Genomic DNA, 57671 nt, shown 5'->3' with positions numbered 1-57671 from the left:
GCCGCATTGACCGGCAGGCTCGCCAGCGCGCCCTGCGCAATGAAGACGGCGTCATGGTCGATCGCAAGAAAGACGTAGGACGGCCCGGCCGACACCGGCAGGGTCGCGATCAGCGCGCCGATCACCGGTCCCGAGCGTTCGGTGATGATCGAGGCCGTCACCACGAACGCCGCCGCGATCGCCATGCGCAGGAGGAGGAAGAGAAGGAAGTGGAGGTCGGGGGACATTTCTTGTTTGTCGTCCCGGACAAGCGAAGCGCAGATCCGGGACCCATAACCACAGGCTTCGCTGTGTTAGACGGTCGTAGTTACCAATGTCGCAAACCAGAGGCTGCGGTGGTTATGGGTCCCGGCTTTCGCCGGGACGACACCGCTATCTGAGCTACATCCTTTGCATCGACACCGAGACCTTCGGGCCGTTCTTGATGGTCTGGTAGACCACGCAATAGCGCTCGGTGAGCTTGAGCAGGAGATCGAGCTTGTCCTGCGGCGCCGGTGTATCGACCTCGAAGCGGAGACGGATCTCGGCGAAGCCGACCGGCGTCTCCTTGTCGACGCCGAGCGTGCCGCGGAAATCGAGATCGCCCTCGGCGTAGACGTTACCGGTCTTGAGCGGCACCTCGATCGCGGTTGCGACCGATTTCAGCGTGACGCCGGCGCAGGCGACCAGCGCTTCCAGCAGCATGTCGCCGGAGCAGAGCTCGAGGCCGGAGCCGCCGGTGGCGGGATGCAGGCCCGCCATCGCGATCGCGCGGCCGGTCTCGACCTTGCACGCGATGCCTTCGCTGTCGGTGGAACCCTTGGCCTTCAGCGTGATCAGCGCGGCCTTGGGATCGGTCTTGTAGCGCTCCTTGATCGGGGCCTGCATCTGGCGCAGTTCGGCAGCGTCCATTGTTCTCTCCCGGAAAAATCGTTCCTCGATGTACCGGCTCAGAGAGACGTTGTCACCACCACATGGCCTGACCGGGACCCTGGGTTGCGTCCCGGTCGGGCACGTTGCGGTCGAGCGAACGGTCGAGTGACGTCAGCACACTTCGCTTGAAGGTCTCGAACAGCGGCGAATTGCGGTCGCGCGGCCGGCCGAGATTGATCTCGATCTGGTCGAACAGCCGCCCCGGCCGCGGCCGCATCACCAGCACGCGATCGGCCAGCACCACGGCCTCGTCGACGTCGTGTGTGACGAGGATCAAGGTCGGCCGCGTGTCGGCCCAGAGGTCGAGCAGATGATCCTGCAGATCCCTGCGGGTGAAGGCATCGAGCGCGGAGAACGGCTCGTCGAGCAGCAGCACCTCGGGCTGCGGCACCAGCGCGCGGGCGATCGCGACGCGCTGCGCCTGCCCGCCCGAGAGCTCACGCGGCCAGGCCTGTGCCTTGTCGGCGAGCCCGACGCGCTCGAGCGCACGCGCGACTTTCTCACGGCGTTCGGCCGCGGGCAGATCGGCGAGGCCGAAGCCAATATTGTCGGCGACGCTGAGCCACGGCAAAAGCCGCGGCTCCTGGAAGATGATGCCGATCTTGGCGTGCGGCGAACTGATCGCCTCGCTGTCGAGCGTCACCGTGCCGGAGCTGGCGCGATCGAGCCCGGCGATGGCGCGCAGCAACGTGGACTTGCCGCAGCCGGAGCCGCCGATGATGGCGATGATCTCGCCCTGCCTGATCTCGGCGGAAAAGCGCGCCAGCGCCTCGACGCCATTGGGATAGGTCTTGCTGACCCGGTCGAGCGCCAGCATCGCGTTACGCTCCCTTCGCCCGGCCGAAGGCGTCCTGCCAGCGCAGGAATGGCGCGGAGGCAATCTCGATCAGCCAGTCGGTGAGCTTGCCGAGGATGGCGAAGATCACGATGGCGGCGAGGATCTGCGCGGGCTTGCCGAGCTGCTGGCCGTCGAGCAGGAGATAGCCGAGGCCTTCGGAGGCGCCGATCAGCTCGGCCGCGACCACGAACATCCAGCCGAGGCCAAGACCGACGCGCAAGGAAACCACGTAAGCCGGCAGCACCGCGGGCAGCAGGATGCGGCGGATCATCGCCGGGCCGGAGAGGCGGAAGGTCCGGCCGACCTCGACGATCTTGCGGTCGACCGAGAGGATCGCGCCCATCACGCCCAGATAGACCGGGAAGAACACACCGACGGCGATCAGCGCGATCTTCGATGTCTCGAAAATGCCGAGCCACAGGATGAACAGCGGCACCCAGGCGAGCGAGGGAATCGCGCGCAGCGCCTGCACGGTCGGATCGAGCAGCCGCCGCGCCAGCGACCAATATCCGGAAATCGCGCCCAGCAACGTGCCGGCGACCACGCCGAAGGCAAAGCCGAGACCGACACGCCACAGCGTCGCAGTGATATGGCGAACCAGCTCGCCGGAACGGGCGAGCTCGGTGATGGTGGTGAAGATGCGCGAGGGCGGCGGCACCAGCCGGCCGTTGGACCAGCCGGACCAGACCACGAGCTCCCAGCCAAGCGCGAGCGTCACCGGCAGCAGCAGCCCCAGCACCGGCCGCGCATAGCGCGACAGCCGCGAAGGCGCGGCCGCGCTTTCGGCTGGTTCCGAAGATTGTTGCAGGACTGGCGCGTCGGAGATCATGGCCGGTAGGAAGCGCGTCTGGTGAGGGAATGCAAGGGCGCGCGGCAATCTCAGCCGCCGTCCCGGACAAGCGCGCCTCCAGCGCGCGCCGATCCGGGACGACGGCGGAGTGTGCTGCGCGCGCTTGCCTCTTCCCTGCCGACTAATTCGTCGGCAGCGGGACCTGGTCGTCGATCAGCGCGTCCAACGTCGCCTTCACGTCGACCTTGGCATCGACGACGCCGGCCTGTTGCAGGGCGAGGCCAGCGGCGAGGATCGACTCGCGCTGCGGCGCGCCGATGCGGCTGTGGGTAAGTTCGGTGCGCTCCTTGAGCTGCTTGTCGACGACGGCTTCAGGCAGCTTCGTCACGGCGATGAAAGTCTTCTTCAGCTCGTCGTAATTGGCCAGCGAATATTTGCGCGCCTCCTCGTACACCACGAGCACGCGGCGGGCAGCGTCCGGATAATCCTTCAGAAACTGCTCGCGCACATTGAGGATGCCCCAGGTGTTCGCATCGGCCTTGCGATAGAACAGTTTTGCGCCTTCCTCGACCTCGGCCTGCGCCATCATGGGATCGAGACCGGCCCAGGCGTCGACATCGCCGCGGATCAGCGCGGTCTTGCCATCGGCGTGCTGGAGCAGCACCGGCGTGATGTCCTTCTCGGTCAGGCCGGCACCCAGCAGCGCGCGTACCAGGAAGATGTGCGGATCGGTGCCGCGGGTCACCGCGACGCGCTTGCCCTTCAGATCAGTCACGCTCGCGATCTTGGAGTCCTTGCCCGTCACCAGCGCGGTCCATTCGGGGCGCGAATAGACGTAGATCGACTTGATCGGGTTGCCGTTGATCTTCGCCACCAGCGCCGCCGAGCCCGCGGTCGAGCCGAAATCGATCGAGCCGGCATTGAGGAATTCGAGCGCCTTGTTCGAGCCGGCCGACTGCACCCAGGTGATGGTGATGCCGTCCTTGGCGAACTCCTTCTCCAGCAGCCCCTTCTGCTTCAGCACCATCGACACCGGATTGTAGGTCGCCCAGTCGATGCGGATTTCCTTGAGCGGATCGGCGGCCTGCGCCGCGGGGATCAAAGCGAGCGCCATTGCGCCCGCCAACAGAATGCGTCGTGTAATCCTGGTCATGCCCTGCCTCCTCCAAAACTTCATTGTTTTTCAATGAGTTATATCTAGAGGTCAACGAGAAAATCCGACCCTTGAAAGGGCGCCGGCCGAGAACAGATTTGCCCGAAGCCGGCCCTTTCCAGCACGGAACGACTATTGCCAGCGAATGACGGGTGACAGCGCCTGTCACCTCTTATATCCGGTGAGACATGGACAGCGTCGCAACTGAGCAGAAGCCTGAGGTGGACGATCGCTTCGACACCGCGCGGATCACCGCCGCGGTCGATGCGCTTGCCGAAAAGCATGAGGGCCGCGAGGACGCGTTCCGCACTGCGGTCGCGCAGCTGCTCAAGGCCGAGCTGATCGCGGCACGCGCGGCGGCGCAGAAGATCCTCTTGAAGGACCGTCACGGCCGCCGCTGCGCCGAGCGGCTCTGCCACGTGCAGGACGAGATCATCCGCATCCTCTATTCGGCGGCGACGCGTCATCTCTACCGCTCGCCGATTCCCAGCGGCGCCGAGCGGATGGCGGTGGTGGCGACCGGCGGCTACGGCCGCGGCCTGATGGCGCCCGAGTCGGACATCGATCTGCTCTTCATCCTGCCCTACAAGCAGACCGCCTGGGGCGAGCAGGTCGCCGAAGCCATCCTCTATTGCCTCTGGGACATGGGGCTGAAGGTCGGTCACGCCACGCGCTCGGTCGATGAATCGATCCGGCAGGCGCGCGGCGACATGACCATCCGCACCGCGATCCTGGAGACACGCTTCCTCACCGGCGACCAGCCGCTCTATGACGAGCTGGTCGAGCGCTTCGACAAGGAAGTGGTACAGGGCACCGCGTCCGAATTCGTCACGGCAAAGCTCGCCGAGCGCGAGGAGCGGCACCGCCGCGGCGGCCAGTCGCGCTATCTGGTCGAGCCCAACGTCAAGGACGGCAAGGGGGCGCTGCGCGACCTGCACACGCTGTTCTGGATCGCCAAATACGTCTACCGCGTGCGCGACACCGACGAGCTGGTCGAGCGCGGCGTGTTCGACGCGCAGGAATACCGCACGTTCCGACGCTGCGCCGACTTCCTCTGGTCGGTGCGCTGCAACCTGCACTTCTACTGCAACCGCGCCGAGGAGCGCCTGTCCTTCGACCTCCAGCGCGAGATCGCGATCCGGCTCGGCTACACCTCGCATCCCGGCATGCAGGACGTCGAGCGCTTCATGAAGCACTACTTCCTGGTCGCCAAAGAGGTCGGCAACCTCACCGCCATTCTCTGCGCCAAGCTCGAGGACCAGCAGGCCAAGCCCGCGCCGGTGCTGAGCCGGATGATGGCGCGCCTGCGCCCGACGGCGGTGAAACGGCGCGTGCCCGACAGCGACGACTTCATCGTCGACAACAACCGCATCAACGTCGCCGCGCCCGACGTGTTCAAGCACGATCCGGTCAATCTGATCCGCATCTTCCGCCTGGCGCAGAAGAACAACCTCGCCTTCCATCCGGATGCGATGCGCGACGTGACGCGCTCGCTCGGCCTGATCAACGCCCAGCTGCGCGAGAACCCCGAAGCCAACCGGCTGTTCATGGAGATCCTGACCTCCAACGACGCCGAGACCGTGCTGCGGCGGATGAACGAGACCGGCGTGCTCGGTCACTTCATCCGCGCCTTCGGCAAGATCGTCTCGATGATGCAGTTCAACATGTATCATCACTATACCGTCGACGAGCATCTGATCCGCTGCATCGGCTTCCTCCAGGACATCGAGCGCGGCGGCATCGAGGAGTTCGCGCTCGCCAGCGACCTGATGCGCAAGAGCCGGCCCGAGCACCGCGCGGTGATCTACATCGCAACGCTGCTGCACGACGTCGCCAAGGGCCGGCCCGAGGATCACTCCATCGCCGGCGCCAAGGTGGCGCGGCGACTCTGCCCGCGGCTCGGCTTCAGCCCGGCCGACACCGAGCTCGTAGCCTGGCTGATCGAGGAGCATCTGACGATGTCCACCGTCGCGCAGTCGCGCGACCTGTCGGACCGCAAGACCATCGAGAATTTTGCCGCCGTGGTGCAGTCGGTCGAGCAGATGAAGCTGCTGACGATCCTCACCACCGCCGACATCCGCGGCGTCGGTCCCGGCGTGTGGAACGGCTGGAAGGCGCAGCTGCTGCGCTCGCTGTACTACGAGACCGAGCCGGTGCTCACCGGCGGCTTCTCGGAAGTCGACCGCGGCAAGCGCCTCGCGGCCGCGCATGCCGAATTCCGCATGGCCTTCGCCGAATGGCCGAAGGACGAGCTCGATGCCTATATCGGCCGGCATTATCCGGCCTATTGGCTCAAGGTCGAGCTGCCGCGAAAAATCCGCCACGCCCGCTTCGTACGCTCCAGCGAGCAGGCCGGCCACAAGCTCGCGATCAATGTCGGCTTCGACGAGGTGCGCGGCGTCACCGAGCTCACGATCTTCGCCGCCGACCATCCCTGGCTGCTGTCGATCATCGCCGGTGCCTGCGCCTCGGCCGGCGCCAACATCGTCGACGCCCAGATCTACACCACGACCGATGGCCGCGCGCTCGACACCATCTCGATCTCGCGCGAGTACGACCGCGACGAGGACGAGGGGCGGCGCGCCACGCGCATCGGCGAGATGATCGAGGACGTGCTCGAAGGCAAGCTGCGCCTGCCCGAAGTGGTGGCCCGGCGCACCGTGCGCAGCAAGGCAAAGCCCTTCGTGATCGAGCCGGAAGTGACCATCAACAACCAATGGTCCGACCGCTACACCGTGATCGAGGTCTCCGGCCTCGACCGCCCCGGCCTGCTCTACGAGCTGACCACCGCGATCTCGAAGCTCAATCTCAACATTGCCTCAGCCCATGTCGCGACCTTCGGCGAGCGTGCCCGCGACGTGTTCTACGTCACCGACCTCCTGGGCGCACAGATCAACGCGCCGACGCGGCAGTCCGCGATCAAGAGCGCGCTGACCCATGTGATGGCCGGCGACAAGGCGGTGCAGCCGGCGGCGTGATTCTCGCCGTCATTCCGGGGCGATGCGCAGCATCGAACTAAGGTGCGCAATTGCGCACCTGAGAATCTCGAGATTCCGGGTTCGCCCTTCGGGCGCCCCGGAATGACCGGTGGTGAGGTTCGCGCGCCAAACCCTCAAACCTCCACCCCCTCGTGCCGCAGCAGCCACCTCTTCCGCTCCAGACCGCCGCCATATTTCACCAGCGAGCCGTCGGCGCCGATCAGGCGGTGGCAGGGCAGCACCACGCTGATCGGGTTGGAGCCGTTGGCATGGCCGACGGCGCGAATGGCTTTTGGCCTATCGATCCTTGCGGCCAGCGCGCCGTAGCTCAGCGTGGTGCCGGCAGGGATTTGCGCAAGCGCGGTCCAGACCTTTTGCTGGAACGGCGTGCCGGCAATGCGCCATGCGACGCCCGCGAGTTGGCTGAGATCACCTTCGAAATAGCCCGACAGCGCAGTCCGCATCTCCGCGGGCGCTGGCTGATCGGTCAATTCAACTGCGCCATAGTGCAGGCGCAACAGCTCGCGCATGCGGTGCTCGTAGTCTTCCCAGTCGAGCGCCCGCAGATTGCCCTCGGCATCGGTGACCAGCAGCGCGATCCCGATCGGCGTCGCCATGCGATCGAGGCCGAAGCGTTCAGGCGTCTTGGTTGATCGAGCGGGCATTGCGGCACCAGGCAATCGAAACACAGCCATCGCACTTGCCATGGCGGCCATGCTAACGTCCACCCGAAAGCTGACGCTTTTGGGGGAGCTCAACTTGATCCTGATCGCCAATGTCCTGGTGGCGCTGGTCGCCGCACTGCACGCCTATTTCCTGATCCTGGAAATGTTCCTCTGGGACAAGCCGACCGGCTTGAAGGTGTTTCGCAATACGCCGGAGAAGGCCGCGATCACGAAGGTGCTGGCCGCCAACCAGGGGCTCTATAACGGCTTCCTGGTCGCCGGCCTGATCTGGGGTCTCGTCCACGGCAATCCGGCCTTCGCGTTCCAGATCAAGGTGTTCTTCCTGCTCTGCGTGATCGTGGCCGGCGCCTATGGCGCGGCGACCGTCAGCACGCGGATCCTGATCGTGCAGGCGTTGCCGGCGGCGATCGCGCTAATTGCATTGTTTCTGGCCTGAGACGCTTCGGCGCAGCGCCGCGATCCTTGCGCGGCGGCTGCCCTTCCTCCACAATCTCAGGCAGCGATGGCGACCGTTGCAATAACGGAAAAGGACCATCGGTCGAAAATTCCGTCAGGAGGAACAACCCAACATGAGCAATCGCAGAGCCTTCCTAGCTGCCACGGCAGCGCTGGCCTTTACGTTCTCCGCGAGCCAAGCCCTCGCCCAGAAGAAATACGACACCGGAGCGAGCGACACCGAGATCAAGATCGGCCAGACCGTGCCGTTCTCCGGCGCCTACTCGGTCTATGCCAATATCGGCAAGACCCAGGCCGCCTATTTCAAGATGATCAACGACCAGGGCGGCATCAACGGCCGCAAGATCAATTTGATCCAGTATGACGACGCCTATTCGCCGCCGAAGACGGTGGAGCAGGTGCGCAAGCTGGTCGAAGGCGACGAGGTGCTGTTCACGTTCCAGCTGATCGGCACCGCGGCCAACGCCGCCGTGCAGAAATATCTCAACGGCAAGAAGGTGCCGCAGCTGCTGGCGTCCACAGGTGCGGCGCGCTTCAACGATCCGCAGAACTATCCCTGGACCATCGCCTATAATCCCAACTACGTGTCCGAGGGACGCATCTACGCAAAGTACATTCTCAAGGAGCATCCGAACGCCAAGATCGGCGTGCTCTACCAGAACGACGACATGGGACGCGACTATCTCGCGGGCCTCAAGAGCGGCCTCGGCGCCAAGGCCGCCAGCATGATCGTCGGCGAAGTGTCCTACGAGGTCACCGACCCGACGGTGGATTCGCAGGTCGTCAAGCTGAAGTCGATGGGCGTCGACGTGTTCTTCGATGCCTCGACGCCGAAATTCGCGGCGCAGGCGATCAAGAAGCTCGCCGACCTCGGCTGGACGCCGGTGCACATCCTCGACATCAATGCGAGCCCGATCTCGGCGACGCTGAAGCCGGCCGGCCTCGACATCTCCAAGGGCATCATCTCGACCCAATACGGCAAGGAGCCCAGCGATCCGCAGTGGAAGGACGATCCCGGCGTGAAGGCCTTCTTCGCCTTCATGGACAAGTATTTCCCGGAAGGCGACAAGCTCAACACCGTCAACACCTATGCCTACTCGGTTGCGGAGCTGCTGGTGCAGGTCCTGAAGCAATGCGGCGACGATCTGACGCGTGAGAACATCATGAGGCAGGTCGCCAACATCAAGGACTTCACCCCGAGCTTCGCCCTGCCCGGCATCAAGATCAACACCGGGCCGAACGACTTCCGCGTCAACAAGCAGATGCAGATGATGAGGTTCAATGGCGAACGCTGGGAGCTGTTCGGACCGATCATCGAGGACACTGGCCCGTCGGGTTAGGCGAAAAGAAGAACTCTTCGTAGGGTGGGCAAAGACGCGCAAGCGTCGTGCCCACCATCTTCTCCGCGATCACACCAGACTTGGCTCAGTCCATCGCCGTCACCCTGAGGTGGCCGCTTCTTCAGCGGCCCTCGAAGGGCGACGGCCCTGCTGTTGGCCGCGTAGAGGCATTGGGCCCGTTCATCCTTCGAGGCTCGCAAGAGCTCGCGCCTCAGGATGACGGATAGAGGGGGCGCCTACTCCGGTATCTCCCCGAAATTCTTGCCCACCGGCAGCACCGCGTGCCGGATCAGTCGTGAATCCTCCACCGCGGCCTGGCGATGCTTGACCGCCTCGCGATAAACGGGGTCGCAGATCATCTCGACGAAGGCTCCAACGCTCGGATATTCGGCGATGAAGCAGTGGTCCCAGCGTTCGTCCTGCGGGCCGATCAGCATCAGCTCGAACCTGCCCTGCCAGACGATGCGGCCGCCGAGGCGCTCGAACACCGGGCCGCTCTCGCGCCCATAGGCCGCATAGGCCTCCGCGCCGCTGGCCTTGCGGCCGTCTGGATAGGCCGCTTCTTTCCGCAAGCGCACCAGGTTGAGCATGTGGATCGGGCCGGGACGGTCGTTGTCCCGGAATTGCGCGAAGATCTCCTTGGTCGGATCGATATGGCCCATGGGTACTCCCTCGTGTGTTCCCTCTTCTTTTGTGCCGGCGATCCTAGCTCCGCCGCCAAACGAGCGGAACTGCGGCGGACGAATGCCGCACCTCCTAATCGCGCGTTAACGCCGGGGTAACCCGGCCTTAAACAGCGACCGCTAGCGTGCGGCGGGGCGGGCTGACCGGGCGTATTTGCGTATGGCGTGGGGAAAGAAAAAGGGTGGGCGGAAGGAGCCGCTGTTCGGCTTGCCCGCGGCGCTCGCCGATCTGCGCCTGACGGCTGCGGACCGCATTCCCGGCGGCGAGGACAAGCCGAAGAAATCAGCGAAATCATCCGCCAAGCGCAAAGCTGAGGATGCCGGCGACGAGCCGCCGCGCGAGCGCAAGGCTCCGGCTAACCGCAGCGGCGCCAAGCGGCGATCGAAGTCGGGCGGTGGCTTCGGCCTCGGCCGCCTGGTCTATTGGGGCGCGGTGCTGAGCCTGTGGGGCGTCATCGCCGTGATCGGCGTCGTGATCTATGTCGGCGCCCACCTGCCGCCGATCCAGTCGCTGGAGATTCCCAAGCGCCCGCCGACGATCCAGATCGTCGGCATCGACGGCAGCATGCTGGCGCAGCGCGGCGAGATGGCAGGCGCCAATGTCGCGCTGAAGGACCTGCCGCCGTACTTGCCGAAGGCCTTCATCGCCATCGAGGACCGCCGCTTCTATTCGCATTTCGGCATCGACCCGATCGGCATCCTGCGTGCGCTCGTCACCAACGTGCTCCATCGCGGCGTGTCGCAGGGCGGCTCGACCTTGACGCAGCAGCTCGCGAAAAACCTGTTCCTGACCCAGGAGCGGACCATGCAGCGCAAGCTGCAGGAGGCGGAGCTCGCGATCTGGCTGGAGCGCAAGCATTCCAAGGACGAGATCCTGGAACTCTATCTCAACCGCGTCTATTTCGGCTCCGGCGCCTACGGCGTCGAGGCCGCCGCGCAGAAATATTTCGGCAAGTCGGCGAGGAACGTCACGGTCGCCGAAGCCGCGATGCTGGCCGGTCTCGTCAAGTCGCCCTCGCGCCTTGCGCCGAACCGCAACCCCGAAGGCGCCGAAGCGCGCGCGCAGATCGTGCTCGCGGCGATGGCGGATGCAAAATTCATCACCGAAGCGCAGGCGCAGGCCTCGATCGGCCATCCCTCCTACAACGTGAAGCCGGCCGGCGCCGGCACGGTCAATTACGTCGCCGACTGGATCGGCGAGGTGCTGGACGATCTGGTCGGCCAGATCGACGAGAGCATCAAGGTCGAGACCACGATCGATCCAAAGCTGCAGGGCGTCGCCGAAGCCGCCATCATCGACGAGCTCGCCGCCAAGAGCGTGAAGTTCAACGTCAGCCAGGGCGCGCTGGTGGCGATGACGCCTGACGGCGCGGTGCGCGCCATGGTCGGCGGGCGGAACTATTCCGACAGCCAGTACAACCGCGCGGTCACCGCCAGGCGCCAGCCGGGCTCCTCGTTCAAGCCGTTCGTGTACCTGACCGCGCTCGAGCAGGGTCTGACGCCGGATACCGTCCGCCAGGACGCGCCGATCGAGGTCAAGGGCTGGAAGCCCGAAAACTACACCCACGAATATTTCGGCGCGGTGACGCTGACGCAGGCGCTGGCGATGTCGCTCAACACGGTGGCCATCCGCCTCGGCCTCGAGGTCGGGCCGAAGAACGTGGTGCGCACCGCGCACCGGCTCGGCATCTCCTCCAAGCTCGAGCCCAACGCCTCGATCGCGCTCGGCACGTCGGAAGTCTCCGTGGTCGAGCTGGTCGGCGCCTATGCGCCGTTCGCCAATGGCGGCCTCGCGGTGGCGCCGCATGTCGTGACGCGGATCAGGACGCTCAGCGGCAAGCTGCTCTACATGCGCCAGCCCGAGGAGCGCAACCAGGTGATCGACCCCCGCTATGTCGGCATGATGAATGCGATGATGCGGGAGACGCTGATATCAGGCACCGCCAAGAAGGCGGAGATCCCCGGCTGGCCGGCGGCCGGCAAGACCGGCACCAGTCAGGATTACCGCGACGCCTGGTTCATCGGCTACACCGCCAACCTCGTCACCGGCGTCTGGCTCGGCAATGACGACAACTCGCCGACCAAGAAGGCCACGGGCGGCGGCTTGCCGGTCGAAGTCTGGTCGCGCTTCATGAAGACGGCGCACGAGGGCGTGCCTGTCGCGAACTTGCCAAACTCGCAAGCGACCTGGGGCCTGTCGAACCTTGCGCAGGCGGCCTCGCAGGTATCGCCGCCGACAGCAGCCGCACCCGGACCGGCGCCGACCAACAATGGCGGCTATCGCCCGCCGCCGACACGGGCCAATGTACGGCCGGAAGCGGCGGCAGGGCTCGATGGCTGGCTGATGGACCGGCTGTTCGGCGGCAATCGCTAGCTGCGAATTGAGGTCCTGATGACCTCAAAACAAGAACTGCGAAAACAACCCCATGCACAGTAGAACGCGAAGTCCGGCGCGACGCTGGGTGGATGGTGCGAGGCGTTTGATGTGACGGAGGGAATCGGGCAACCGGCGCAATCGTCGCGGCATGGGCCAAGAATCGCGCGAAATGCGCCGATGTCTCCCCGCCCTCTCCTGTCATTCCCCGCGACCCGGCTACGCCAAGGCTTCGCCGGGGTTCAGGTCTAGGGGCGCCGAAGCTTTAGCGAAGGCGGCAGGCGGGGAATCCAGTACGCCGCGGCCTCTCGATTGAACCACTGCGGCCTCTGGAATACTGGATCGCCCGCCTTCGCGGGCGATGACAGCGTTTGCTGGGTTAGCAGCGAGGCCCAAGCGAGCGCCGTCACGGCGAGGCGATCAGATCCGACGCCACTGCACACACCGTATTGGGCGATGCGATCCTCTCTGCAATGAAGACGGCGTCCCGCTGGTCCTCGCCAAGAGCAAAGACAAGAATCGGATTGTTGTAGACGAAGCCGCCATGTTCAGTCGCGATGACCCACCTGCGGCCGGCCGTCCAAAAGAAGTTGAAGCGGCGAAACGGCACATCCCAGAAGCCCGCAACGTCGGTCGCGTTAAAGCTTGTCCCAGGTTCCGCAACCTTGCCGAGTCTATCGCTTAATGACCTCAACAATACCGACGGCACATGCTCAAATGGAACAGGAACCACTTGTCGGGGAGGCATGCAGGCCGGGGTGATGGCGTCCGCCATCACATTGTAAGCCGCAGGCAGAAAGAGCAGCAGCAATACGACTGCCACCCGTCTGACTGCGATCATCGCAATTGCCCTCGGTAATCCGCCCTAATCCTCGACCCCATACCGGTGCAGATCGTTGCCGTGCGTATCGAGCCACTTCTTGGCGCGCTCCATCGACGGGCAGACTTTTCCGCAGACGCGCCAGAAGCGGGCGGAGTGGTTCATCTCGACGAGATGGGCAACCTCGTGGGCGGCGAGGTAGTCGAGCACGAAGGGTGGCGCAAGGATCAGGCGCCAGGAGAACGACAGTGAGCCGGCCGAGGTGCAGGAGCCCCAGCGGCTGGACTGGTCGCGGATCGAGAGCCGCTTGACCCTGACGCCGAGCTCGGCGGCATAGGCTTCCGCCGAGCGCTGCAGGTCGCGGCGCGCCTCGCGCTTGAGGAAGTCATGGACGCGGCGGTCGGCATGCTCGACGCCGCCGGCGACGCAGAGAATGCGTTCACCGCTGTCGCGCATCTCGGTCCACACCGTGCCACGCTGACCGGCGCGATGGACGATGCGATGAGGCGTGCCGCGAAGCGGTATCACCGTGCCAGGCTGGAACGGCGCGGCCTTCGGCAGACGGCCGAGACGTGCCGCGATCCAGGCGCCGTGACGTGTCGCGAAGTCTTTTGCCTCGGCCAGCGTGCCGCGCGGCGGCATGGTGAGGATGGCTTCGCGATCACTCGGATGAATTCTGAGCGTGTAGCGACGCGCTCGGCGGTGTCTTCGCAGGCGAATCGCAAAGAATTGCGATCCATGGGTAATGACGAGGGTCTTCGGTTCGTGGGGCCGCCGATAGAGGAGTGCGCGAGTGGCCATGTCTGTCAGTCCGGGGGGCAGGAGTTCGCCCGGATTCTGCCATAACCACCGCCAGGGAAAGCGCTCGGCGCAAAAACAAATCATTTGCCCAATATACAGGGGTTCTTCAGTCCGGGAGACCCTACAGACTGGGGTTGGAACCGGCTTTTTTCGCCCCCGCTGGACGCATGCGGCCCCCCCAAGGGGTGAGGGGTGACTCACTCCTATAGAGCTACCTAAATACCGCGAATCTGGAGGGAACTTGCCCCTGCCGGAGGCTCCGGCAGGGGCGGAATTTTCGACGGGAAAGCCGAAATTCAGGATTATTCAGCCGCGAGAGCCTGCAACGAGCTCGGATTCGCTGCCGAGACCATGAAATCATGAATCCGCGGCACGATTTCGGACTTGAAACGCGATCCGTTGAACACACCGTAGTGCCCGACGCCCTTCTGGACGTAATGAACGCGACGATGATCGGGGATCTTGCTGCACAATGTGTGCGTTGCTTCGGTCTGACCGAGGCCGGAGATGTCGTCGTTCTCGCCTTCGACCGTCATCAGCGCGACGCGCGTGACCTTGGAGGGATCGACGAGAGTTCCACGATGGGTCATCTCGCCCTTCGGCAGCGAGTGCTTCACGAACACGGTGTCGACGGTCTGCAGGTAATATTCGGCCGAGAGATCCATCACCGCGAGATATTCGTCGTAGAAGTCGCGATGCTTGTCGACGAGATCGCCGTCGCCCTTCACCAGATTGGCGAACAGCTGCTTGTGCGCATCCATGTGCCGGTCGAGATTCATGCTGATGAAGCCGTTCAGCTGCAGGAACCCCGGATAGACGTCGCGCATCATGCCCGGATGCGGGAACGGCACCTTGGTGATGACGTGGTTGCGGAACCAGTCGATGCCGCGCTGCTGGGCGAGGTCGTTCACCCCGGTCGGATTGCGGCGGGTGTCGATCGGCCCGCCCATCAGCGTCATTGAGGTCGGCACGAACGGATCGCGGCGCGCCTCCATGATCGAGACGGCGGCGACCACGGGCACGGAGGGCTGGCACACCGCCATCACATGGGTGTTGCCGCCGAGGACGTGCAGCATCTCGATGACGTAGTCGATGTAGTCGTCGAGATCGAACCGCCCTTCGCTGAGCGGCACCATGCGGGCATCGGCCCAGTCGGTGATGTAGACCTCATGCGCCGGCAGGAAGGCCTCGACCGTGCCGCGCAGCAGCGTCGCATAATGGCCGGACATCGGCGCCACGATCAGCACGCGCGGCTGCGGGCTGCGCAGCGGACGGGTGAACTTGCGATCGAAGTAGAGCAGCCGGCAGAACGGCTTTTCCCAGACCGAACGGATCTCGATGGGGACGCGGAGGCCGTTGACCTCGGTGTCGTCGAGGCCCCATTCCGGCTTGCCGTAGCGGCGCGTGGTGCGCTCGAACAATTCGCAGGCCGCGGCGACCGACTTGCCGACCTCGGTACGCGCCCAGGGATTGAGGGGATTCTGAAACAGCAGCTTGGTCGCGTCGGTGACTGCACGGGCCGGATTGAGAGAGGCGTGGGCCATCTCGTACATCCAGTACATCGGCGTCGTCAGGACCGGACTGCCTTCTGCAGCCAGGGGCGGGGCGCCGCCAAACTCACCAATAGGCATCACTATAATCCTCTTCGCATCGCAGCATACTGCCGAATGCGTAATATTGCGTCAATGCATGGTTCCGTACATCTACGGAGCGGAGACGGCTAAATTGGCCTGAATCCACGAGAAAGTGACGTTATTCGCCGCCCGATAGCAGCGAGCCGTGCTTTTTGGCGCTGCGCAAAAGGGCAAGGAATGCCCAAAAAGAAGCAACCAGAAGTACGCCATTGATGGCTAACGCCTCCAGCATTAGCTCGATCCTGAAGGTGTTCTCGATCAGCAGCGCGCGCATTCCCTCGAACACATAGGTCGGCGGCAGCGCCCAGGCGACATATTGCAGCCAGCCCGGCAGCACGCTGACGGGATAGTAGATGCAGGCGAGCGGCATGATCGCGAACATCAAGGTCCAGACGATGCTCTCGGCGCCCAGACCGTGCCGCACCACCAGCCCCGAGACGAAGATGCCGACCGACCAGCTGGTGAAGATCAGATTGCAGAAGAAGGCGATCAGCGGCAGGCCGAGCGCATAGACGTTGAAGTGAAACAGGAACAGCGCGAGCAGCGTCATCGGGACGATGCCGATCGCGAGCCGGATCAGGCTCATGACCGTCAGCGACAGCAGAAACTCGATGGGCCTCAGCGGGCTCATCATGAGGTTGCCGAGGTTGCGCGCCCACATCTCCTCCAGGAACGAGATGGAGAAGCCGAGCTGGCCACGGAACAGGATGTCCCAAAGGATGACGGCGCCGATCAGCGTGCCGCCGGCCCGCGCGAAGAAGCTGGCGTTTTCCGCGATGTAATACTGGATGAAGCCCCAGGTGATGACCTGCAGCGCCGGCCAGTACAAGAGCTCGAGCAGCCGCGGCCAGGACGACAGCAAGAGATACCAGTAGCGCAGGATCATCGCGCCGATGCGGTGCGCGGAGATGCCGCGGTGGAGGGAGAGCTCGGTCATTGCGGCGCCTCGTTGCCCGGATGGAGCTTCGTCATTCCGGGGCGCGCGGAGCGCGAGCTATGATGCGCAATTGCGCATCTGAGAATCCATAACCACAGGCGGCGGTTTTGGGGCGAGACCGGCACCCCCGAGTCTTCGCCAAATTCAATCCTGTGGTTATGGATCCCGGGCTCGCGACTATGTCGCGCCCCGGGATGACGGGATCCATCCGGACCAAAGCCGAAAAATCGGGGCTCGGTCATCTTGCCGCCTCCTTGGCGCCGTTCACCCGGCCGCGGGCGACGTCCAAAAACACCTCCTCCAGCGTGGTGCGGTTGTAGCGGGCCATGATCGCCTCGGGCGTGTCGTCGTCCTCGATTCGGCCGCGCTTCATGATGATGACGCGGTCGCAGAGCCGCTCGACCTCGAGCATGTTGTGCGAGGCCAGGAGGATGGTGGCGTTGTTGTCGCGGCGGTAGCGCTCCAGATGGCCCCGCACCCAGTCCGCGGTGTCAGGATCGAGCGAGGCGGTCGGCTCGTCCAGCAACAGCAGCTCGGGCTGGTTGATCAGCGCTTTCGCGAGAGCAACGCGCGTCTTCTGGCCGGCCGAGAGCTTGCCGTTGGCGCGATCGATGAAATCGGTGAGGTCGAGATCGTCGGCGAGCGCGGCGATGCGGTCAGCGAGGTTCTCGACCGCATAGAGCTTGCCGAAGATGGTGAGGTTCTGCCGCACCGTGAGCCGCATCGGCATGTCGACATAGGGGCTCTCGAAATTCATCCGCCCCAGCACCGCAGCGCTCTCCTCGGGCATGCGATGCCCGAACACCTGCACGCGGCCGGAGGTCGGCAGCACCAGGCCCATGATCATCGCGATGGTCGTGGTCTTGCCGGCGCCGTTGCCGCCCAGGAGCCCGGTGATGCTGCCGCGCGGCAGCGAAAAGGAGATATCGTCGACGGCGCGGGTCTGCTTGTAGAGCTTGACGAGGTGATCGACCGCAATCGCCGCGGAGGAAACGTGCTCCGCGACAGTCGGCCGACTTGAAGCCTTGTCATTCTCGGTCATGCTGGGCCGTTCTTCTGCTATTGCAGCTGATAGCGCAAGGCTTGTAATCGGGGTGGTTCCGCGAGCCCAGCGTTTGTGATCCAGAAGGCACCGCCCCATTGGCCGATATGACCGAAATTGCCGCTTCCGACTTCCGCCACGCGCAGCGGCATATCCGCCTCGACACCATCCTGCGGCTGCGCTGGCTCGCGGTGCTGGGCCAGCTCGCGGCGATCTTCATCGTGGCGCAGGGGCTGGAGTTCAACGTCGAGATCGTTCCCTGCGTCAGCATCATCGCGCTGTCGGCCGCGCTCAATCTGGGCCTGCAGACCGTTGCCAATCCGATGCAGCGGCTGGAGCCGATGCAGGCCGCCGGCCTGCTGGCGCTCAACATCGTGGAGCTGGCGGGGCTGCTGTTCTTCACCGGCGGACTGCAGAACCCGTTCTCGTTCCTGTTTCTCGCGCCGGTGCTGATCTCGGCGACGGCGCTGCCGGCCCGCTTCACCTTCGGCCTCGGCCTGCTCGCTGTCGCCTGTGCCTCGGTGCTGTTCTTCTTCCACCTGCCGCTGCCCTGGGATTCCGACGATCCCCTGGTGCTGCCGCCGATCTATCTCGTCGGCGTCTGGCTCTCGATCGTGCTCGCCATCGGCGTCACCAGCCTCTACTCGTTCCAGGTCACCGAGGAGGCGCGCAAGCTCGCGGACGCGCTGGCTGCGACCGAGCTGGTGCTGACGCGCGAGCAGCATCTGACCCAGCTCGACGGCCTCGCGGCCGCGGCTGCGCACGAGCTCGGCACGCCGCTCGCGACCATCTTCCTGATCTCGCGCGAGCTGGAAAAGACGGTGAAGGATCCGGGCTTTGCCGCGGACCTGAAGACGCTGCGCGAGCAGACCCAGCGCTGCCGCGACATCCTCAGCAAGATCACCCAGCTCTCCTCCACCGGCGCGCCGTTCGACCGCATGAAGCTGTCGGAGCTGATCGAGGAGGTGGTGGCCCCGCACCGCGATTTCGGCGTCGAGATCAAGGTGCGGATCGCGGTGGCCGCGGTCGCCGAGCCGGTCGGCTCGCGCAATCCGGCGATCCTCTACGGCGTCGGCAACATCGTCGAGAATGCAGTCGATTTCGCCCACACCACCGTCGAGGTGAACGCCTGGTGGAACAAGGACACGATCGAGCTCCTGATCTCCGACGACGGCCCGGGCATTCCGCCTGACATCCTCAACCGGATCGGCGAGCCGTATTTGTCGCGGCGACGCCCCCAGGATGACGGCGGCGGCGAGCGCGGCCTCGGCCTCGGCGTGTTCATCGCGCGGACGCTGCTGGAGCGCACCGGCGCCAAGGTCTCGTTTACCAACCGGATCTTTCCGGAACACGGCGCCGTGGTCCACATCACATGGCCCAGGCAGCGTTTTGAGACTATCGAGACGCTCGAAGAAACAATAGGATAGACCGCGACCTTGCGTCGCACAAAAGGGCCGATCGACTATTGGCGGCCTTGGCACCGCCTGATTGCAAGGCCATATGTAAACGCGCTGGAGAGAGGACAACACCTTGAACGCCATCGCCGAACTGAATGAACAGGCCGACCGCTCGCTTCTCATCGTGGAGGACGACAAGCCGTTTCTGGAGCGCTTGTCGCGCGCGATGGAGACCCGCGGCTTTTCGGTGACGTCGTGCGACACCGTCTCGGACGGTCTCGCGCAGATCGGCAAGGCAGCTCCCGCATTCGCGGTTGTCGACTTGCGGCTTGGTGACGGCAACGGCCTCGACGTCGTCTCGGCGCTGAAGAAGAAGCGCCCGGATGCACGCGCGATCGTGCTGACCGGCTATGGCAACATCGCCACCGCCGTGACCGCGGTGAAGATGGGCGCGATCGATTATCTCTCGAAGCCCGCGGATGCCGACGACGTCGTCGCCGCGCTGCTCTCGACCAGCGCGGAGAAATCCGAGCTGCCGACCAACCCGATGTCCGCCGACCGCGTGCGCTGGGAGCACATCCAGCGCATCTACGAGATGTGCAACCGCAACGTCTCGGAAACGGCGCGCCGCCTCAACATGCACCGCCGCACGCTGCAGCGCATTCTGGCCAAGCGCGCGCCGCGGTAATTTCCGCCACCGACAATCCATCACCGTCATCCTGAGGTGCTCGCCTTGCAAAGCAAGGCGAGCCTCGAAGGACGACGGCCCGGCTGCATCTCGGCCGTACATCCTTCGAGGCTCTCCGCACCGCGCGTCGCGCGGCGCGGCGAGCGCCTCAGGATGACGGGGATGTTGTTTGCTGCGTAGCCTGGATCGAACGCGGTCTCGTAGGGTGGGCAAAGGCGCGAAGCGCCGTGCCCACCATTTCTGCTTGGTGGGCACGCTACGCTTTGCCCACCCTACGGCACCTTTTTTGTGGCGCCTGCTATTCCCAGAAATCCGCGTGCCCCTGCGGATCGACCAGGCGGTTGATCCGCAAGCCCGCCGCGATCGCAAAACGCACCGTCATCTGCTTGCGCGTGGCAGCGGCGAGCTTGTGCTCGGGCGCCTCGCACTGCATGTGCGCGCCGTAGGCGTCGGCGATGATCAGGCCGGTGTCTTCAGGAAAGATCTCGCACGGCAGATCCTGCGTGAAGGCGAAGAACAGCCGGTCGCAATGGGCGCGGTATTCGTGCCATTTCTGGTCGGCACGCAAATCCTCGACCGACGACTTGATCTCGACGATCCAGATCTCGCCGCGCTCGTTCAATGCCACGAGATCAGCGCGCCGACCCGAGGGCAGCGGCAATTCGCTGATGCAGGAAAAGCCGAGCGAACGTAAGAGCCGTGCAGTCCCGCGCGCAATGGCGAGCGCAGTCTCGGACTGGCGGCGATCCGGCGGCGGCACGAGGGCGATGCGGGCGGTGTTGTCCATGGAGGGAGGATAGCCGATTCCTCCGTCGTCGTCCTGGCGAAAGCCAGGACCCATTACCCCCAAGAGGTCGTTGGCGCGCGAGCTGATAGCCACCGGCCTTCGTCAAATTGCGCACTGTGGTAATGGGTCCCGGCCTGCGCCGGGACGACATCGAGCGCGGGAACCTCCCCTTCCCCACGCACTTATCACGCAGCCGCCGTACCTCGGCGGAACCACCGGCCGCGCGCGCATGATCGACGATCTCTGGTACAAGAACGGCGTGATCTACTGCCTCTCCGTCGGCTCCTACATGGACGCCAACGGCGACGGTGTCGGCGACTTCAAGGGCCTCTTGCGCCGGCTCGATTATCTGCACGGCCTCGGCATCACCACGATCTGGCTGATGCCGTTCCAGACCTCGCCCGGTCGCGACGACGGCTACGACATCGCCGATTATTACAGCGTCGATTCCCGCTACGGCACGCTCGGCGACTTCGTCGAGTTCACCCATGGCTGCAAGCAGCGCGGCATCCGCATCATCATCGATCTCGTCGTCAACCACACCTCCGACCAGCATCACTGGTTCAAGGAGGCGCGACGCGACAAGAGCTCACCCTATCGTGACTGGTATGTGTGGTCCGACAAGAAGCCGGCCGGCGCCAACAAGGGCATGGTGTTTCCCGGCGTGCAGAAATCGACCTGGACGCGCGACAAGAAGGCCGGCGCATATTACTTCCATCGCTTCTACGATTTCCAACCCGATCTCAACACCTCGAACCCGCACGTGCAGGCCGAGATCCTGAAGATCATGGGCTTCTGGATCCAGCTCGGCGTCTCCGGCTTCCGCATGGACGCCGTTCCCTTCATCATCGCCACCAAAGGCGCGAAGGTGAAGAAGCCGGTCGAGCAGTACGACATGCTGCGCGCCTTCCGCGAATTCCTGCAATGGCGGCAGGGCGACGCCATCATCCTCGCCGAGGCCAACGTGCTGCCGAAGACGGACATGGAATATTTCGGGCGCGACGGCGACCGCATGCACATGATGTTCAACTTCCACGTCAACCAGCATCTGTTCTACGCGCTGGCCTCGGCCGACTCGCGCCCGCTGGCGAAGGCGCTGAAAGCAACAAAGCCGCGGCCGGCGACGGCGCAATGGGGCCTGTTCCTGCGCAATCACGACGAGCTCGATCTCGGCAGGCTGACCGAGGCGCAGCGCGATACGGTGTTCAAATGCTTCGGGCCCGACAAGGACATGCAGCTCTACGACCGCGGCATCCGCCGCCGCCTTGCGCCAATGCTGGGCGGCGATCGCCGGCGGCTGGAGCTCGCCTACAGCCTGATGTGCACGCTGCCGGGAACGCCCGTGATCCGCTACGGCGACGAGATCGCGATGGGCGATGATCTCTCGCAGCCCGAGCGCAATTGCGCGCGCACGCCGATGCAATGGTCGACCGAGCCGCATGGCGGCTTCACCAAGAGCGACAGACCGGCCTGCCCCGTCATCGACGAAGGACCTTACGGCTTTCCGCACGTCAATGTCGCGAAACAGCGGCGCGATCCCAACTCCATGCTGAACTGGACCGAGCGCATCGTGCGCATGCGGAAGGAAGTGCCGGAGGTCGGCTGGGGCGATTTCACGATCATTCCCGTGCGCGATCCCGCCGTGTTCATCATGCGCTACGACTGGCGCAACAATTCCGTGCTGTTCGTGCACAATCTCGACGAAAAGCCGCGCGAGATCGCGTTCTCGGCGGGACTGCCCGGCGAGACCGGCGCGCATTTGATCAACCTGCTCGCGGAAGACCACAGCCACGCCGACAAGCGCGGCCAGCACCGCGTCGTGCTGGAGCCCTACGGCTATCGCTGGTACCGCGTCGGCGGGCTGGATTATCTGTTGAAGCGGAGCGATATCGACGCGACTACGGTGCGGGGGAAGAAGCATCCGGAGTGATCACGTCGTCCTGGCGAAAGCCAGGACCCATTACCCCAAGAGGTCGTTGGCGCGCGCAGCCGGTGACCGCGAGTCTTCGCCAAACTGCTCCCTGTGGTAATGGGTCCTGGATCTGCGCTTCGCTTGTCCAGGACGACGGTGGAGAATGACGCAACCACCCCACCATCACCTAGGGCGACCGCACGATCACCCCTTCATTCCCTCGCAGATCCAGCACGCCCTCCAGCCGCTCACCCTCGCGATCCAGAAAAGTAGACAGCACAATCTCGCTGCCGAACCTTATCGCGCTCGTCGTCACCGCGATCGGCTCCGGACCGAGATTGAGCACGGCGATCACCGACTTGCCTCCGGCCGCGCGGCGATAGATCAGCAAGTCGCCTTGCGCGGCGATCGGATGATAGTCGCCGGCGACCAGCGGAGGACAATCCCTCCGCAACGCGATCAGACGCTTGTAGAGGCTGAGGATCGAGCGCGGATCGGCTTCGAGATTGGCGACGTTGTTGTGGATATGGTCCTCCGGCAGCGGCAGCCATGGCCTTACACCGGAGAAGCCGCTGGTCTGCGAAGAATCCCACTGCATCGGCGTGCGGCAGCCGTCGCGGCCGACACCGATGCCGGGCACGTTCTTCTCGAAGGGATCGCGCACGTCCTCCGACGCGATCGCGAGCTGGTGCATGCCGATCTCGTCGCCGTAATAGAGCGTCGGCGTGCCGCGCAAGGTCAGCAGCAGCATGGCGGCGACGCGGGCCTGCTCCGGACCGACCCGGCTCGCCACGCGCGGACGGTCGTGATTGCCGAGCACCCAGTTCGGCCAGGCGCCCTTCGGCAGCGCCTTCTCGTAATCCTCGATGATCGTCTCGATCGAGCGCGCGCTCCAGAAGGTCGAGAGCAGCGCGAAATTGAACGGCATCTGCGCGCCGGTGAGGTCGTTGCCGTAATAGGCCATCAGGCGGTGCAGCGGCAGATAGATCTCGCCGATCAAGACACGGGCGCCAAAGGCATCGGTGACGCGCCGCATCTCGGCGATCACATCATGCACCTCGTCCTGGTCGGTGGAATATTGCGTCAAGATCTTCTCGTTCGGCGGCCGGCCCTCGACGTAATGCGGGTTCGGCGGATTGTCGCGGAATTCGGCATCCTTGATCAGGTGCCAGATCACGTCGACGCGAAAGCCGTCGACGCCCTTCTCCAGCCAGAACCGCACCACGTCATAGATCGCGGCGCGGACATCGGGATTGCGCCAGTTGAGGTCGGGCTGCTGGGCGAGGAAGGCGTGGTAGTAGTACTGCCCCGTCGCCTCGTCGAAAGCCCAGGCGCTGCCGCCGAACTCGGAGACCCAATTGTTCGGCGCGCTGCCATCCGGCTTCGGATCGCGCCAGATGTACCAGTCACGCTTGGGATTGTCGCGCGAGGCGCGGCTCTCGACGAACCAGGGATGCTGGTCCGAGGTGTGGTTGGGCACGAGGTCGAGGATCAGCTTCAGGCCGTTGTCATGGGCCGCGGCGAGCAGCGCGTCGAAATCCGCCATCGTGCCGAACAGCGGCTCGATGCCGGTATAGTCGGAAATGTCGTAGCCGAAATCGGCCATCGGCGAGGGGAAGATCGGCGACAGCCAGATCGCGTCGACGCCGAGCGATTTCACATAAGCCAGCCGTCGCAGGATGCCGGCGAGGTCGCCGACGCCGTCACCGTCGCTGTCCTGAAAGGAGCGCGGATAGATCTGATAGAAGACGCCGTCGCGCCACCAATTGTCGCCCTGAGTCATGTCGGAATACCATCCAAAGACTGCCTCTCGCGCGGGAAAACGCGGAAGCAACGCACCGGTTCAGATTGGCGAGCCAATTGGGACGGCCGTGTGACGGCTGCTGTTCCCCGGCGCATTCCCCGTCCTTGGCACGAATCTTTTGCTTGGCGGCATGGTAAAAATCGGCATTGTGGCGCCATGACCGAGCAAAATGACACCCAAGATTCCTCGCAAGACTCCTCACAAGCCAAGGCCGGCGCGATCATCGTTCCCGTGACGCTGTTCGAGCAGAACTGCACCATCATCTGGGACGAGCCTAGCAAGAAGGCCGTGGTGATCGATCCCGGCGGCGACGTGCCGAAGATCCTGGACGCGATCAAGCAGACCGGCGTCACCGTGGAGAAGATCTGGCTGACCCACGGCCATATCGACCATGTCGGCGGCGCGGCGGATTTGCGCGACGCGCTGAAGGTGCCGATCGAGGGCCCGCATCAGGCCGACAAGTTCCTGCTCGACAACGTGGTCGAGAGCGGCGCGCGCTTCGGCATGACCGGCGTGCGAAACTTCGCGCCGGACCGCTGGCTCGAGGAAGGCGACAGCGTGTCGATCGGCGGCCTGTCGTTCGACATTTTGCATTGCCCCGGCCACTCGCCGGGCAGCGTGGTGTTCTTCAACAAGGATCTGCGTTTTGCCCATGTCGGCGACGTCTTGTTCGCGGGCTCGGTCGGGCGCACCGACCTGCCCGGCGGCAGTCACGCCACGCTGATCAACTCGATTCTGACAAAGCTGCTGCCGCTCGGCGACGACGTCGGCTTCATCTGCGGCCACGGTGCTGGCTCGAGCATCGGCCAGGAGCGGATGACCAATCCGTTCATCACCGGCGAGATGTAGGTTTTTTATTCGGCGGCGTCTGCGAGCGCCGCCGTCTCGCTCAAGTTACGCTCGCCCCATTCGCGGATCGCCGCGACGACGGGCACGAAGCTCTTCCCTTTGCGCGTCAGGCGATACTCCACCTTCGGCGGCACCTCGCCAAAATCCTTGCGGTCGATCAGGCCGCTCATCGTCAACGCCTTCAATTCGCGGCTGAGCACGCGCGGGGTGATCTCGGCGCTTCCTGACGTGCCACGCAGCAGGCCGCTCCTGATCTCGCCGTAGCGGCGCGGGCCGTCTTTCAAGTCCCAGACGATGCGGAGCTTGTACTTGCCGCTGATCATTTTCTGAAACGCCGCAACCGGACAGGTGCGCGCCGGAATTGCCTTCGCCATGTCGTCTCCTCCATGTGCAGCCAGGCCGTTCTTTTTTGACGCGTTTTCTTGACGCGAACCGGTATCCACTTCGCTCGAAAACGCTATGCGACAAGAATAGGAGCGACTGCGAAAAAGTCCATACTATCAATTTTGTCCATACTTGTGGGATCGCTCACAAGGCGCAGATGATGACGCACATGACGAACAGGGAGCGTCACATGAAGCACTTTATGATCAGATACCAGTTCAAGAACGGCACGACGGAGGAATGGCACCGGGAGATCGGCCGCTTCATCAAGGCGATCGACGGCGATCCGGAGCTGAAGGGACGGATCGGTTATCGCGTCCTGAAAGCCCGCGACGACGGCAGCTACTTCCACCTCGCCAGCGCCAGCGACGATGCCGCGCAGAAGGCGCTGCAATCGCGCGACTTCTTCAGGGCCTATCAGGAGATGACGCGGAAGGTCGCCGGCGGCGAGGTGACGGTGACGCCGATCGAGGTGATCGATCAGACGGGGTAGTGTTGAAGCGACGGCGTCACCACATACTCCGCCGTCGTCCCGGACAAGCGCAAGCGTAGATCCGGGACCCATAACCACAGGGAGAAGTTTTGGGGCGGCCTGATAACTCCGAGTCCCCGCAACCACATACGCCTGTGGTTATGGGTCCCGGATCGGCGCGCGCTTGGGGCGCGCTTGTCCGGGACGACAGCAGAGTTTGTATCGCTTACACGACGCGGGCCTTATTTCATCAACCCGGCCGCCGTCAGCGCGCGCGTGATGATCTGGCCGAGATCGAAGCCGCGAGCCTGCTCGTGCTTCGGCTCGGCCGGTTGCTCGGCGACCGCAGTGCGGATCGAGCGGGCGAGATGTGGCGCGGGCGTCAGCGCCGGCTTTGCCTCCGCCTTCTTCTTCGCCTCCGCGATCCAGCCGGTCAGGCCGAAGAACTTTGCGATGTGGTAGGACGAGGAGATGCCGGCCTCGATCAGGAACGCGCCTTCCATGCCATAGCGCTGGTCGTTGTCGGCAAGGCCAAGCGGCGTGCCGTGCGCCATGTCGGTGATGGCGTAGGACTCGACCAGCGTCTCGCCGTCCTTGTTCCACCAGGCCTGGCGCGGATAGCCGTCGACATTGGTCTCCGCCATCGGCACTTCGGGCAGATCATGCAAATCGAGCCACTGCTTGACGATCTCGTTGGCATTGCCGGGATTGACGGTGCGGTCGGCGCTGCCGTGCCACACCGACATCTTCGGCCAGGGGCCACGATGATCGGAGGCCCTGCGCACGAGATCGCCGAGCTCGCGCGCGGGACGCGCCGGGGAATGAAACATGCCGTCCAGCGCCTCGCGCAAATTCGAGGCGATGCCGTAAGGCAATCCGGCGATGATCGCGCCAGCCGCAAAGATTTCCGGATAGGTCGCGAGCATCACCGACGTCATGCCGCCGCCGGCCGAGAGGCCGGTGATGAAGATGCGCCTGGGATCGATGCGATGCGCGTCCGCCATGTGCGCGATCATCTCGCGGATCGAGCGCGCCTCGCCGCTGTCCCGCGCGGTGTCTTCCGGATTGAACCAGTTGAAGCAGGTATTGCCGTTGTTGACGCGCTGCTGTTCGGGCATCAGCAGCGCGAAGCCGTAATGCCGCGCGAGCGTCGACCAGCCGGCGCCGAGATCGTAACTCGCCGCCGTCTGTCCGCAGCCATGGAGCACGACGACCAGCGCGCGCGGCTTCTGCAGCTGCGCCGGCACGAACGCGAACATGCGCAAGGCGCCGGGATTGTCGCCGAAGCCCGTGACCTCTTCCAGCGGGCTGGATGAATCAGGGCTCCGGCCGAACTCGGCAAAGCGCAGACCGTCCAGCTTTGGCAGACGTCTCAACAAATCGACATTTCTGGCTAACGACACGGCACTTTCCTGGTGGGCGGCTTTCAACGTACAGCCCAACCAAATAGTTGCTGCATTGCAAAATAAAAAGACCGCGCGCTGTCGATCTCGCGAAAATCACTGGAAATTCAGCAGAAATCCGCACGTATTAACCGCACTGCCTCAACTTGATGCAGATGCGCGGCGCATCCACGTCAGAAATGCGGTGCAGATCATGATTAACGTCACAAACAGCGCGAGCGAGACGAGAAATCCTGCGCGCGCTGATTGCAATGATTCGATCGCGAAGAACACCGCGCCGATTGCGGCCACTCCGGCCGCATTTCCGATCTGTGCTGTCGTGCCGTACATGCCGGAGGCCGAGCCTGCAGCAGCAGGCCTTACGGTCGAGAGCACCGCGCCTGATAACGGCGCCATCACCAGCCCCTGGCCGTAACCGAAGATGCTCATGGTGAGCGCGAGTGCGAGCGGCGACGGCGTGTCAACATAGAGCGCAAGAAGCGCGAGCGCGCCGAGGCCTGCGATCTGCAACGCGCAGCCTTCGATCAGCACCTTGGTGCCGCGATGCCGCGCCCTCGCGCCGCTGTGACGCGAGGCCACGACGAAAGCGACGGCAAGTGGAATGCAAACCATGCCGGCCGCGAGCGGCGGAATCTTCAGGCCGCGCTGCATGAACAGTGTCATGACCAGATAGAACGACAGATTGGCGAGGAAGAAGAAGAAGGCAGCGCCGAGGCCGCGCAGAAAGACGGCGTCCGCCAGCAGCGTGAGGTCGATCAGCGGCATGCCGCCGGCTCGCGCGACCGCATGCTCGAGCTTCAGGAACGCCGCGAGGATCACGCCGCCGAACGCCATCACCGGCCACAGCCATGGCGCCCAGCCGACATCGTGTCCGAACAGCAGCGGCCCGATCAGGCACAGCAATCCCGCGAACAGGATCATGCTGCCCTTGATGTCGAGCCTGGTCCCGGCCCGCCGCGGCACCGACGGCATGATGCGCCAGGCGGCCGCGGCGATGACGAGGCCGCTGGGAACGTTGACGAAGAACACCGACCGCCAGCCGGTGCCGGCGAGATCGAGCGTGACGAGGAGGCCGCCGAGCAGGAAGCCCGCGGCGCCCGCAAGCCCGAGCACGATGCCGTAGACGGCGAAGGCGCGGTTGCGCGTCTCGTCGGTGAACAGCAGATGCAGCGTCGCCAGCACCTGCGGCACCATCAGCGCCGCGGTCGCGCCCTGCGCCAGCCGCGCGATGATCAGCTCGACGCCGGATTGCGCAAGGCCGCACCACAGCGAGGTCGCCGTGAAGCCGAGCACGCCGGCCAGGAAGATAGTCTTGGTGCCATGGATGTCGCCGAGCCGGCCGCCGGTGACCACCAGCGTGGCATAGGCGATCAGATAGATCGCGATGACGGATTCGATCTGGGCCGGCGTCGCGTGCAGGTCGACGGCGATGGTGGGAATGGCGACGTTCACGATGAAGGCGTCGACGCCGAACATGAACTGGGCGGCGACGACGATCGCCAGCACCCACCAGCGGCGGGTCGAATCGATCGGCTTTGTGACGGTTTGATGCATTGGCGCGCGAGCCTTCCAGAATTTGTTTGCGCGCAAGACTCGCAAATCGCAGTCATCCGCGCGATTACCTCCGAGGTAGGACTGGCTTTCCCCTTGCCGCTTTGGCCCGATTGCTGCATGTCGGTTCCCGCTGGTTTTGCGGGCTCGGAAGTCTTCCGGATGTACGACTACGACATGGTGGTGATCGGCTCGGGCCCGTCGGGACGCCGGGCCGCGGTGCAGTGTGCCAAGCTCGGCAAGGCCGTGCTGGTGGTGGAGAAGGGCCGGCGGGTTGGCGGCGTCTCCGTCCACACCGGCACCATCCCCTCGAAGACGCTGCGCGAGACCGTGCTCAACCTGTCCGGCTGGCGCGAGCGCGGCTTCTACGGCCGCTCCTACCGGGTGAAGCAGGACATCGCGGCCAGCGATCTGATGATCCGGCTGCAGAAGACGCTCGATCACGAGGTCGAGGTGCTCGAGCATCAGTTCAGCCGTAACCTCGTGCGCACCGCCAATGGCGAGGCACGCCTCGTCTCGCCGCACGAGGTGGAGATCACCAGTGCGATCGGCGAGACCAAGGTGGTGTCGGCCGCCTTCATCCTGATTGCCTGCGGCACGCGCCCGTTCCGCCCGGACTACGTGCCGTTCGACGGCACGAGCGTGCTCGACAGCGACGAGATCATCGAGCTGCCAAAGCTGCCGCGCAGCCTGGCGGTGATCGGCGCCGGCGTGATCGGCGTCGAATATGCCACCATCTTCAGCGCGCTCGACGTGCCTGTCACCCTGATCGAACCGCGGCCGACCTTCCTCGATTTCATCGACAAGGAATTGATCGACGAGTTCATGCACGAGCTGCGCGACCGCAATGTCGCGCTGCGGCTCGGCTCCAAGGTGACGTCGATCGAGAAGACGGCGCAGGGCCACATCGTCACGCATCTGTCGGACGGGCGTCACGTCACCACGGAAATGCTGCTGTTCGCGGCCGGCCGCGTCGGCGCCACCGACCGGCTCAATTTAGAGGCCGCCGGTATCACCGTCGACCATCGCGGCCGCATCACGGTCGATCCCGTGACCTTGCAGACCAGCGTGCCGCACATCTACGCCGCCGGCGACGTGATCGGCTTTCCGAGCCTTGCCTCGACCTCGATGGAGCAGGGCCGCGTCGCCGCCTGCCATGCCCTCGGGATGGAGCCCTTGGCGCCGCCGGAGTTCTTTCCCTACGGCATCTATTCGGTGCCGGAGATCTCGACGGCGGGCCTCACCGAGGAAGAGGTGCGCACGCGCGGCATTCCCTACGAGGTCGGCATCGCCCGCTTCCGCGAGACCTCGCGCGGCCACATCATGGGGCTGAACAGCGGCATGATGAAGATGATCTTCTCGACCAAGACGCGCCGCCTGCTCGGCGTCCACATCCTCGGCGAAGGCGCCACCGAGCTGATCCATATCGGCCAGGCCGTGCTCAACCTCAAAGGCACGATCGACTATTTCATCCAGAACACGTTCAACTATCCGACGCTGGCGGAGGCGTACAAGATCGCCGGCCTCGATGCGTGGAACAGGATGACGCGGTAGCTTCTTTCACCTCTCTTCGCTTGCGGCAGGGCTATCGCATATGAAGAAGCGTGGCGAATAGCTCGCCCGCAGCCCATCCTTCGAGACGCCCGCCGATGGCGGGCCCTCAGGATGAGGGCGGAGTGCGCGGCAGCAGTTTCAACGGGCGCCGATGCTGCTTAGCCTCATCCTGAGGAGACCGCTGGAAGCGGTCGTCTCGAAGGACGAGGCGCTTGCTCAGGCCGCCACCAAGAAATCACCTGCGATAGCCCTCCCCGCCTGCGAGGAGAGGAAGAAGACGAACGCATGCCTGCATTCCGCCGCGCGGGACATCGTGCGATTGCGTTCGCTTGTTTCAGCACGTAGCCTCTCCTCCTTAACAAACAGAAAATTCAGCCGGAGAGAACGCCATGGCGCGCCTGAAGTTCGGAGCCTTTCTTGCCCCGCATCATCCGATCGGGGAGCATCCGATGCTCCAGTTCCGGCGCGATCTCGACCTGGTCGAGCAGCTGGACGCGCTCGGTTATGACGAGTTCTGGTGCGGCGAGCACCATTCCTCCGGATGGGAGATGATCGCCTCGCCCGAGATGTTCCTGGCCGCGGCCGGCGAGCGCACCAAGCGGATCAAGCTCGGCACCGGTGTCATCTCGCTGCCCTATCACCATCCCTACAATGTTGCCCAGCGCATGGTGCAGCTCGACCACATGACCGGCGGCCGCGCCATCTTCGGCTCCGGTCCCGGCGCGCTGGCCTCCGACGCGCACACGCTCGGCATCGACCCGATGACGCAGCGTGACCGCCAGGACGAGGCGATCGGCATCATCCGCCGCCTGTTCAACGGCGAGCGCGTCACCGCGAAGAGCGACTGGTTCACCATGAACGACGCCGCGCTGCAGATCCTCCCCTTGCAGGAGGAGATGCCGTTCGTCGTGGCCTCGCAGATCTCGCCGTCCGGCATGACGCTCGCCGGCAAATACGGCATCGGCATCATCTCGCTGGGCTCGATGACGACGCAGGGCCTGATGTCGCTGCAGCAGCAATGGCAATTCGCGAAAGACGCCGCGAAGAAGCACGGCACCAAGGTGAGCCGCGCCGACTGGCGCGTGCTGCTGACCTTCCACATCGCCGAGACCCGCGAGCAGGCCCGCCGTGAGGCCGGCGCCGGGCTGATGCGCTGGCACAACGAATATAATGTCGGCACGCTGCAGCGGCCGGGCCTCGCCGCATTCTCCTCGCCCGACGAAGCCGTGGACAAGACCGCCTTCGTCGAAGGCGCTGCGTCCACCATCGGCACGCCGGACGATCTCGTCAAAACCATCAAGAACGTGATGGACGTGTCCGGCGGCGTCGGCGCCATCATCGGCTTCGTGCACGACTGGGCCAATCCGGAAAACACGCGCCGGAGCTGGGACATGGTCGCGCGCTACGTCGTGCCGGAGATCAACGGCTACATCGACTCCTTGCGCAAGTCGCAAAAATTCGTGATCGAGAACCGCGCGATCTTCGAACGTGCGGGCCAGGCCGTGATGGCCAAGATCATGGAGAACGAGAAGGCCGCCGAGGCGCTGAAAGTGACCGGCCCCGGCCGCGTCGCCATTCCCGCCGTCAACGCCCCGGATCTGCAGAAGGAAGCGGCGAAGCGGTAGGGCGCACTCGTCATCCCGGCCGAGTGCGCAATTGCGCACGGGGGCCGGGACGACGTGGAGCGTGTGACGATTTTGTGCGCAAGACGACCGCAGCGTCATCGCGCACGGATGTGCTATGTTGTCCGGGTCTGCCAACGGAGCAATCGTCATGTCGATGCAGGGCGGGTCCTCTTCCAAAGTCCCCTTCGCGCCGCCCAGGCGTAACGAGCTGACGCACATTCCCGGCGACGAGGGTTTGCCGATCATCGGCAAGACGTTCCAACTCCTGGCCGATCCCAAGGGTTTCATCGAGGCGTACGCCACGAAACACGGGCTCGTCTTTCGGACCCATTCCTTCGGCCAGACCAACGTCGTGCTGCTCGGGCCCGAGGCCAACGAGCTCGTGCTGTTCGACCAGCAAAAACTATTCTCGTCGACCCATGGCTGGAACCATGTGCTCGAATTGCTATTTCCGCGTGGCCTGATGCTGCTCGATTTCGACGAGCACCGCCTGCATCGCAAGGCGCTGTCTGTCGCGTTCAAGTCTGGACCGATGAAGTCTTATCTCGACAAGCTCGACAAGGGCATCGCAGCGCGGATCGCGCAGTGGAAGGCGAAGCCCGGCTCGATTCAGCTCTATCCGGCGATGAAGCAGTTAACGCTCGACCTCGCAGCGACATCGTTTCTCGGCGCCGATATCGGTCCCGAGGTCCAGGGGATCAACCGCGCCTTTGCCGACATGGTCGCGGCCTCCATCGCTCCGATCCGCCGCCCGTTGCCGGGCACGCAGATGGCGCGCGGCGTGGCTGGCCGCAAGCGCATCGTCGCCTATTTTCGCGAGCAGATTCCGCGTCGTCGCGCCAGGAGCGGCGGAGAGGATCTATTCTCACAGCTCTGCCACGCGACCCACGAGGATGGGGCGCTGCTGTCCGAGCAGGACATCATCGACCACATGAGTTTCCTGATGATGGCCGCGCACGACACGCTGACCTCGTCGCTGACCTCCTTCATCGGCGAGCTCGCCGCCAATCCGGACTGGCAGGACAGGCTGCGCGCGGAAGTTCTGGCGCTCGGGCTTGCTCCTGATGCCCCCAGCAGCTTCGACGATCTCGAAAAAATGCCCCTGTCGGAAATGGCATTCAAGGAGTCGCTAAGGATCAGGCCACCGGTGCCCTCGTTACCGCGCTATGCCATGCGTGATTTCACCTTCATGGGATACTCCGTTCCTGCTGGGACCCGGATCGGCGTCAACCCGCTGTACACGCATCACATGAAGGACATCTGGCCCGAGCCGGACCGCTTCGATCCCTTGCGTTTCACCGAGGAAGCCCAGCGTGGCCGCCACCGCTTTGCCTTCGTGCCGTTCGGCGGCGGCGCGCATATGTGCCTCGGCCTGCATTTCGCCTATATGCAGGCCAAGTGCTTCGCGCGCCACTTCCTGCAGAACATCGAGGTGTCGCTGGCGCCGGGCTACAAGCCGGACTGGCAGATGTGGCCGATCCCGAAGCCGCGGGATGGGCTGAAGGTGCAGGTGAAGGCGGTGTGAATTTGAGCGCCGTCGTTCCGGGGCGCACGAAGTGCGAACCCGGAATCTCGAGGTTCCGGGTTCGATGCTTCGCATCGCCCCGGAACGACGACAGGCCTCGTAGGGTGGGCAAAGGCGCGGAGCGCCGTGCCCACGATCTCTCGCGAAGAAAGAATGGTGGGCACGGCGCGCGAAGGGCGCGCCTTTGCCCACCCTACGGCGCCGTCGCCTTGGTTGCTTACGCGCCCCCGTCAAACGCCTTGCGCAGCGCCGACAGGCCCTGCTGCTGCTGGCTCCAGTTGCGGCCGCTGGTCATGGCGCCGTCGATGACGAGGTCGTGGCCGTTGATGAAGCTGGATTCGTCGCTCGCCAGGAACACCGCGGCATGGGCGATGTCGTCGGGGAGACCTGCGCGCGGGATCGGCTGCGCGGTCTTGTAGACCTCGCGCATCACCGCCGGCGTCTTCTCCGCGGCGTCGGTCGAGAGCCCCAGCGCCTTGCCGAAAATGCCGGTCGCGATCGCGCCGGGCGAGATCGAGTTGACGCGCACATTGGACTCGCCGAGCTCCATCGCCACGCATTTGGTGAGATGGATCACCGCAGCCTTGGCCGCGCCATAGACGATCGATGAGGAGAAGCCGGCAAGACGGCCTGCGATGCTGCCATTGTTGATGATGCTGCCAGATCCCTGCTTCTTCATATGGGGCGCGGCGTGCTTCATGCCGAGCATGACGCTGCGCACCAGCGTCGCCATCGCCGCGTCGAAGCGCTCGACCTCGAGACCCTCGATGCCACCGGTCTGCGCCGGGCCGCCGGCATTGTTGAACAGGCAATCGATCCGGCCGAACTTCTCCACCGCGAGCGCGATCAGCGCCTGCATCTGCGCCTCGACCGTCACGTCGGTCTGGAGGAAGACGCAGTTGGCCCCGAGCTGCCGCGCCAGCGCCTCGCCTTCCGGTATGCGCCGCCCGGCGATCACAATTTTGGCACCTTCGGCAACGAAGACTTCCGCAGTCCGCAATCCGATCCCGCTCGTCGCGCCCGTGATCACCGCCACCTTGCCGTCCAGCCTGCCCATGGAATGTCCCTGCTTTCGAACCCCTTGACGCCAAACGGCGAACACCGATCGACGACGGCACCGCGACAGTCGGCGCCGCGGCGATCACTATTCCTGCCGGCTCCCGACAAGGCAAGCTTTGCTTGCGCGCCCGACATGCGTAACATTCAAGGGGAACGCCCCTTGCAACCGGGCTGCGCATGGAGAAGCTGATCGAGGAGTTCCGCAAAGGCTGGCAGGGCTTGGCGCCGCCGTCGCTCGGCCTCAGCATTGCCTTTGCGATCGCCTGCCTGCTGATTGCGACGCTGGCGCGCTGGGGCCTCGCGCAGGTCCGGCCCGACGTCTATTTCACCCCGTATTTTCCGGCCGTGTTCTTTGCCGCTGCGTTCGGAGGTTTCCGGATCGGCATCGTGACGGCGCTCGTCGGCGGCGTGCTCGGCGTGGTCCTGAATTTCAGCGATGCCATTGCCGACAACGCCCGCTTTGCCCTGCTGGCGCTGTACTGGGCGGTCTGCGCGCTCACGATCTGGGGCGTCGAACATTATCGCACGCTGCTGGTCGAGCAGCGCCGGATCTCCAAACGCCTGATCGAGGAGGAAGAATATCGCAAGCTCCTGGTCGACGAGCTCCAGCATCGGCTGAAGAACAAGCTCTCGACCGTGCACGCGGTGATTCATCAGGTGCTGCACGACCAGCCACAGGTCTGGGCCCGGATCGATCCGCGGCTGCGTTCGCTGGCCACGACCGACGATCTGATCTCGCGGATCGACAAGGGGGGCTGCGATATCCGCGACCTCCTGATCGCCGAGCTCGGGCCCTACGGCCACGTCCGCTTCACCCTCAACGGCGACCGGCTGTTCCTGCCGCCGAAGCTCGCGGTCACGCTGTCATTGATGTTTCACGAGCTCGCCACCAACGCAGGAAAGTACGGCGCGTTCTCCGCACCGCGCGGTCTGTTGCAGGTGTCATGGACCGTCAGCGAGGACCGCCTGACCGTCACCTGGGACGAAACCGAAGGGCCGAGCGTGGACAAGGTGTCGGAGCCCGGCTTCGGCACCAAGCTGCTGAAATCGGCACTTTCGGCTTTCGACGGCAGGACCGAGCTCTCCTATCTCAAGTCCGGGCTGCATTGCATCATGCAATGCCGCATCCCCAAGGGCGGCTAGACACGAAACAAACGAAAGAGAAGCGCGAAGGTCACGCGCGCTTTCGCGCGTGCCGTTGACGCTCTGTTAATGACGATTTTCTGCGCGCGTCGCATCGCCGCAAAACACCCCCGTATTTCTCCGTACCCCTTAACCAAACTTAAGAGGGAACTACGCATGATCGCGTGCATTGCAAAGGCGCGCTGAACAACAAGATTCATGACCTCTATGAACGACAACAAATATTCCGGCGCGAGTGAAGCCGAACTCGGATTTCTCAAGGAAATCGTTAGAATGCTGCCGGCCGGCCTGACCGTGCAGGACGCCCATGGCGAGCTTCTGCTGGTTAACGATGCTGCAGCCGCCCAGCTCGGCATGGACGGCAGCCGTCCCTCGCCGGATCTGGCACCGCGCCGGGAGGCCTGCCGCAAGGCGCTGAGCGCCGGCCAGGCCGTCGTCACCGAGGAAGCGCTTCACGACGGCGCCGCGCGCCAGGTGCTGCTCACGACCCATCGTCCCGTTCGCCTCGCCGGACGCGAGCTCTTGATCTCGGCCTCCTCCGACATCACCGAGCAGAAGAATTTCGAGGATCAGCTGTTCCGCTCGGCCTATTTCGACGAGCTGACCGGCCTGCCCTCGCGCCGCGTGATCGAGCATCGCGCCAACAGCCTGCTGGCGCGCGATCACAGCAGTGAACGCTTCGCGCTCGCCTTTCTCGACGTCGACAATTTCAAGCACATCAACGACTATTACGGCCACGCCGTCGGCGATGCGCTGCTGGTCGAGCTGTCGAAGCGGCTCGGGCGCGACTTGCGCGATTCCGACATGCTGTCGCGCATCTCCGGCGACGAATTCCTGCTGCTGCTCTCCCCGATCCAGAGCCAGGAGGAAGTCGCCGAGTTCATGCAATCGACGCTGGAGCGGCTGACCGCGCCGTTCTTCATCGACCATTCGGAAGTCTTCGCCTCGACCTCGGTCGGCATCAGCCTCTATCCCGACCACGGGCGCAGCTTCGAGACGCTGCGGCAGAACGCCGACATCGCGATGTACCGAATCAAGAACAACGGCAAGGGACTGGCCGCGTTCTTCGACGCCAGCATGGAGCGCGAGGCGCTGGCGCGGAGCAAGATCGAGCAGTCGCTGCGGCTCGCAATCCTCGAAAAGCGCTTCTGCTGCGCCTTCCAGTCCAAGGTCGACATCCGCACGCAGGCCGTGAAGGGCATCGAGGCCCTGGTGCGCCTGCGCGACGACGAGGGCGTGATCCAGGCGCCGGGCTCGTTCATCAACCTCGCCGGCGAGCTCGGGCTGATCGACGAGCTGACCCATCTCGTGCTCGCCGAGATCGTCAAGTCGATCGACCTGATCAACGACACCTTCGGCGCGGAAGCGTCCATCAGCATCAACGTCGCCGCCAAGCAGGCCGGCAATCCGGAGTTCATGCGCAGCTTCGCGCTGGCCCTGGAGGAGACCGGCTTTCCCCAGCGCTTCATGATCGAGGTGACGGAAGACGCCTTCGTCGCCAAGAATCATTTCCAGGCCGAGATCCTGCCGATGTTCCGCAAGCTCGGCGTCGGCATCTCGATCGACGATTTCGGCACCGGCTATTCCTCGCTCTCGGCGCTCGCCGACATCACCGCGGACGAGATCAAGATCGACCGCTCCTTCATCACTGATATCCACAAGCGCCCGCGCAGCCAGGGCATTTTGCGCGCGATCGAATCCTTGAGCGAGGCGCTCGGCATCACCGTGATCGCCGAAGGCCTCGAATCCTACGAGGAGCTGGCTTATCTGCAGGCCGCGACCAAGATCCGCTATGCGCAGGGCTATTACTTCTCCCGCCCGATCTTCCTGGAGGAGCTGAAGCTCGCAACCCCCGCCTCCAGCGAAGCCCGCGCCAACGTCGCGAGCCGCCCGATGCAGCAGAATCGCCAGGGCTATTCGCGGGCGAGCGGGTATCGACGGTAGCCGACAGCGGCGCCACAATCTCCGTGTCGTCCTGGCGAAAGCCAGGACCCATTACCCCAGGCGGGTGTTTGGCGAAGACTCGTGGTTACCGTCTCGCCGCCAAATTCCTCCCTGGGGTAATGGGTCCTGGATCTGCGCTCCGTTTCGCTGCGCTTGTCCAGGACGACGACCGAGAATAGGTCGCGAAGCAATCCCTCAATTCCCCCCTTTGAAATTACTTCCCTTTTGGTAATACACAGGCGGGCTTCCCGCGAGGCACGCCATGTCCGTTCCCACTTCTGCCGTCAGCGATCCCGCCTATCTCCGTGCGCGCGCGATGGTGACGCTGTTCGAGCGGCTGGAGAACCTCTGCGAGGGCGCGATTGCGATCGATCGCGGCGGGCGCGTCGTCTACGTCAACGAGAAGTATCTGGCCTCGCTCGGCCTCAAGCATACGGCGGAAGCGATCGGCCGTCCGATCGAGGAGATCATTCCGAACAGCCTGATGCGGAAGGTGGCCGAGACCGGCGAGCCGATCCTGCTCGACATCATGGAGCTCGGCGGCGAGCAGCTCGTGGTGACGCGCATGCCGATCGAGGACGAGAACCGCAAGGTCATCGGCGCGATCGGCTTCGTGCTCTATGACCATCTGGAGAGTCTGAAACCCCTGCTCGCCCGCGTCGCCCAGCTCGAGAGCGATTTGCGGCTGGCGCGACGGCAATTGTCCAACGCCCGCGCGGCGCGCTTCACCTTCGCCGATTTCGTCGGCACGACACCGGCGATCGCGCAGGCCAAGGAGCTCGCAGGCCGCGCCGCACGGCAGAGCGTGACGGTGCTGCTCACCGGCGAGACCGGGACGGGCAAGGAAATGCTGGCGCAGGCGATCCACAACGCCTCCTCCCGCGCCGACAAGCCGTTCGTCAGCGTCAATGTCGCCGCGATCCCGGAAACGCTGATCGAGTCCGAATTCTTCGGCGCCGTTCCCGGGGCCTATACCGGCGCCGACCGCAAGGGGCGCGAGGGCAAGTTCCGGGTCGCCGACGGCGGCACGCTGTTCCTCGACGAGATCGGCGAGATGCCGCTGCAGCTCCAGGCAAAACTGCTGCGCGTGCTGCAGGAGCGCGAGATCGAGCCGCTCGGCTCGGACAAGATCAGCAAGGTCGATGTCCGCGTCATCGCCGCGACCAATGTGGACCTGCGCAAGCGCGTCAGCGACGGCGCATTCCGGCCCGATCTCTATTATCGCCTCAACGTGCTCTCGGTGGACCTGCCGCCGCTGCGTCAGTGCCTCGACGATCTCCCCGACATCTGCGCCCGGCTGCTCGACGACATCAGCGCGTCCGGCGATTACGTCAAGGCCAAGATCACGCCGAGCGCGCTGGCCGCGCTCGCCCGCTACGACTGGCCGGGCAACGTTCGCGAGCTCCGCAACATCCTCGAGCGCGCGCTGATCCTCAGCGATTCCGGGCGGCTGACCGGCGACGATTTCGTCCGCATTCTTCCCGTCGGCACCGAGGTCAGGCTTGCACCGCCCGAGCGGCCGGCCGGTCTAGTCGTGCCCTATGCCGTGGCCGAGGCCGAGTTCGAGAAGCACACGCTCGAGCAGGCGCTCGCCGCCAGCAACGGCCAGATCTCGGAGGCCGCCAAGATGCTGCGGATCTCGCGCGCGACCTTCTACAAGAAGCTCGCCAAGTTCGGCCTCGCCGCGGGACCAGCCTCCGTCTGAGTTTCGAGACTCAGCTGTGTCCAGAGTCTCGGATTCCTGACACGCGACCTGGCCACTCTTTCCCCGACGCCTTCGCTGAATCTGCTGGGTTTTCAGCCAATTTGCGCAAACCTGCAGCATCTGGCGCGGAGCTTGCTCTTCGCTTTGCACAATGACGCGTGCTGCACATGCGCATTCGCAACCAGGGAGGACGCAAGATGAGTGAAGCGATCTCGGTCCATCAGCTTCAGACGAGACAGCCCTCGCACGTCACGGTCGCCACCGCGAGCCTGATCGGCACGGCGATCGAGTGGTACGACTTCTTCCTCTACGGCACGGCCGCGGCGCTGATCTTCAACAAGCTGTTCTTTCCGACCTTCGACCCGATGATGGGAACGCTGCTGGCGTTCGCGACCTACGCGCTCGGCTTCATCGCCCGCCCGCTCGGCGGCATCGTGTTCGGGCACTACGGCGACAAGATCGGCCGCAAGACCATGCTCTATCTGACGCTGCTGATCATGGGTGCGGCGACTGCGGCGATCGGCTTCCTGCCGACCTATGAGACCGCCGGCATCTGGGCCGCGATCCTGCTCGTCACCTGCCGACTGATCCAGGGCTTTGGCCTCGGCGGCGAATGGGGCGGCGCGGTGCTGATGGCGGTCGAGCATGCGCCCGCGGACAGACGCGGCTTTTACGGCAGCTGGCCGCAGCTCGGAGCGCCGCTCGGCCTCGTGCTCGGTACGCTGGTATTCTCGGTCGTATCCGCGCTGCTGACCGACGCGCAGCTCTATGCCTGGGGCTGGCGCATTCCGTTCCTGTTCTCGATCGCGCTGGTGCTGGTCGGCCTGTGGATCCGCTTCACCATCGCGGAATCGCCGGAGTTCCAGAAGGTCAAGGACACCAAGCAGGAGGTGAAGATGCCGATCCTCGAGGCGATCAGGATGTATCCCAAGAACATCCTGCTCGCGATGGGCGCGCGCTTTGCCGAGAACGGCTTCTTCTACATCTATGCCACCTTCGTGCTTGCCTATGCCACGCAATCGCTCGGCATGAACAAGCAGGACATGCTCAACGGCGTGCTGATCGGCGCCGCGATCGAGACCTTCACCATTCCCGCCTTCGGCGCGCTCTCCGACCGGCTCGGGCGGCGGCCGATCTACATCTTCGGCGCGGTGTTCTCGGCGCTGATGTCGTTCCCGCTGTTCATGCTGCTTTCGACCAAGAACCCGCAATATGCCTGGGTCGCAATCGTGCTGGGCCTCGCCATCGGTCACGCCGCGATGTACGGCCCGCAGGCGAGCTTCCTGTCGGAGCTGTTCGGCACCAAGGTGCGCTATAGCGGCGTCTCGCTCGGCTACAACCTCGCCTCGATCTTCGCCGGCGCGCTGTCGCCGCTGATCGCGACGGGATTGATGACGGCCTATGCCCCGGCGACCTGGCCGATCTCGCTCTACATGATCGCGCTGGCGCTCATCACCGTCGTCTCGGTCTATTTCGCCACCGAAACTCGCAAGGTCGCCCAGCCCTGAACGGGCCGAACGCGCCCCCCGCGACGCCGGAGCGGCTGGTCGCCAGCCGCTCCACGCGATACGAATAGAGCCAAGCGAGAAGAACGGGCATGCGGTCCGCAACAGACACAGGAGGGAATGCCATGAGCCAGCATCCTGCCTTGCCCTATTTGCGCAACGCCGAGAAGGGCAAAGTCGTCACCGCGGCGGAAGCCGTCATGCTGATCCGCGACGGTGACACGGTGGCCACCGGCGGCTTCGTCGGCATCGGCTTTGCCGAGGAGATCGCGATCGCACTGGAGGAGCTCTATCTCTCCAACGAGGGCGATGCGCCCTACACCCAGGGCAAGCCGCGCAATCTGACGCTGGTCTATGCGGCCGGCCAGGGCGACGGCAAGCAGCGTGGTCTCAATCATCTCGCGCATGAGGGCCTGGTCCGGCGCGTGATTGGCGGGCACTGGGGCCTTGCGCCGAAGCTGCAGCAGCTTGCCATCGCGGGCCAGATCGAGGCCTATAATCTGCCGCAGGGCGTGATCACCCATCTGTTCCGCGACATCGCGGCACGGCGGCCCGGTCACATCACCCGCGTCGGCATGGGCACCTTCGTCGATCCCCGGCATGGCGGCGGCAAGCTGAATGCGCGCACCACCGAGGACATGGTGGAGCTGATCACGCTGCGCGGCGAGGAGTGCCTGCTCTACAAGACGTTCCCGATCGATGTCGGGATCATCCGCGCCACCACGGGCGATCCCGACGGCAACCTCTCCATGGAGAAGGAGGCGCTGACGCTGGAGGCGCTCGCCATCGCCATGGCGGCGCATAATTCCGGCGGCATCGTCATCGCCCAGGTCGAGCGCGTTGCCGAGAGCGGCAGCCTCAATCCGCGCCAGGTCAAGATCCCCGGCATCCTCGTCGACTGTGTCGTGGTGTCGAGGCCTGAGAACCACTGGCAGACCTTCGGCACGCAATACAATCCCGCGTTCTCGAGCGAGATCCGCGTCCGCGCCGCCTCCCTGCCGGTGATGCCGATCAGCGAGCGCAAGATCATCGCCCGGCGCGCCGCCCTGGAGCTCAAGGCCAACAGCGTCGTCAATCTCGGCATCGGCATGCCCGAGGGCATCGCCTCGGTCGCCAATGAAGAGCGGATCATCGACCTCATCACGCTGACGGCGGAGCCGGGCGTGATCGGCGGCATCCCGGCGAGTGGCATCGATTTCGGCGCGGCGATCAACACCCAGGCGGTGATCGACCAGCCCTACCAGTTCGACTTCTACGACGGCGGCGGCCTAGATGCCGCCTTCCTCGGGCTCGCCCAGGTCGACCGCGCCGGCAATCTCAATGTCAGCAAGTTCGGCCCGAAGCTTGCCGGTGCCGGCGGCTTCATCAACATCAGCCAGAATGCCAAGGAGATCGCCTTCGTCGGCACGTTCGGCGCGGGCAGGCAGCGCATTGCGGTGAATGACGGGAAGCTCGTCATTCTCGACGAAGCGACATCGCGCAAGTTCGTCGACAAAGTCGAGCACGTCACCTTCAGCGGCCCGTTCGCCGCCGCGCGCAAGCAACGCACGCTCTACGTCACCGAACGCTGCGTGTTCGAGCTACGGCCGGACGGACTCGAGCTCACTGAAGTCGCGCCCGGCATCGACATCGAGCGCGACATCCTGCGCCTGATGGATTTCAAGCCGCTGATCCCGCGCGACCCTGCCCTGATGGACGCGCGCATCTTCCGCGACGGCCCCATGGAGCTGCGCGAGCGCCTGCTCACCATCCCGCTCGACCAGCGCTTCACCCTGGACGAGCAGCAGAACCTGTTCTTCGTCAATCTGGAGCGCTATCCGCTGCGCAGCAAGGCGGAGATCGACACCATCGCCGCGATCGTGGAGGCGAGGCTCGCACCGCTCGGCCGCCGGGTCTACGCCATCGTCAATTATGACAATTTTTCCATCCTGCCGGAGCTGATGGACGATTATTCGGCCATGGTGCGCAGCCTGGTCGACCGGTTCTATTCCGGCGTGTCGCGCTACACCACGTCGGGCTTCCTGCGCATCAAGCTCGGCGAAGCCCTGGAGAAGCGCGGCGTCGCGCCGCATATTTTCGAGAGCGCGGAGGAAGCGCAGTCGGATCGACGCCAAGCCGAGGGAGCCGAGGTATCGCACACCATGCGGCAAGCCCAAAAATGATGCATGCTCGAAAAGAGCCGACACGCTCGGCCGGAGGTTCAATTGCAATGTTCGTAGTGTTGTGCAAATCGCTGTTGCCTAGAAACTTTGAATCAGGAGGGACCATCGTGCGTCGATCACTCATCATAACAACAACCATCCTCGCCCTCGCCGCGAGCACCTCCGCACGAGCAGACGACCTCAAGGTCGCGCTGATCTACGGCAAGACCGGTCCGCTGGAGGCCTATGCCAAGCAGACCGAGACCGGCCTGAAGATGGGTTTTGAATACGCCACCAAGGGCACCATGACGCTCGACGGCCGCAAGATCGTCATCATCACCAAGGACGACCAGGGCAAGCCCGACCTGTCCAAGGCCGCGCTGGCGGAAGCCTATCAGGACGACAAGGCCGACATCGCGATCGGCACGACCTCGTCGGCCGCGGCGCTCGCGATTCTCCCGGTCGCCGAGGAGAACAAGAAGATCCTGATCGTCGAGCCCGCCGTCGCGGACCAGATTACCGGCGAGAAGTGGAATCGCTACATCTTCCGCACCGCACGGAATTCGTCGCAGGATGCGATCTCCAACGCGGTCGCGATCGGCAAGCAGGGCGTCACAGTGGCGACGCTGGCGCAGGACTACGCCTTCGGCCGCGACGGCGTCGCCGCCTTCAAGGAGGCGCTGGCCAAGACCGGCGCGACGCTGGCTGCGGAAGAATATGCCCCGACCTCGACCACCGACTTCACCGCGGTCGGCCAGCGCCTGTTCGACGCGCTGAAGGACAAGCCGGGCCGCAAGATCATCTGGGTGATCTGGGCCGGCGCCGGCAATCCGCTGGCAAAACTCCAGGACATGGATCCGAAGCGCTACGGCATCGAGCTGTCCACCGGCGGCAACATCCTGCCGGCGCTCGCGGCGTATAAGGGCCTGCCCGGCATGGAAGGCGCGACCTATTACTTCTATGAGATCCCGAAGAACCCCGTGAATGACTGGCTGGTCGCCGAGCACCAGAAGCGCTTCAACGCGCCGCCGGATTTCTTCACCGCGGGCGGTTTCGCGGCCGCGATGTCCGTCGTCGCCGCCGTCACCAAGGCGAAGTCGACCGACACCGAAAAGCTGATCACGGCGATGGAAGGCCTGGAGTTCGACACGCCGAAGGGCAAGATGGTGTTCCGCAAAGAAGACCATCAGGCGCTGCAGAGCATGTATCACTTCAAGGTCAAGGTCGATCCGAACGTCGCCTGGGCCGTGCTCGAGCCGGTGCGCGAGCTGAAGATCGAGGACATGGACGTTCCGGTCAAGAACAAGCGGTGATTTCTTCACCTCTCCCATAGGGAGAGGTCGGCGCGAAGCGCCGGGTGAGGGGTACCGCCCTCTCGTGGGACCTGAGCCCCCTCACCCGATTTGCTGCGCAAATCGACCTCTCCCCTCCGGGGAGAGGTGTCATAGCCAGCCGATGCGCGTGAAACCTATGTCTCTCACCCTCGAAACCCGCGACCTCACCATCCGCTTCGGCGGCCATGTCGCGGTCAACAACGTCACCTGCACGTTCCGCCCGGGCGAGCTCACCGCCATTGTCGGGCCGAACGGCGCCGGCAAGACCACCTATTTCAACTTGATCTCGGGCCAGCTCCGCGCATCGAGCGGCAGCATCCTGTTCGACGGCACCGACATCACCCAGCATTCAGCGCCGATGCGGACCCGCGCGGGTCTCGGACGCGCGTTCCAACTGACAAATCTATTTCCGAATCTCACCGTGGAAGAGAACGTCCGCCTCGCGGTGCAGGCGGCGAACGGCACCCATTACGACATGCTGCGGCCCTGGATGGTGCGCGGCGACCTGATCGCGCGCGCCGACGCGATCCTCGACCAGGTCGCGCTCGGCAATCGCCGCGGCGTCGCCGCGACCGCGCTGTCGCATGGCGACCAGCGCAAGCTCGAAGTGGCGCTGATGATCGCGCTGGAGCCGAAGGTTTTCATGTTCGACGAGCCGACCGCCGGCATGAGCATCGACGAGGTGCCTGTCGTGCTGAACCTGATCGCGCAGCTCAAGCAGGACAGGAGCAAGATCATCCTGCTGGTCGAGCACAAGATGGACGTGGTGCGCTCGCTCGCCGACCGCATCATCGTGCTGCATAACGGCCAGCTAGTCGCCGACGGCCCGCCGGCTGAGGTGATCGCCTCGCCGATCGTGCAGGAAGCCTATCTCGGCGTAGCACCGAAGAGCGCCGCATGACCGACCTGTTGAAACTCTCCGGCGTGCACACCCATATCGGGCGCTATCACATCCTCCAGGGCATCGATCTCGCCGTCCCGCAAGGACAGGTCACGATGCTGCTCGGTCGCAACGGTGCCGGCAAGACCACGACGCTGCGCACCATCATGGGCCTGTGGCAGGCCTCCAGCGGCGAGATCACCCTCGCCGGCGAGCGCATCGAGAGCCGCGCCACGCCCGACATCGCCCGGCTCGGCGTCGGCTACGTGCCGGAAAGCATGGCCGTGTTCTCCGACCTCACGGTGAAGGAGAACCTCGTGTTGGCGGCGCGCGACGGGCCGCTCGACGACACCCAGCTCGACTGGATCTTCGGCTTCTTCCCAGCGTTGCGCCGGTTCTGGCTATCGCGGGCGGGGAGCCTCTCGGGCGGGCAGAAGCAGATGCTCTCGATCGCGCGCGCCATCATCGAGCCGCGCAAGCTGCTGCTGATCGACGAGCCGACCAAGGGGCTGGCGCCGGCGATCATCGTCGCGCTGATCGAGTGCCTGAAGGAGATCAAACGCAAGGGCGCGACCATTCTCCTCGTCGAACAGAATTTCTTTGCCGCCCGCGAGCTCGGCGACAGCGTGCTGGTCATGGACAACGGCACCATCGTCCATCGCGGCGAGATGGCGGCGCTCGCCGCCGACGTGCCGCTGCAGGAGCGGCTGCTCGGCCTGAGCCTGGAGGCGCATCAGTGACAGATCTTGCCGCAACCGATCCGCTGCCGAAGCCGAAGCGCGACCTCGCACCGATCCTGCTGCCGATCGCGCTCGCGCTGGCGATGATTCCGCTGATCGGCTCGCCCAGCACCTGGCTGACGCTGACCGCCGCGAGCCTTGCCATGGGCATGATGATCTTCATCATGGCCTCGGGCCTGACGCTGGTGTTCGGCCTGATGGACGTGCTCAATTTCGGCCACGGCGCCTTCATTGCGGTCGGGGCCTATGTCGCAACCCTGGTGCTGGCGCCGTTCGCGGCGTCGATCCAGGCGGACTCGCTCTGGATCAACCTCGCAGTGCTCGCCCCGGCCGCGCTGCTCTCGATGGCGGTGTCGGGCGCGCTCGGCCTCGTCGTCGAGCGCGTGCTGATCCTGCCGGTCTATGGCCAGCATCTGAAGCAGATCCTGATGACGACCGGCGGCCTGATCGTCGCCGAGCAGACGCTCTATGCGCTGTGGGGACCGCAGATCATCCCGATGCCGTTGCCGGCCTCGCTGCGCGGCTCCTTCATCCTCGGCGACGTCGCGATCGCCAAATACCGCGTGCTGGCGATGCTGATCGGACTCGCCGTCTTCATCGCAATCCAGCTCGTGCTCAACCGCACCAAGCTCGGCCTGTTGATCCGCGCCGGCGTCGAGAACCGCGAGATGGTCGAAGCGCTCGGCTATCGCATCCGGCGGCTGTTCCTCGGCGTGTTCATGACGGGATCGGCACTGGCCGGCCTCGGCGGCGTGATGTGGGCGCTCTATCGCGAGCAGGTGCACGCCTCCATGAGCGACGACCTCACCGTGCTGATCTTCATCGTCGTCATCATCGGTGGCCTGGGGTCGATCGGCGGCTGCTTCATCGGCGCGATCCTGGTGGCCATGGTCGCAAATTACGGCGGCTTCCTGGTGCCGAAACTCGCCCTCGTCTCCAACATCCTGCTGATGGTCGCCATTCTGATGTGGCGGCCGCGCGGCCTCTATGCGGTGACCAGCCGATGATGATCCTCTCCGGCGATCCGCCGCGCAGCCGCGTCCTCACGCTTCTCCTCGTCGTCATCATCCTGGCGCTGGCGGCAACGCCGTTCCTGTTTCCGGGCGCCAAGGCGCTGAACGTCGCGGCCAAGATCTGCGTCTTCGCCGCGCTGGTCGCCTCCTACGATTTGCTGCTCGGCTATACCGGCTCGGTGTCGTTTGCCCATACCATGTTCTACGGTATCGGCAGCTACGCCATCGCGATCGCGCTGTACGGCATGGGTCCGAACTGGGCGGCGGTCGCAACCGGCATCGTCACCGGCCTGCCGCTCGCCGCCCTGCTCGCGCTCGCCATCGGCCTGTTCTCGCTGCGGGTGGCCGCGATCTTCTTTGCCATGATCACGCTCGCGGTCGCCTCCGCCTTCCAGGTGCTGGCCTCGCAGCTGTCCTGGCTGACCGGCGGTGAAGACGGGCGCAGCTTCCAGCTGCCGGAGCTGCTGCGGCCCGGCACGGTGCTGATCTCCAAGAATCTGTTCGGCTTCGAGGTCAACGGCCGCATCCTGACCTTCTATCTGGTGTTCGCGATCTCGGCCCTGATGATCCTCGCCTTGCTGCGGGTGGTGAACTCGCCGTTCGGTCGCGTGCTGCAGGCGATCCGCGAGAATCGCTTCCGCGCCGAGGCACTCGGCTTCCGCACCGTCTTCCATTTGACCTACGCCAACTGCCTCGCTGCCCTGGTCGCCGCCAGCGCCGGCATTTTGAACGCGCTGTGGCTGCGCTATGCAGGTCCCGACACCTCCCTGAGCTTCTCCATCATGCTGGACATCCTGCTGATGGTGGTGATCGGCGGCATGGGCACGATCTACGGCGCGATCATCGGCGCCACCATCTTCATCCTCGCGCAGAACTATCTGCAGTCGCTGATGGGCGTTGCCTCCAAGGCGGCGTCGGAAGCCGGCCTGCCGCTGCTGCCGGGACTCCTGCATCCCGACCGCTGGCTGCTGTGGCTCGGGCTGCTCTTCATCGCCAGCGTCTACTTCTTTCCGACCGGCGTGGTCGGACGGCTGCGCCATGGCGGCGGCAAGAAGGGCGCGGGCGCCTCGCATTAAGCATCGATTAATGATGCAGCGCAGCGATTGCTGCGGGCGCAACGCAACTGCGACGTGCTTCGCGTCCGGCGGTATGCGGGCGCGACAGCGCAACCGGATTTAATCCTTAGGTAACTGGTTTTCCTAAGCTTTGCGCCATTTGTGAGGTGTATGCCTGTCCTTCCAGGGAGGGGGAATGCGCCAGGTCTTTTCCACGATGGCAGCCGGAATGTCCCTAGCCGCGAAAAACGGCTGGGCGGCCTTGGCGCGGCGCGGCCCTGTCCTGTGGTTGACCCTGTGCGGCGTATTGCTGGTCGGGGGCATCTTCGCCGTGACCGCCATGGCCGTCGGTGAATTCCGCGAGCGGACCCTGGTCAACCGCGAGCGCGAGCTGGAAAACACGGTACAGCTGATCGCGCGTCACTTCGATCAGCAGTTTGAGGACTCCGATGTCGTTGCCGCCGATCTGATCGGGCAGATGAACCTGCCGGAGATCAGCTCGCCCGCGATGTTCCGCGAGCGCATGTCGGGCCCTGCGGCGAACCAGATGCTGCGAAGCAAGATCAGCTCCGTGTCCTATCTCGGCGACATCGCGATCTACGATGCCGACGGAGAACTCATCAACTGGTCGCGAAGCCAGCCGCTGCCCAAGATCAGTATTTCCTCGCGCGCCTATTTCCAGACACTCAAATCCGATCCGATGGCCGAGCCGGTCATCCTGGAATCAGTCCGCAGCTTCATCATCGGCAAATGGACCACGGTCGTCGCACGACGGCTGCGCGGCGCCGACGGCACCTTCTTCGGCGCGATGGTCCGCCGGATCGATCCGGACAGCTACCAGAACTATTTCGCATCCGTGGCACTCGCGGAAGGCACGGCGATCTCGCTGTTCGACCGCGAAGGCAAGATGCTGGCGCGCTACCCGCATGCCGAGGAGCTGATCGGCAGGAGCTTCAAGGATGCGCCGCTGATGCGGATGGTGCTGACCAAAGGCGGCCAGCACACGCTTCGCGTCAGGAGCCCGGTCGACCACGAGGAGCGGCTCGGCTCGGCCGCGTCGCTGAAGCACTTCCCGCTGGTCATCGTCGCCACCAACACCACGGCTGCAGCGCTTGCGGACTGGCGGCAGCAGACCGGCTTCATGGTCACGACGGCCGCGCTTTCGGCCGCCGCGATCGCGCTGATCCTCTATCTGATCATTCGCCAGATCAAACGGCAGAACCGCGAGGCCCACGAGCGGATCGAGGCGGAGCGGCTGCGGCTCGACACCGCCCTCAACAACATGTCGCAAGGGCTGATCCTGTACGACGCGAGCGGCTACATCGTCACCTGCAACCGACGCTACGCCGACATGTTCGGCCTTTCTCACGACGTCATCAAGCCGGGCTGTCACATTCGCGAGGCGATGTATCATCGCAAGGAACGTGGTGCGTTCGGCGGCGACGTCGAGGCGTTTTGCGCCGATGTGATGCGGGTGGTCGCCGAAGGTACGGTCTCCACCAGGATCCACGAGCTGCCCAACGGCCGCGCCTTCCAGGTCATCAATACTCCGCTCGCGCAGGGCGGCTGGGTCGCCACGATCGAGGAGATCACCGAGCGGCGCAATCTGGAGCAGGAGCGTGACCGCAACTACGTGTTCCTGCGCGAGATCATCGATCACATCCCCTCCCAGATCACGGTGAAGGACGCCGGAACGCGACAATATCTGCTCGTCAACCGGACCGCCGAGGAGCAGTTCGGCCAGTCCAGTGAAGAGATCGTCGGCAAGACCCCCTTCGACCTCTACCCGGACGAGGCGGCCAGGCTCGTCACCGAGGACGACAGCAAGGCGCTGCAGGCCGCCGAGGGATTGTTCAAGGACGAGCATGCCTGGCGAAGTCAGACCAAGGGACTGCGCTATATCACCTCGACCCGGATCGGCATTCGCGACAAGTCCGGCGAGCCGCGCTACCTCATCAGCGTCGTCGAGGACGTCACCGAGCGGCGGCGTGCCCACGAGAAGATCGCGCATATGGCGCATTACGATGCGCTGACCGACCTGCCGAACCGCACGCTGTTCCGCGAACAGATCGAGCGCGAGCTGGCGAAGGTCGCGAGCGGTGCGCAGTTCGCGCTGCTCTATATCGACGTCGACGAGTTCAAGGGCATCAACGATTCGCTCGGCCATCACGTCGGCGACGAGCTGCTGAAGGCGATCGCGACCCGCCTGCGCGGCTGCCTCAAGAAGGGTGACCTGATCGCACGGCTCGGCGGCGACGAATTCGCGGTGATCCAGACCGGGATCCGGTCCTCCGCTGACGTGCTGTCCTTCGTGACGCTGATCTACGAGGCGATCCGGCAGCCCTATCACTGCCTCGGCCACCAGCTCTCCACCGACGCCAGCATCGGCATTGCGCTGGCGCCGCAGGACGGGGCCGATCTCGACCAGCTCATCAAGAACGCCGACCTCGCGATGTACGGCGCCAAGGCCGAGGGCCGCCGTACCCACCGCTTCTTCGAGCCGGAGATGGACGCGAGCGCCAAGGCGCGCCTGACCATGGAGCAGGATCTGCGTCAGGCCCTGGTCAACGGCGGCTTCGAGATCCACTATCAGCCGCTGGTCGATCTGCGCTCGGGCGCGGTTACCGGCTGCGAGGCGCTGCTGCGCTGGCGCCATCCCGAGCGCGGCATGGTGTCGCCGGCGGAGTTCATTCCGGTCGCCGAGGATACAGGGCTGATCAACGAGCTCGGCGACTGGGTGCTGCGCATGGCCTGCAACGAAGCCGCGACCTGGCCGGCGCATATACGGGTTGCGGTCAACGTCTCGCCGGTGCAGCTCAAATGCGACACGCTGGCGCTCAGGATCGCCAGCGCGCTCGCCGCCTCCGGGCTAGACCCACGCCGGCTCGAGCTCGAGATCACCGAGGCCGTGCTGATCCGCGACGACGAGGCGGCGCTGTCGATCCTGCACCAGCTCCGTTCGATCGGCGTGCGCATCGCGCTCGACGATTTCGGCACCGGCTACTCCTCGCTCAGCTACCTGAAGCGCTTCCCGTTCGACAAGATCAAGATCGACCGCTGCTTCGTCGCCGATATCGCGGAGACCGGCGGCGCACCCGTTATCGTGCAGGCAGTGGTGAACATCGCCGCGGCCAGCAACATGACCACGGTCGCCGAGGGCGTCGAGACCGAGGCCCAGCGCGAGATGCTGCGTAATCTCGGCTGCACCGAGATGCAGGGCTATCTGTTCAGCGCGCCGAAGCCGGCCGCCGAGGTGCGAAAGCTGTTCGGCCGGGGCGATGCCGCGCCGGTGGCGGCGGTGGCCTGAGATGCCGAAGCCGGGCAAGGCTCCGGCGAGGGCCGTCGACGCCGATCATTTCAAGCTGTTCAACGACCATCACGGCCAACAGACCGCTTGCCTGCGGGTGATGTTGCGCCAGTACAACACGCACATTTTCTTCTCGAAAAGCCGCAATTTCTCGGGCGCTCGTTTGAATATAGATAAGTCGTTGCCTGGAGCCGTATTCGCTTTGATGTTTCCCTGCCCATCCCCCGGTGCCCTCACCTGCCCGGCCGAACCCGGCCCTGCCATCAAGACCAACCGCTGATGTCCGGGGAAGCCGGTTCGTTTCGCGGACGTGTCCACCGCGGAACGCAGCAAATTGGTGGCACCTGCATTGAGCTCGAGGCCGCGGGCGAGAGAATCCTGCTCGACCTCGGACTTCCGCTCGACGCCGACGGCGCGTCCGATGATCTGCTCCCGGCCGTGGCCGGGCTCCGTGTCGAGGATCCAACCCTGCATGCGATCGTCCTGTCGCACGGACACGGCGATCATTGGGGTTTGCTCCCCCTGTGCAGACCGAATGTCCCTCTCGCCATGGGCGCTGCGACTGCGCGCATCATGCGTGCGGCAGCTCCTTTCGTGCCCAACGCCTTTGTGCCAGACGTTTCATTCGAGCTGGTCGATCGCAAGACCTTCCAGATCGGCCCGTTCAGCATCACGCCCTATCTTGTCGATCATTCGGCTTATGATGCCTATGCGCTGCTGATCGACGCCGCCGGCCGGCGCCTGTTCTATAGCGGCGATATCCGTGCGCATGGTCGCAAGGGCGGCCTGTTCGAGCGATTGGTGAGTAATCCGCCCCGCGGCGTCGATACGATGCTGATGGAGGGGTCGAGCCTCGGCCGTCTCGACGAAGACACGCAATTTCCGACGGAAGACGACATCGAGGCGAGGCTGACCGAGAGCCTCAGGCCGCCAGGCTTCGTCATCCTCTCGGCGTCCGCGCAGAACATCGATCGCATCGTCAGCATCTACCGCGCCTGCAAGCGCAGCGACCGAACGCTGCTGCTGGACCTCTACGCGATGGAGATATTGCGGGCCACCGGCAACGAGCGCCTGCCGAACGTCGGCTGGCCGAACCTGTTGGTCTATGTGCCGGAGTATCAGCGTCGACAGATCGCACGGAACAAGCGCTTCGACCTGCTTGAGCCGTACAAATCCGCGCGGATCTACCGCGAGCACATCACCGAGATCGCCGATCGCACCGTGATGCTGTTTCGTCCTGCAATGGCCCGCGACGTGGAGACCGCAAATCTCTGGACCGGCACCAGGGCGATCTGGTCGCAATGGGACGGATATCTGAAGGACGGTCCTGGCGCCAGGCTGAAGGCGGATCTCGCAACACGCGGCGTTCCCATTGAGATCATCCATACCTCGGGTCACGCCAGCATCCTGGATCTCAAGCGGCTCTCGAACGCAATACAACCGGACAGGCTGGTGCCCATTCACACATTCGAAGGCGACAGCTTCTCTAGACATTTTGACAACGTCACGCGGCGCAGCGATGGCGAATGGTGGGAGGTATGAGATGAGCTTCAGGCGTGGAATCCGGCAAGACGATTTTCGCAGGGCACTCGCGGTACTCGCTCAGGAGGATGGCTGGTGGAGAGACGTTCTTGCCGATCCCTCCCTCATCATCGGTATTCGGGACGAGTACCTGAACGTCTATTGGCAGGGACAATCCATCTTCAAAGTGTCGTTCAAGGGCGGGAAGGTGACCGCCACGACGCACGAAAAGTATCTCCTGAATCCGGACTTGAAGGATCAGATTTCGCTTGTCGAGGGGAAGTTCGCCTTCGGCAAAGCCGAGCCAAGAATGCTGACGCGCGAATACGAGGGCGCAGCGACCCTGGAGAAGCTCAAAAGGGCTGCATCGCTGTATTCCGGACGAGAGAAGGAAGGTGTCCACGAGATCGCGACGTCCAATCTCTCCGTCGTCGACGTCGAGATTGCGATCAACGCATCCGTCGTACCCGGCGTCGAGCGGAGCCTCCCGCGCATGGACCTGGCGAACTTCGAAACGACGGCGAACGGCGTCGATCTGGTGTTCTGGGAGGCCAAGACGTTCAGCAATCCCGAACTTGAGAACGGCAAGATCGTCCGCCAGATCAAGGACTATCGGACGGTGATCGACCTTCACAAGGCGGAGATCGACGACAGCTATCGATGGGTTGCAACGAATCTGACCGAGATGGCGGAATGGAGCAACGGGCATCGCAGTGTGGCTGCGGCGATCAGCGCCGTTGCGAAGGGGGAGAAGATCAACGTCAGCAGTGCCAATGTCGGGCTGCTGGTCTATCATTTCACCGCGGACCAACGCGACCGCAAGGACAAGGGCGGCAAGACGCTCAACGACAGAGTGATCGAATCGCTCGCGGATTTGGGCGTGGGTCCGAAGCGCATCAGGTTCAAGGGCACGACAAAGGATCTCACCATCTGAGCTGGCAAGAGGGAGAAAGCCTGCTTTGCCCCTTCCCGAAGACGAAAGGCTCACCTTCGCGATCGGCGACGTCCACGGCTGCTTTGAAAAGCTGATGTCGCTTCTCGCCGTGTGCGATGAGATTCGCGGCGAGCGGAGCGCGCAGTTCGTCCTTGTCGGTGACTACATCGACAGGGGCCCCCAGAGCCGCGAGGTGATGGATTTTCTCGTCGGCAGCGAGGGGAAGCAGGACCACCCCTTCGCTTGTCTCCGGGGCAACCATGAGGAGATGCTGCTTCGCGCGGCCGATATGGAGCGTACCGACCGCGACCTCATGAATTGGTGGGGAAACGGCGGCGAACAGACGCTCGACAGTTACGGAATTGACGATCCGGCCGATGTCCCGAGCGAGCATCTCGACTGGATACGCGCACTTCCGCTCATGAAGATCGAGCATGGACGACTTTTCGTCCACGCAGGGATACGGCCGGCCGTGCCGCTGGCGTCGCAGTCCGAGCAAGACTTGCTCTGGATCCGGGAACCCTTCTTGTCGTCCGATCTCGACCACGGGCTGTTCATTGTCCATGGCCATACGCCGATCCGGTCCCGGACACCTGATCTGCGCGCGAACCGGTTGAACCTGGATACCGGCGCCTGCTTTGGCGGCCCGCTCACGGCAGCCGTGTTCGCCACCTCGGAGGCGGGCCCGCTATTGTTTGTGAACGATTCCGGCGAGATCTCGGGACCGGCCGCCCTCCAGGATTAGATACCGGGCGCCGGAGCCCAGGCAAAGCTAGCGGTTGCCCACCCCTCGCCAATCGGCTAAATGAACCCTATTGCACCCGTAGCTCAGCTGGATAGAGCGTTGCCCTCCGAAGGCAAAGGTCACACGTTCGAATCGTGTCGGGTGCGCCAACGTTTCTCTCGATGTACCAACGTTTTAGAGCGTTGGTCATAGCTCCTCAAAAGCTCCTCGAACCGGCCGGTCACAAGCTGGTCACACGAGAGGAGCTTTTTGAATGGCAAGCCTACGGTTCAGGAACGGCAAGTGGCAGGTCCAAGTCAGACGCCACGGACACTCGACACGAGCCAAGTCGTTTCAATCTAAGTCCGACGCGCAACGTTGGGCACGGCAGATCGAAGCCGAGCTAGATCGGACGTTGATCCCGAACGACGTACGATCCCTCAATACGATCACTGTCGCGCAACTGCTTACGCGCTATCGCGACACCGTCACCAATGAGAAGCGTGGGATTGTCCCGGAGCGCAAGCGGAAGGGACTAAATACAGCCGAGGTTGCGTCCATCAGCGGACATAGGGACCTACGGACGTTGTTTCGCTACACGCATTTGAAGCCAGAAGACCTCGTCACGAAGCTGCGCAATAGCAAGGCGCTCGCGGCATGAGCAACCGAACACTGACGATGCCAGAGTACGTTGCACAGTTAATCGCCCTGCCGCTCGAAAGCATGGGCCTACAGCCTTCGGACGCTCAGGACGATCTCATTAGCTGCCCACTTCACTACGAGAACGGCACCGTACTATCTCTCGTCGTGAGGTGCATAGCAACGCGTGGATGGTTCAGAGAGAAACCCGCGTTAATCATCTCGGTTATAACTATGCAGGCTGGCACCAGAACGGTTGAGGTGCATTTCAGGGAAGCTATGGACTATCCTACAGGTCCAGATGACTTTGCCTTTACCATACGTCTATCCGCGAAAGTCAGGGCCATAGCTTGGGCAATAGCCGCGACAGGTGGGATGGGAGAGTGCGCCAGTTTGCCGGGCCGCCCGATTCTGTGACTGCTGGGCAGCCCGACAACTCAATACCCTCCCTATTTGATAAATGCCGGGCAGCTCGCGAGAGGCCCGACCCCACAAAGACCGACAACGAACTCTAGATAAATCTTTTAGAGATAGCTGTCGGATTATCTAAATCCCTGAAGGCTCGTCGATGCTCAATCGGCGGGCCTTTTCAATTCAGACGCTAGGAATGACATCGCAATTCATCGAACGCATGACGCGTCACTGGACGCAAACGCTCTGCCGCCCATACAGCGCGCCTCTTGCCCAAGGCTGGTCTCTACTTGAGGAAGCTATCCAGACCGCCGCTACGGAACGACGCTGGCACGTCTTACCTCTGCCGACCGGCTCAGGGAAGACAGAAGCTCTGATCACCCTGCTATCCGTTCCATCGGCTGCCGATTGTGTTCGGGATGATGCTTGACCAGAAGCTCATGAACAAGGCGCGCTCGCCAGCCAGACTTCTCTGGGAAAACAGAGAGGTGCGGTACCGGGTCGCGACAGGGCTCATCGCCTGTCCACTCCGCTCCAAACGTTGACCTGCCAATGGCATGAACCGCGCGCCCCAGAAAAACGTACGACGCATTGTCTTTCGGCCAACCGAGTGACTTCTTCCAGAACTCAGCCCGCAGGCTCAATTGTTTATGGATTATCTCAATGCTCATTGCACTTCCGCTAGTGCCCCGCAGGTGGACGACGCGGCAGGCTGGTGCGGACCAGCTTTTCGGGAGCTACCCTAGCCGCGCCGATTTGGTCAGGCCTTCCGAAACTGGACGACCTTGCTCTGTTTCTTTCCGTTCATGGCATCATCGATGTGTCTGGCGATGCGGTCGGCAGCTGCGAGCAGCGCCGAATCGATCTTGTGAATGTAGCCCATCGTCACGTTCCCTTTTTTGGAATGGCCGATGAGAGCCTTGATGGTCGGCAAGGTGTATCCCAGGTCTTCAGCTGTGGAGCTGAAGGAATGCCTCAGCCCGTGACTAGTGATCCCCGGAACATCCTTTGCCGATACCTTCTGAAGCCATCGCGTCAAGCCCGTATGGTGTTTCGCCTCGGTCGTGATGGCGGGGAAGACATATTTCGACTTTGACTTGGCCATAGCCACCTTCAGAACGGCGATGACAGCAGGCCCCACGGGGCGGATGCTTTTCCCGGTCTTACTGTCGCCGAGACGAAGGGCCATCCCGATGGTGTCGACCTCGGTCTTCAGCAATCCCTCCACCTCGTCCAATCGGCAACCAGTCATGGCGGATGTCCGGCTCGCGAGGACGCGCTGCCAGTGCTCGCCGTTGGCCTCGGCGGTGGCGAGGCACTTACCCAGGCGGCGATAGCCGGCGTCATCTAGGCGCCACTCTCTGGTCTGATCTTTGGGACGCCGAATGCCACTAACCGGATTGTCGGGTCGATAGCCCTCGTCAACGGCGTAACTAAAGATGCCTCCTAGGAGGCCCATCGTCCTGGCTGCGGTTCCTCTCCCGCCAGTCACAATCGCCCGGCCCCGGGTTTTGGTCTTCACGTCGGCCGCTGATTTGCCGGCGATGATGTCACGCTGGAGGCCTTTTGCGTCTGTGGAGGTGAACCCCTTCACGGTCTTCTTGCCGACCAGCTTGATGATGTGCCGCTCAATACGGCCCTTGTCGCTGTACAGGGTCGTCTTGCTTTTGACCTCGCCTCGTCGCGTGAGGATGAGGCCCCGCTCGGCCTTGTCTAGGTACTCGCGGCATAGTTCCTCGACGGTCATCGCGCCTCGGGCCAGCTTCTTGCTCTCGACGGGATCTGCACCCCTCACAACGTCCGCGAGGGCCAGCTTAGCGTCTCGGCGAGCCTCCTCCGGGGTCAGAACACCGTAGCGCCCCAAGGTGAGCCGCCGGCTACGGTTGTTGGCGTTCCGGTACTGCACCAGGAAGGACTTGGCCCCACTCTTTTTCACGCGCACGCCAAAGCCCCGGAGCTCGTTGTCCCAAATAACGAGGTCTTTTCCGGTGGTATGTGCGGCATCCACGACGCGCTTGGTCAGCTTCGGCAAGATTCCCTCGGGTAAGCACCGGGTAAGCAGGCGCCGGAAAACGGGGGAAATCTGAGGAAACGACCGTAGCCCCCAAATCAGGCTGAGATCAGCCTATATTTGAGGGCGATCAATTCCAAGGGATTTCAGGTAAGCACGGGCAATTTCCTCACCTTTGCCCTCCGAAGGCAAAGGTCACACGTTCGAATC

Annotated in this window: 46 protein-coding genes and 1 tRNA gene (1 of these 47 cut by a window edge); 28 read left to right on the top strand and 19 right to left on the bottom strand. The window is 64.1% G+C overall.

All coding sequences use genetic code 11. The annotated features are described in order from the left end of the window. The 5 genes from ACVJ19_RS14560 to ACVJ19_RS14540 form a co-directional block, all read right to left on the bottom strand. Nucleotides 1-227: the 5' end (the start) of a hypothetical protein gene (locus ACVJ19_RS14560; RefSeq protein ID WP_453948544.1), read on the bottom strand. It extends 583 nt beyond the left edge of the window; the window shows 227 of its 810 coding nt (coding positions 1-227); the start codon lies at nucleotides 225-227; its stop codon lies beyond the left edge, outside the window. 154 nt (nucleotides 228-381) lie between these two features. After that, on the bottom strand, nucleotides 382-891 hold the full coding sequence (locus tag ACVJ19_RS14555) for an OsmC family protein (protein ID WP_025033277.1): 510 nt from the start codon (nucleotides 889-891) through the stop codon (nucleotides 382-384). Between the two features lie 52 nt (nucleotides 892-943). Continuing rightward, entirely contained in the window at nucleotides 944-1729 is a 786-nt protein-coding gene (locus tag ACVJ19_RS14550; RefSeq protein WP_453948545.1) for an ABC transporter ATP-binding protein, read from the bottom strand. Nucleotides 1730-1733: 4 nt separating this feature from the next. Then, nucleotides 1734-2579, bottom strand: a complete 846-nt coding sequence (locus ACVJ19_RS14545) for an ABC transporter permease (RefSeq protein WP_453955090.1) — start codon at nucleotides 2577-2579, stop codon at nucleotides 1734-1736. A 142-nt stretch (nucleotides 2580-2721) separates the two neighbouring features. Continuing rightward, nucleotides 2722-3693, bottom strand: coding sequence for an aliphatic sulfonate ABC transporter substrate-binding protein (locus tag ACVJ19_RS14540; protein WP_453948546.1), 972 nt, complete (start codon nucleotides 3691-3693; stop codon nucleotides 2722-2724). A 188-nt stretch (nucleotides 3694-3881) separates the two neighbouring features. On the opposite strand from ACVJ19_RS14540, the gene ACVJ19_RS14535 reads away from it, so the two are divergent. Beyond that, on the top strand, nucleotides 3882-6671 hold the full coding sequence (locus ACVJ19_RS14535; RefSeq protein ID WP_456739389.1) for a [protein-PII] uridylyltransferase: 2790 nt from the start codon (nucleotides 3882-3884) through the stop codon (nucleotides 6669-6671). A 134-nt stretch (nucleotides 6672-6805) separates the two neighbouring features. Here ACVJ19_RS14535 and ACVJ19_RS14530 read toward each other — a convergent pair whose 3' ends face one another. Further along, nucleotides 6806-7336: a methylated-DNA--[protein]-cysteine S-methyltransferase gene (locus ACVJ19_RS14530; RefSeq protein ID WP_453948547.1), complete on the bottom strand. Its 531-nt coding sequence runs from the start codon at nucleotides 7334-7336 to the stop codon at nucleotides 6806-6808. 49 nt (nucleotides 7337-7385) lie between these two features. On the opposite strand from ACVJ19_RS14530, the gene ACVJ19_RS14525 reads away from it, so the two are divergent. Both ACVJ19_RS14525 and ACVJ19_RS14520 read left to right on the top strand, forming a co-directional pair. Next, on the top strand, nucleotides 7386-7793 hold the full coding sequence (locus ACVJ19_RS14525; protein WP_453948548.1) for a DUF1304 domain-containing protein: 408 nt from the start codon (nucleotides 7386-7388) through the stop codon (nucleotides 7791-7793). Nucleotides 7794-7926: 133 nt separating this feature from the next. Next, a complete protein-coding gene (locus ACVJ19_RS14520; RefSeq protein WP_453948549.1) occupies nucleotides 7927-9153 on the top strand; it encodes an ABC transporter substrate-binding protein in 1227 nt (408 codons plus the stop codon). Between the two features lie 236 nt (nucleotides 9154-9389). Here the strand turns inward: ACVJ19_RS14520 and ACVJ19_RS14515 are convergent, their stop codons facing one another. After that, a complete protein-coding gene (locus ACVJ19_RS14515) occupies nucleotides 9390-9815 on the bottom strand; it encodes a DUF1330 domain-containing protein (protein WP_453948550.1) in 426 nt (141 codons plus the stop codon). A gap of 181 nt (nucleotides 9816-9996) precedes the next feature. Here ACVJ19_RS14515 and ACVJ19_RS14510 point away from each other — a divergent pair, with 181 nt between their 5' ends. After that, nucleotides 9997-12210, top strand: a complete 2214-nt coding sequence (locus ACVJ19_RS14510; RefSeq protein WP_453948551.1) for a transglycosylase domain-containing protein — start codon at nucleotides 9997-9999, stop codon at nucleotides 12208-12210. 406 nt (nucleotides 12211-12616) lie between these two features. On the opposite strand, the gene ACVJ19_RS14505 is transcribed toward ACVJ19_RS14510, so the two are convergent. The 5 genes from ACVJ19_RS14505 to ACVJ19_RS14485 form a co-directional block, all read right to left on the bottom strand. Beyond that, nucleotides 12617-13051 carry a hypothetical protein gene (locus ACVJ19_RS14505; protein WP_453948552.1) on the bottom strand — a complete coding sequence of 145 codons (435 nt, stop codon included), beginning with the start codon at nucleotides 13049-13051 and terminating at the stop codon, nucleotides 12617-12619. A 24-nt stretch (nucleotides 13052-13075) separates the two neighbouring features. Continuing rightward, on the bottom strand, nucleotides 13076-13915 hold the full coding sequence (locus ACVJ19_RS14500; protein ID WP_453948553.1) for a M48 family metallopeptidase: 840 nt from the start codon (nucleotides 13913-13915) through the stop codon (nucleotides 13076-13078). A 218-nt stretch (nucleotides 13916-14133) separates the two neighbouring features. Then, entirely contained in the window at nucleotides 14134-15462 is a 1329-nt protein-coding gene (locus ACVJ19_RS14495; protein ID WP_453948554.1) for a polyhydroxyalkanoate depolymerase, read from the bottom strand. Between the two features lie 121 nt (nucleotides 15463-15583). Then, nucleotides 15584-16402 carry an ABC transporter permease gene (locus ACVJ19_RS14490; RefSeq protein ID WP_453948555.1) on the bottom strand — a complete coding sequence of 273 codons (819 nt, stop codon included), beginning with the start codon at nucleotides 16400-16402 and terminating at the stop codon, nucleotides 15584-15586. 238 nt (nucleotides 16403-16640) lie between these two features. Beyond that, nucleotides 16641-17444, bottom strand: coding sequence for an ABC transporter ATP-binding protein (locus ACVJ19_RS14485; protein WP_453948556.1), 804 nt, complete (start codon nucleotides 17442-17444; stop codon nucleotides 16641-16643). Nucleotides 17445-17551: 107 nt separating this feature from the next. Here ACVJ19_RS14485 and ACVJ19_RS14480 point away from each other — a divergent pair, with 107 nt between their 5' ends. Together ACVJ19_RS14480 and ACVJ19_RS14475 are read left to right on the top strand one after the other, a co-directional pair. Further along, nucleotides 17552-18871: an ActS/PrrB/RegB family redox-sensitive histidine kinase gene (locus tag ACVJ19_RS14480; protein ID WP_453948557.1), complete on the top strand. Its 1320-nt coding sequence runs from the start codon at nucleotides 17552-17554 to the stop codon at nucleotides 18869-18871. A 103-nt stretch (nucleotides 18872-18974) separates the two neighbouring features. Continuing rightward, nucleotides 18975-19529: an ActR/PrrA/RegA family redox response regulator transcription factor gene (locus ACVJ19_RS14475; RefSeq protein WP_018644326.1), complete on the top strand. Its 555-nt coding sequence runs from the start codon at nucleotides 18975-18977 to the stop codon at nucleotides 19527-19529. Between the two features lie 298 nt (nucleotides 19530-19827). Here ACVJ19_RS14475 and ACVJ19_RS14470 read toward each other — a convergent pair whose 3' ends face one another. Next, nucleotides 19828-20316, bottom strand: a complete 489-nt coding sequence (locus tag ACVJ19_RS14470; protein ID WP_453948558.1) for an MmcB family DNA repair protein — start codon at nucleotides 20314-20316, stop codon at nucleotides 19828-19830. Nucleotides 20317-20545: 229 nt separating this feature from the next. Between ACVJ19_RS14470 and ACVJ19_RS14465 the strand changes: the two genes are divergently transcribed. Continuing rightward, nucleotides 20546-22246 carry an alpha-amylase family protein gene (locus tag ACVJ19_RS14465; protein WP_453948559.1) on the top strand — a complete coding sequence of 567 codons (1701 nt, stop codon included), beginning with the start codon at nucleotides 20546-20548 and terminating at the stop codon, nucleotides 22244-22246. A 169-nt stretch (nucleotides 22247-22415) separates the two neighbouring features. Here the strand turns inward: ACVJ19_RS14465 and ACVJ19_RS14460 are convergent, their stop codons facing one another. Then, nucleotides 22416-24011: an alpha-amylase family glycosyl hydrolase gene (locus ACVJ19_RS14460; RefSeq protein ID WP_453948560.1), complete on the bottom strand. Its 1596-nt coding sequence runs from the start codon at nucleotides 24009-24011 to the stop codon at nucleotides 22416-22418. A 177-nt stretch (nucleotides 24012-24188) separates the two neighbouring features. Between ACVJ19_RS14460 and ACVJ19_RS14455 the strand changes: the two genes are divergently transcribed. After that, complete coding sequence (locus tag ACVJ19_RS14455; protein ID WP_453948561.1) at nucleotides 24189-24881, top strand: MBL fold metallo-hydrolase; 693 nt, start codon at nucleotides 24189-24191, stop codon at nucleotides 24879-24881. 5 nt (nucleotides 24882-24886) lie between these two features. Here the strand turns inward: ACVJ19_RS14455 and ACVJ19_RS14450 are convergent, their stop codons facing one another. Continuing rightward, nucleotides 24887-25255, bottom strand: a complete 369-nt coding sequence (locus ACVJ19_RS14450; RefSeq protein ID WP_453948563.1) for a winged helix-turn-helix transcriptional regulator — start codon at nucleotides 25253-25255, stop codon at nucleotides 24887-24889. 200 nt (nucleotides 25256-25455) lie between these two features. Between ACVJ19_RS14450 and ACVJ19_RS14445 the strand changes: the two genes are divergently transcribed. Then, the gene (locus ACVJ19_RS14445) at nucleotides 25456-25758 is read left to right on the top strand and encodes a hypothetical protein (protein WP_453948565.1); all 303 of its coding nucleotides are present in this window, start codon (nucleotides 25456-25458) and stop codon (nucleotides 25756-25758) included. 221 nt (nucleotides 25759-25979) lie between these two features. On the opposite strand, the gene ACVJ19_RS14440 is transcribed toward ACVJ19_RS14445, so the two are convergent. Continuing rightward, complete coding sequence (locus tag ACVJ19_RS14440) at nucleotides 25980-27140, bottom strand: extracellular catalytic domain type 1 short-chain-length polyhydroxyalkanoate depolymerase (RefSeq protein WP_453948566.1); 1161 nt, start codon at nucleotides 27138-27140, stop codon at nucleotides 25980-25982. A gap of 141 nt (nucleotides 27141-27281) precedes the next feature. Further along, nucleotides 27282-28694, bottom strand: a complete 1413-nt coding sequence (locus tag ACVJ19_RS14435) for an MFS transporter (protein WP_453948567.1) — start codon at nucleotides 28692-28694, stop codon at nucleotides 27282-27284. Nucleotides 28695-28853: 159 nt separating this feature from the next. On the opposite strand from ACVJ19_RS14435, the gene sthA reads away from it, so the two are divergent. The 3 genes from sthA to ACVJ19_RS14420 all read left to right on the top strand — a co-directional run bounded on the left by sthA (nucleotide 28854) and on the right by ACVJ19_RS14420 (nucleotide 33395). Further along, the gene (gene sthA, locus ACVJ19_RS14430) at nucleotides 28854-30245 is read left to right on the top strand and encodes a Si-specific NAD(P)(+) transhydrogenase (RefSeq protein WP_456739524.1); all 1392 of its coding nucleotides are present in this window, start codon (nucleotides 28854-28856) and stop codon (nucleotides 30243-30245) included. A gap of 389 nt (nucleotides 30246-30634) precedes the next feature. Further along, nucleotides 30635-31870 carry an LLM class flavin-dependent oxidoreductase gene (locus tag ACVJ19_RS14425; protein ID WP_453948568.1) on the top strand — a complete coding sequence of 412 codons (1236 nt, stop codon included), beginning with the start codon at nucleotides 30635-30637 and terminating at the stop codon, nucleotides 31868-31870. Nucleotides 31871-32018: 148 nt separating this feature from the next. Further along, nucleotides 32019-33395 carry a cytochrome P450 gene (locus ACVJ19_RS14420; protein WP_453948569.1) on the top strand — a complete coding sequence of 459 codons (1377 nt, stop codon included), beginning with the start codon at nucleotides 32019-32021 and terminating at the stop codon, nucleotides 33393-33395. 217 nt (nucleotides 33396-33612) lie between these two features. Here the strand turns inward: ACVJ19_RS14420 and ACVJ19_RS14415 are convergent, their stop codons facing one another. Then, nucleotides 33613-34452, bottom strand: coding sequence for an SDR family NAD(P)-dependent oxidoreductase (locus ACVJ19_RS14415; RefSeq protein WP_453948570.1), 840 nt, complete (start codon nucleotides 34450-34452; stop codon nucleotides 33613-33615). Between the two features lie 179 nt (nucleotides 34453-34631). Here ACVJ19_RS14415 and ACVJ19_RS14410 point away from each other — a divergent pair, with 179 nt between their 5' ends. The 16 genes from ACVJ19_RS14410 (at nucleotide 34632) to ACVJ19_RS14335 (ending at nucleotide 54570) form a co-directional block, all read left to right on the top strand. Then, nucleotides 34632-35597 carry a sensor histidine kinase gene (locus ACVJ19_RS14410; RefSeq protein ID WP_453948571.1) on the top strand — a complete coding sequence of 322 codons (966 nt, stop codon included), beginning with the start codon at nucleotides 34632-34634 and terminating at the stop codon, nucleotides 35595-35597. A gap of 207 nt (nucleotides 35598-35804) precedes the next feature. Then, on the top strand, nucleotides 35805-37541 hold the full coding sequence (locus tag ACVJ19_RS14405; protein ID WP_453955091.1) for a putative bifunctional diguanylate cyclase/phosphodiesterase: 1737 nt from the start codon (nucleotides 35805-35807) through the stop codon (nucleotides 37539-37541). Between the two features lie 262 nt (nucleotides 37542-37803). Further along, nucleotides 37804-39246: a sigma-54 interaction domain-containing protein gene (locus ACVJ19_RS14400; protein ID WP_453948572.1), complete on the top strand. Its 1443-nt coding sequence runs from the start codon at nucleotides 37804-37806 to the stop codon at nucleotides 39244-39246. A gap of 197 nt (nucleotides 39247-39443) precedes the next feature. Continuing rightward, complete coding sequence (locus ACVJ19_RS14395; RefSeq protein ID WP_453948573.1) at nucleotides 39444-40754, top strand: MFS transporter; 1311 nt, start codon at nucleotides 39444-39446, stop codon at nucleotides 40752-40754. Nucleotides 40755-40876: 122 nt separating this feature from the next. After that, on the top strand, nucleotides 40877-42913 hold the full coding sequence (locus ACVJ19_RS14390; protein ID WP_453948574.1) for an acyl CoA:acetate/3-ketoacid CoA transferase: 2037 nt from the start codon (nucleotides 40877-40879) through the stop codon (nucleotides 42911-42913). A gap of 107 nt (nucleotides 42914-43020) precedes the next feature. Then, nucleotides 43021-44205, top strand: coding sequence for a substrate-binding domain-containing protein (locus ACVJ19_RS14385; RefSeq protein ID WP_453948575.1), 1185 nt, complete (start codon nucleotides 43021-43023; stop codon nucleotides 44203-44205). A 157-nt stretch (nucleotides 44206-44362) separates the two neighbouring features. Further along, nucleotides 44363-45127, top strand: a complete 765-nt coding sequence (locus tag ACVJ19_RS14380; RefSeq protein ID WP_453948576.1) for an ABC transporter ATP-binding protein — start codon at nucleotides 44363-44365, stop codon at nucleotides 45125-45127. After that, entirely contained in the window at nucleotides 45124-45846 is a 723-nt protein-coding gene (locus ACVJ19_RS14375; protein WP_453948577.1) for an ABC transporter ATP-binding protein, read from the top strand. The genes ACVJ19_RS14380 and ACVJ19_RS14375 overlap by 4 nt, the downstream gene beginning before the upstream one ends. Next, on the top strand, nucleotides 45843-46853 hold the full coding sequence (locus tag ACVJ19_RS14370) for a branched-chain amino acid ABC transporter permease (protein WP_453948578.1): 1011 nt from the start codon (nucleotides 45843-45845) through the stop codon (nucleotides 46851-46853). Before ACVJ19_RS14375 ends, ACVJ19_RS14370 begins: the two co-directional genes overlap by 4 nt. Further along, entirely contained in the window at nucleotides 46850-47935 is a 1086-nt protein-coding gene (locus ACVJ19_RS14365) for a branched-chain amino acid ABC transporter permease (protein ID WP_453948579.1), read from the top strand. Before ACVJ19_RS14370 ends, ACVJ19_RS14365 begins: the two co-directional genes overlap by 4 nt. Before the next feature lie 175 nt (nucleotides 47936-48110). Further along, nucleotides 48111-51221, top strand: coding sequence for an EAL domain-containing protein (locus ACVJ19_RS14360; protein ID WP_453948580.1), 3111 nt, complete (start codon nucleotides 48111-48113; stop codon nucleotides 51219-51221). A 1-nt stretch (nucleotide 51222) separates the two neighbouring features. Next, nucleotides 51223-51501: a hypothetical protein gene (locus ACVJ19_RS14355; protein ID WP_453948581.1), complete on the top strand. Its 279-nt coding sequence runs from the start codon at nucleotides 51223-51225 to the stop codon at nucleotides 51499-51501. 98 nt (nucleotides 51502-51599) lie between these two features. Continuing rightward, complete coding sequence (locus ACVJ19_RS14350; protein WP_453955092.1) at nucleotides 51600-52763, top strand: MBL fold metallo-hydrolase; 1164 nt, start codon at nucleotides 51600-51602, stop codon at nucleotides 52761-52763. A gap of 1 nt (nucleotide 52764) precedes the next feature. Continuing rightward, entirely contained in the window at nucleotides 52765-53676 is a 912-nt protein-coding gene (locus ACVJ19_RS14345; RefSeq protein ID WP_453948582.1) for a hypothetical protein, read from the top strand. A gap of 25 nt (nucleotides 53677-53701) precedes the next feature. Next, the gene (locus ACVJ19_RS14340; protein ID WP_453948583.1) at nucleotides 53702-54421 is read left to right on the top strand and encodes a metallophosphoesterase family protein; all 720 of its coding nucleotides are present in this window, start codon (nucleotides 53702-53704) and stop codon (nucleotides 54419-54421) included. Nucleotides 54422-54493: 72 nt separating this feature from the next. Beyond that, a tRNA-Arg gene (locus ACVJ19_RS14335) sits at nucleotides 54494-54570 on the top strand. A 1640-nt stretch (nucleotides 54571-56210) separates the two neighbouring features. Here the strand turns inward: ACVJ19_RS14335 and ACVJ19_RS14330 are convergent. Then, on the bottom strand, nucleotides 56211-57482 hold the full coding sequence (locus ACVJ19_RS14330; protein ID WP_453948584.1) for a tyrosine-type recombinase/integrase: 1272 nt from the start codon (nucleotides 57480-57482) through the stop codon (nucleotides 56211-56213). Nucleotides 57483-57671: the final 189 nt, after the last annotated feature.

It is taken from the genome of Bradyrhizobium sp. USDA 376, assembly GCF_054063675.1.
Note: the sequence above shows the minus strand (reverse complement) of the source record. Positions and strands in the feature narration are given on the sequence as shown.

Excerpts from the sequence above, each read along its gene's own strand:
- ACVJ19_RS14420 (WP_453948569.1), top strand. The coding sequence starts at position 32,019 with ATGTCGATGCAGGGCGGGTCCTCTTCCAAAGTCCCCTTCGCGCCGCCC.
- ACVJ19_RS14525 (WP_453948548.1), top strand. The coding sequence starts at position 7,386 with ATGCTAACGTCCACCCGAAAGCTGACGCTTTTGGGGGAGCTCAACTTG.
- ACVJ19_RS14510 (WP_453948551.1), top strand. The coding sequence starts at position 9,997 with ATGGCGTGGGGAAAGAAAAAGGGTGGGCGGAAGGAGCCGCTGTTCGGC.
- ACVJ19_RS14400 (WP_453948572.1), top strand. The coding sequence starts at position 37,804 with ATGTCCGTTCCCACTTCTGCCGTCAGCGATCCCGCCTATCTCCGTGCG.
- ACVJ19_RS14450 (WP_453948563.1), bottom strand. The coding sequence starts at position 25,255 with ATGGCGAAGGCAATTCCGGCGCGCACCTGTCCGGTTGCGGCGTTTCAG.
- ACVJ19_RS14355 (WP_453948581.1), top strand. The coding sequence starts at position 51,223 with ATGCCGAAGCCGGGCAAGGCTCCGGCGAGGGCCGTCGACGCCGATCAT.
- ACVJ19_RS14470 (WP_453948558.1), bottom strand. The coding sequence starts at position 20,316 with ATGGACAACACCGCCCGCATCGCCCTCGTGCCGCCGCCGGATCGCCGC.
- ACVJ19_RS14545 (WP_453955090.1), bottom strand. The coding sequence starts at position 2,579 with ATGATCTCCGACGCGCCAGTCCTGCAACAATCTTCGGAACCAGCCGAA.
- ACVJ19_RS14550 (WP_453948545.1), bottom strand. The coding sequence starts at position 1,729 with ATGCTGGCGCTCGACCGGGTCAGCAAGACCTATCCCAATGGCGTCGAG.
- sthA (WP_456739524.1), top strand. The coding sequence starts at position 28,854 with ATGTACGACTACGACATGGTGGTGATCGGCTCGGGCCCGTCGGGACGC.
- ACVJ19_RS14425 (WP_453948568.1), top strand. The coding sequence starts at position 30,635 with ATGGCGCGCCTGAAGTTCGGAGCCTTTCTTGCCCCGCATCATCCGATC.
- ACVJ19_RS14505 (WP_453948552.1), bottom strand. The coding sequence starts at position 13,051 with ATGATCGCAGTCAGACGGGTGGCAGTCGTATTGCTGCTGCTCTTTCTG.
- ACVJ19_RS14435 (WP_453948567.1), bottom strand. The coding sequence starts at position 28,694 with ATGCATCAAACCGTCACAAAGCCGATCGATTCGACCCGCCGCTGGTGG.
- ACVJ19_RS14540 (WP_453948546.1), bottom strand. The coding sequence starts at position 3,693 with ATGACCAGGATTACACGACGCATTCTGTTGGCGGGCGCAATGGCGCTC.
- ACVJ19_RS14495 (WP_453948554.1), bottom strand. The coding sequence starts at position 15,462 with ATGCCTATTGGTGAGTTTGGCGGCGCCCCGCCCCTGGCTGCAGAAGGC.
- ACVJ19_RS14415 (WP_453948570.1), bottom strand. The coding sequence starts at position 34,452 with ATGGGCAGGCTGGACGGCAAGGTGGCGGTGATCACGGGCGCGACGAGC.
- ACVJ19_RS14405 (WP_453955091.1), top strand. The coding sequence starts at position 35,805 with ATGAACGACAACAAATATTCCGGCGCGAGTGAAGCCGAACTCGGATTT.
- ACVJ19_RS14395 (WP_453948573.1), top strand. The coding sequence starts at position 39,444 with ATGAGTGAAGCGATCTCGGTCCATCAGCTTCAGACGAGACAGCCCTCG.
- ACVJ19_RS14490 (WP_453948555.1), bottom strand. The coding sequence starts at position 16,402 with ATGACCGAGCTCTCCCTCCACCGCGGCATCTCCGCGCACCGCATCGGC.
- ACVJ19_RS14460 (WP_453948560.1), bottom strand. The coding sequence starts at position 24,011 with ATGACTCAGGGCGACAATTGGTGGCGCGACGGCGTCTTCTATCAGATC.
- ACVJ19_RS14555 (WP_025033277.1), bottom strand. The coding sequence starts at position 891 with ATGGACGCTGCCGAACTGCGCCAGATGCAGGCCCCGATCAAGGAGCGC.
- ACVJ19_RS14500 (WP_453948553.1), bottom strand. The coding sequence starts at position 13,915 with ATGATTTGTTTTTGCGCCGAGCGCTTTCCCTGGCGGTGGTTATGGCAG.
- ACVJ19_RS14515 (WP_453948550.1), bottom strand. The coding sequence starts at position 9,815 with ATGGGCCATATCGATCCGACCAAGGAGATCTTCGCGCAATTCCGGGAC.
- ACVJ19_RS14535 (WP_456739389.1), top strand. The coding sequence starts at position 3,882 with ATGGACAGCGTCGCAACTGAGCAGAAGCCTGAGGTGGACGATCGCTTC.
- ACVJ19_RS14530 (WP_453948547.1), bottom strand. The coding sequence starts at position 7,336 with ATGCCCGCTCGATCAACCAAGACGCCTGAACGCTTCGGCCTCGATCGC.
- ACVJ19_RS14375 (WP_453948577.1), top strand. The coding sequence starts at position 45,124 with ATGACCGACCTGTTGAAACTCTCCGGCGTGCACACCCATATCGGGCGC.
- ACVJ19_RS14485 (WP_453948556.1), bottom strand. The coding sequence starts at position 17,444 with ATGACCGAGAATGACAAGGCTTCAAGTCGGCCGACTGTCGCGGAGCAC.
- ACVJ19_RS14390 (WP_453948574.1), top strand. The coding sequence starts at position 40,877 with ATGAGCCAGCATCCTGCCTTGCCCTATTTGCGCAACGCCGAGAAGGGC.
- ACVJ19_RS14455 (WP_453948561.1), top strand. The coding sequence starts at position 24,189 with ATGACCGAGCAAAATGACACCCAAGATTCCTCGCAAGACTCCTCACAA.
- ACVJ19_RS14465 (WP_453948559.1), top strand. The coding sequence starts at position 20,546 with ATGATCGACGATCTCTGGTACAAGAACGGCGTGATCTACTGCCTCTCC.
- ACVJ19_RS14360 (WP_453948580.1), top strand. The coding sequence starts at position 48,111 with ATGCGCCAGGTCTTTTCCACGATGGCAGCCGGAATGTCCCTAGCCGCG.
- ACVJ19_RS14380 (WP_453948576.1), top strand. The coding sequence starts at position 44,363 with ATGTCTCTCACCCTCGAAACCCGCGACCTCACCATCCGCTTCGGCGGC.
- ACVJ19_RS14365 (WP_453948579.1), top strand. The coding sequence starts at position 46,850 with ATGATGATCCTCTCCGGCGATCCGCCGCGCAGCCGCGTCCTCACGCTT.
- ACVJ19_RS14480 (WP_453948557.1), top strand. The coding sequence starts at position 17,552 with ATGACCGAAATTGCCGCTTCCGACTTCCGCCACGCGCAGCGGCATATC.
- ACVJ19_RS14345 (WP_453948582.1), top strand. The coding sequence starts at position 52,765 with ATGAGCTTCAGGCGTGGAATCCGGCAAGACGATTTTCGCAGGGCACTC.
- ACVJ19_RS14520 (WP_453948549.1), top strand. The coding sequence starts at position 7,927 with ATGAGCAATCGCAGAGCCTTCCTAGCTGCCACGGCAGCGCTGGCCTTT.
- ACVJ19_RS14410 (WP_453948571.1), top strand. The coding sequence starts at position 34,632 with ATGGAGAAGCTGATCGAGGAGTTCCGCAAAGGCTGGCAGGGCTTGGCG.
- ACVJ19_RS14445 (WP_453948565.1), top strand. The coding sequence starts at position 25,456 with ATGAAGCACTTTATGATCAGATACCAGTTCAAGAACGGCACGACGGAG.